General features: G+C 70.6%; 38 protein-coding genes. 18 read left to right on the top strand and 20 right to left on the bottom strand.

Going from position 1 to position 51274, the window contains the following annotated elements; genetic code table 11:
* The first annotated feature begins 359 nt into the window (after nucleotides 1–359).
* Together JKV81_RS14610 and glxA are read left to right on the top strand one after the other, a co-directional pair.
* The gene (locus JKV81_RS14610) at nucleotides 360–2261 is read left to right on the top strand and encodes a glycosyltransferase family 2 protein (RefSeq protein WP_202076305.1); all 1902 of its coding nucleotides are present in this window, start codon (nucleotides 360–362) and stop codon (nucleotides 2259–2261) included.
* Nucleotides 2258–4192, top strand: a complete 1935-nt coding sequence (glxA, locus tag JKV81_RS14615) for a radical copper oxidase GlxA (protein WP_202076306.1) — start codon at nucleotides 2258–2260, stop codon at nucleotides 4190–4192. Before JKV81_RS14610 ends, glxA begins: the two co-directional genes overlap by 4 nt.
* Before the next feature lie 30 nt (nucleotides 4193–4222).
* Here the strand turns inward: glxA and JKV81_RS14620 are convergent, their stop codons facing one another.
* The 6 genes from JKV81_RS14620 to JKV81_RS14645 all read right to left on the bottom strand — a co-directional run bounded on the left by JKV81_RS14620 (nucleotide 4223) and on the right by JKV81_RS14645 (nucleotide 10080).
* Nucleotides 4223–5239 (bottom strand): glycoside hydrolase family 6 protein, encoded by a 1017-nt coding sequence (locus JKV81_RS14620; RefSeq protein ID WP_202076307.1) that lies wholly within the window; start codon nucleotides 5237–5239, stop codon nucleotides 4223–4225.
* Between the two features lie 282 nt (nucleotides 5240–5521).
* Nucleotides 5522–6244, bottom strand: a complete 723-nt coding sequence (locus JKV81_RS14625) for a class F sortase (RefSeq protein ID WP_202076308.1) — start codon at nucleotides 6242–6244, stop codon at nucleotides 5522–5524.
* Between the two features lies 1 nt (nucleotide 6245).
* Complete coding sequence (locus JKV81_RS14630; RefSeq protein ID WP_129263314.1) at nucleotides 6246–6791, bottom strand: hypothetical protein; 546 nt, start codon at nucleotides 6789–6791, stop codon at nucleotides 6246–6248.
* Nucleotides 6792–6857: 66 nt separating this feature from the next.
* Nucleotides 6858–7652, bottom strand: coding sequence for an HAD-IIA family hydrolase (locus JKV81_RS14635; protein ID WP_099172790.1), 795 nt, complete (start codon nucleotides 7650–7652; stop codon nucleotides 6858–6860).
* A 140-nt stretch (nucleotides 7653–7792) separates the two neighbouring features.
* A complete protein-coding gene (locus tag JKV81_RS14640; protein ID WP_202076309.1) occupies nucleotides 7793–8659 on the bottom strand; it encodes a hypothetical protein in 867 nt (288 codons plus the stop codon).
* A gap of 308 nt (nucleotides 8660–8967) precedes the next feature.
* The gene (locus JKV81_RS14645; RefSeq protein ID WP_164992680.1) at nucleotides 8968–10080 is read right to left on the bottom strand and encodes an ROK family transcriptional regulator; all 1113 of its coding nucleotides are present in this window, start codon (nucleotides 10078–10080) and stop codon (nucleotides 8968–8970) included.
* Between the two features lie 74 nt (nucleotides 10081–10154).
* On the opposite strand from JKV81_RS14645, the gene JKV81_RS14650 reads away from it, so the two are divergent.
* Together JKV81_RS14650 and JKV81_RS14655 are read left to right on the top strand one after the other, a co-directional pair.
* A complete protein-coding gene (locus JKV81_RS14650) occupies nucleotides 10155–11276 on the top strand; it encodes a Gfo/Idh/MocA family oxidoreductase (RefSeq protein ID WP_129263321.1) in 1122 nt (373 codons plus the stop codon).
* Nucleotides 11273–11752 (top strand): heme-degrading domain-containing protein, encoded by a 480-nt coding sequence (locus JKV81_RS14655; RefSeq protein WP_099172794.1) that lies wholly within the window; start codon nucleotides 11273–11275, stop codon nucleotides 11750–11752. Before JKV81_RS14650 ends, JKV81_RS14655 begins: the two co-directional genes overlap by 4 nt.
* A 53-nt stretch (nucleotides 11753–11805) precedes the next feature.
* On the opposite strand, the gene JKV81_RS14660 is transcribed toward JKV81_RS14655, so the two are convergent.
* Nucleotides 11806–12666, bottom strand: coding sequence for a fumarylacetoacetate hydrolase family protein (locus tag JKV81_RS14660; protein WP_147984987.1), 861 nt, complete (start codon nucleotides 12664–12666; stop codon nucleotides 11806–11808).
* A gap of 300 nt (nucleotides 12667–12966) precedes the next feature.
* On the opposite strand from JKV81_RS14660, the gene JKV81_RS14665 reads away from it, so the two are divergent.
* Complete coding sequence (locus tag JKV81_RS14665) at nucleotides 12967–14598, top strand: hypothetical protein (protein WP_202076311.1); 1632 nt, start codon at nucleotides 12967–12969, stop codon at nucleotides 14596–14598.
* A 23-nt stretch (nucleotides 14599–14621) separates the two neighbouring features.
* Here the strand turns inward: JKV81_RS14665 and JKV81_RS14670 are convergent, their stop codons facing one another.
* The 3 genes from JKV81_RS14670 to JKV81_RS14680 all read right to left on the bottom strand — a co-directional run bounded on the left by JKV81_RS14670 (nucleotide 14622) and on the right by JKV81_RS14680 (nucleotide 16407).
* Nucleotides 14622–15395, bottom strand: coding sequence for a YidC/Oxa1 family membrane protein insertase (locus JKV81_RS14670; protein WP_202076312.1), 774 nt, complete (start codon nucleotides 15393–15395; stop codon nucleotides 14622–14624).
* Between the two features lie 101 nt (nucleotides 15396–15496).
* Nucleotides 15497–15829: a DUF6412 domain-containing protein gene (locus JKV81_RS14675; RefSeq protein ID WP_099172798.1), complete on the bottom strand. Its 333-nt coding sequence runs from the start codon at nucleotides 15827–15829 to the stop codon at nucleotides 15497–15499.
* Nucleotides 15830–15873: 44 nt separating this feature from the next.
* Nucleotides 15874–16407, bottom strand: coding sequence for a winged helix-turn-helix transcriptional regulator (locus JKV81_RS14680; RefSeq protein ID WP_202076313.1), 534 nt, complete (start codon nucleotides 16405–16407; stop codon nucleotides 15874–15876).
* A gap of 142 nt (nucleotides 16408–16549) precedes the next feature.
* Here JKV81_RS14680 and JKV81_RS14685 point away from each other — a divergent pair, with 142 nt between their 5' ends.
* Both JKV81_RS14685 and JKV81_RS14690 read left to right on the top strand, forming a co-directional pair.
* Nucleotides 16550–17944 (top strand): MFS transporter, encoded by a 1395-nt coding sequence (locus JKV81_RS14685; RefSeq protein WP_129263336.1) that lies wholly within the window; start codon nucleotides 16550–16552, stop codon nucleotides 17942–17944.
* Between the two features lie 121 nt (nucleotides 17945–18065).
* The gene (locus JKV81_RS14690) at nucleotides 18066–19073 is read left to right on the top strand and encodes an SEC-C metal-binding domain-containing protein (protein ID WP_202076314.1); all 1008 of its coding nucleotides are present in this window, start codon (nucleotides 18066–18068) and stop codon (nucleotides 19071–19073) included.
* 46 nt (nucleotides 19074–19119) lie between these two features.
* Here JKV81_RS14690 and JKV81_RS14695 read toward each other — a convergent pair whose 3' ends face one another.
* Genes JKV81_RS14695 through JKV81_RS14705 form a run of 3 tightly spaced genes read right to left on the bottom strand, consistent with a single transcriptional unit; the run spans nucleotide 19120 to nucleotide 23935 of the window.
* Entirely contained in the window at nucleotides 19120–20565 is a 1446-nt protein-coding gene (locus JKV81_RS14695) for an extracellular solute-binding protein (RefSeq protein ID WP_202076315.1), read from the bottom strand.
* The gene (locus JKV81_RS14700) at nucleotides 20562–23339 is read right to left on the bottom strand and encodes a caspase family protein (RefSeq protein ID WP_202076316.1); all 2778 of its coding nucleotides are present in this window, start codon (nucleotides 23337–23339) and stop codon (nucleotides 20562–20564) included. The genes JKV81_RS14695 and JKV81_RS14700 overlap by 4 nt, the downstream gene beginning before the upstream one ends.
* Before the next feature lie 5 nt (nucleotides 23340–23344).
* Nucleotides 23345–23935 carry a hypothetical protein gene (locus JKV81_RS14705; protein WP_236056670.1) on the bottom strand — a complete coding sequence of 197 codons (591 nt, stop codon included), beginning with the start codon at nucleotides 23933–23935 and terminating at the stop codon, nucleotides 23345–23347.
* Between the two features lie 247 nt (nucleotides 23936–24182).
* Here JKV81_RS14705 and JKV81_RS14710 point away from each other — a divergent pair, with 247 nt between their 5' ends.
* Nucleotides 24183–24389, top strand: coding sequence for a DUF4287 domain-containing protein (locus JKV81_RS14710; RefSeq protein ID WP_202076318.1), 207 nt, complete (start codon nucleotides 24183–24185; stop codon nucleotides 24387–24389).
* A gap of 38 nt (nucleotides 24390–24427) precedes the next feature.
* On the opposite strand, the gene JKV81_RS14715 is transcribed toward JKV81_RS14710, so the two are convergent.
* Entirely contained in the window at nucleotides 24428–26788 is a 2361-nt protein-coding gene (locus JKV81_RS14715) for a SpoIIE family protein phosphatase (RefSeq protein WP_129263354.1), read from the bottom strand.
* 120 nt (nucleotides 26789–26908) lie between these two features.
* Nucleotides 26909–28552, bottom strand: a complete 1644-nt coding sequence (locus tag JKV81_RS14720; protein WP_202076333.1) for an MFS transporter — start codon at nucleotides 28550–28552, stop codon at nucleotides 26909–26911.
* 126 nt (nucleotides 28553–28678) lie between these two features.
* Here JKV81_RS14720 and JKV81_RS14725 point away from each other — a divergent pair, with 126 nt between their 5' ends.
* The 4 genes from JKV81_RS14725 (at nucleotide 28679) to JKV81_RS14740 (ending at nucleotide 32621) form a co-directional block, all read left to right on the top strand.
* Entirely contained in the window at nucleotides 28679–29596 is a 918-nt protein-coding gene (locus JKV81_RS14725; RefSeq protein ID WP_202076319.1) for a TetR/AcrR family transcriptional regulator C-terminal domain-containing protein, read from the top strand.
* Nucleotides 29597–29836: 240 nt separating this feature from the next.
* Nucleotides 29837–30280 (top strand): very short patch repair endonuclease, encoded by a 444-nt coding sequence (locus tag JKV81_RS14730; protein WP_202076320.1) that lies wholly within the window; start codon nucleotides 29837–29839, stop codon nucleotides 30278–30280.
* Nucleotides 30277–31230 carry a DNA cytosine methyltransferase gene (locus JKV81_RS14735; RefSeq protein WP_202076321.1) on the top strand — a complete coding sequence of 318 codons (954 nt, stop codon included), beginning with the start codon at nucleotides 30277–30279 and terminating at the stop codon, nucleotides 31228–31230. The genes JKV81_RS14730 and JKV81_RS14735 overlap by 4 nt, the downstream gene beginning before the upstream one ends.
* 71 nt (nucleotides 31231–31301) lie before the next feature.
* A complete protein-coding gene (locus JKV81_RS14740) occupies nucleotides 31302–32621 on the top strand; it encodes a DNA cytosine methyltransferase (RefSeq protein WP_202076322.1) in 1320 nt (439 codons plus the stop codon).
* On the opposite strand, the gene JKV81_RS14745 is transcribed toward JKV81_RS14740, so the two are convergent.
* The 3 genes from JKV81_RS14745 to JKV81_RS14755 are packed head-to-tail and all read right to left on the bottom strand — an operon-like array spanning nucleotide 32543 to nucleotide 36554.
* Entirely contained in the window at nucleotides 32543–33445 is a 903-nt protein-coding gene (locus JKV81_RS14745) for a DUF6339 family protein (RefSeq protein ID WP_202076323.1), read from the bottom strand. The genes JKV81_RS14740 and JKV81_RS14745 overlap by 79 nt on opposite strands.
* A complete protein-coding gene (locus JKV81_RS14750; protein ID WP_202076324.1) occupies nucleotides 33442–34434 on the bottom strand; it encodes a hypothetical protein in 993 nt (330 codons plus the stop codon). The genes JKV81_RS14745 and JKV81_RS14750 overlap by 4 nt, the downstream gene beginning before the upstream one ends.
* Entirely contained in the window at nucleotides 34431–36554 is a 2124-nt protein-coding gene (locus tag JKV81_RS14755; RefSeq protein ID WP_236056675.1) for a helix-turn-helix domain-containing protein, read from the bottom strand. The genes JKV81_RS14750 and JKV81_RS14755 overlap by 4 nt, the downstream gene beginning before the upstream one ends.
* Nucleotides 36555–37161: 607 nt before the next feature.
* Between JKV81_RS14755 and JKV81_RS14760 the strand changes: the two genes are divergently transcribed.
* From JKV81_RS14760 to JKV81_RS14785, 6 genes are all read left to right on the top strand, one after another.
* Entirely contained in the window at nucleotides 37162–37548 is a 387-nt protein-coding gene (locus JKV81_RS14760) for a hypothetical protein (RefSeq protein ID WP_202076325.1), read from the top strand.
* Between the two features lie 135 nt (nucleotides 37549–37683).
* Nucleotides 37684–42441: a DEAD/DEAH box helicase gene (locus JKV81_RS14765; RefSeq protein WP_372444155.1), complete on the top strand. Its 4758-nt coding sequence runs from the start codon at nucleotides 37684–37686 to the stop codon at nucleotides 42439–42441.
* Nucleotides 42438–44351 carry a UvrD-helicase domain-containing protein gene (locus JKV81_RS14770; RefSeq protein ID WP_202076327.1) on the top strand — a complete coding sequence of 638 codons (1914 nt, stop codon included), beginning with the start codon at nucleotides 42438–42440 and terminating at the stop codon, nucleotides 44349–44351. The genes JKV81_RS14765 and JKV81_RS14770 overlap by 4 nt, the downstream gene beginning before the upstream one ends.
* Nucleotides 44348–47578, top strand: a complete 3231-nt coding sequence (locus JKV81_RS14775; protein WP_202076328.1) for a helicase-related protein — start codon at nucleotides 44348–44350, stop codon at nucleotides 47576–47578. Before JKV81_RS14770 ends, JKV81_RS14775 begins: the two co-directional genes overlap by 4 nt.
* Nucleotides 47575–49419, top strand: coding sequence for an MrfA Zn-binding domain-containing protein (gene drmB, locus JKV81_RS14780; RefSeq protein WP_202076329.1), 1845 nt, complete (start codon nucleotides 47575–47577; stop codon nucleotides 49417–49419). The genes JKV81_RS14775 and drmB overlap by 4 nt, the downstream gene beginning before the upstream one ends.
* Nucleotides 49420–49589: 170 nt before the next feature.
* Nucleotides 49590–50294 carry a nucleotidyltransferase domain-containing protein gene (locus tag JKV81_RS14785; RefSeq protein WP_202076330.1) on the top strand — a complete coding sequence of 235 codons (705 nt, stop codon included), beginning with the start codon at nucleotides 49590–49592 and terminating at the stop codon, nucleotides 50292–50294.
* A gap of 76 nt (nucleotides 50295–50370) precedes the next feature.
* On the opposite strand, the gene JKV81_RS14790 is transcribed toward JKV81_RS14785, so the two are convergent.
* Nucleotides 50371–50562, bottom strand: coding sequence for a DUF397 domain-containing protein (locus JKV81_RS14790; protein WP_202076331.1), 192 nt, complete (start codon nucleotides 50560–50562; stop codon nucleotides 50371–50373).
* A partial coding sequence (locus JKV81_RS14795) for a DUF5753 domain-containing protein (protein WP_202076332.1) occupies nucleotides 50559–51274 on the bottom strand: 716 nt, incomplete at its 5' end. The genes JKV81_RS14795 and JKV81_RS14790, both read right to left, overlap by 4 nt.

Here is a 51274-nt window from a genome sequence, read left to right on the forward strand (position 1 = left end):
TTAATCAGCGGGTCCGGGGTTCGAGTCCCTGACGGCGCACGCAACAGCGAGGCCCCTTCACCGAGAGTGAAGGGGCCTCGCTCGCGTTCTCCCCGAGGGAGAGCGCCCCCGGAGCGCCTTTCGCCACCCCTGCGCGCCTCCTTCACGGTATTCCCTCAAATCGCACGTATGGCGGGTAAACAGCCTGTTTCGCCCTTGCGTTCACGCCGCGTATCGGACAACCTGACCTGGTGTCGTCCGGGGGTCCATGGGCCTCCCGGCCGGGGGAACGAGGATCGGCTTCCGCGCGGGGTGGGGACCCCGCCGGGCTTACGCACGGACAGAGTTCACGCAGCGTCGCTGCGTGCGGGGGGATGACCATGACGTCGACGCCGTCAGGCGACCGGCAGCACCACGACCCTGCCCACACGGTCCAGCTGCGGCTGCCTCCGCAGCCGCGGAGATCGAGACGGCAGACGAAGAAGGCCCTGCCGCGCTACGACTACGAGCACTACAGCCGGCTCGCCGGGCCTCTGACCCAGCCCGACCCCGACCGGCCGTACAGGGTGCGCTACCGCTCGCTCCTCTCCCAGGAGACCCACCGGATACGCGCGGCCCTGCTGCTGGGCGCCGCACCGCTGGTCTCGCTGGGCCTCTTCGTCTGGCTCATGCAGCCCGGACACTGGACCGAACGCGACCCGAACCTCAAGAACGACACGCTGCTCGTCCTCGACATCGTGATGCTGGTGTCGATCGGCCTCATCGAGCTCTTCCGCACGATGAACGTCCTCTCCAACGCGCACGCCACGCTGGTGGCCCGCGACCCCGTACCCGTCATACCGGAGAGCGGCACACGGGTCGCCTTCCTCACCTCCTTCGTCCCGGGCAAGGAGCCCCTGGAGATGGTGACGAAGACGCTGGAGGCCGCCGTCCGCATCCGCCACCGCGGGCAGATGCACGTCTGGCTGCTCGACGAGGGCGACGACCCCGCCGTGAAGGAGGTCTGCGCCCGGCTGGGCGTGCACCACTTCTCCCGTAAGGGCGTCGCCCACTGGAACCAGGCCAAGGGCCCGCACCGGGCGAAGACGAAGCACGGCAACTACAACGCCTGGCTCGACGCCCACGGCGACGCGTACGACTTCTTCGCCTCGGTCGACACCGACCATGTGCCGCTCCCCAACTACCTGGAGCGGATGCTCGGTTACTTCCGCGACCCGGACATCGGCTTCGTCATCGGCCCGCAGGTCTACGGCAACTACGACACCTTCGTCACGAAGGCCGCCGAGTCCCAGCAGTTCCTCTTCCACGCGCTGATCCAGCGCGCGGGCAACCGCTACGGCGCCCCGATGTTCGTCGGGACGAGCAATGCCGTACGGATCTCGGCCCTGAAGCAGATCGGCGGCCTCTACGACTCGATCACCGAGGACATGGCCACCGGCTTCGAGATCCACCGTCACCGCAACCCGCTCACGGGGAAGAAGTGGCGCTCGGTCTACACCCCGGACGTCCTGGCCGTCGGCGAGGGGCCGACCGCGTGGACCGACTTCTTCACCCAGCAGCTGCGCTGGTCCCGGGGCACGTACGAGACGATCCTCAAGCAGTACTGGAAGGGCTGGTTCTCCCTCCCGGCGGGCAAGCTCTTCAACTACACGATGATGATCATCTTCTATCCGATGTCGGCCATGAACTGGATCCTCGCCGCCCTGAGCTGCGCCCTGTTCCTCGGCATGGGCGCCTCCGGCGTCCAGATCGACCCGGTGATCTGGATGATGCTGTACGGCAACGCCTCGGCGCTCCAGATCGGCCTCTACGTCTGGAACCGCCGCCACAACGTCTCGCCGCACGAGCCCGAGGGCTCCGGCGGGCTCGCCGGCATGGTGATGTCCGCGCTCTCCGCGCCGATCTACGCCCGCTCCCTGATGGACGCGGTGCTGCGCCGCAAGAGCTCGTTCGTGGTGACGCCCAAGGGCGACTCCTCCAGCCCGGATACCCTCTTCGGCACCTTCCGGATCCACCTCTTCTTCATCCTGGTCTTCGGCGGTTCGATCGCCGCGTCCTTCGTCCTCGGGCACAGCCATCCGGCGATGCTGACGTGGGCCTGCCTGGCGCTGCTGATCACCGCCGCGCCGATCGTCGGCTGGCGGTACACGGTCCGCGCCGAGCGGAGGAAGCGGCGCGGCGGGCCGCCCGCACCGGCGCCCGAGCCCGCGCCGCAGCCCGAGCCCACCTGGGCGGGGAACGAAGACACCATGCAGATCGCCCTTGGGGGACGTAACCGATGAAGTACCGTCCGAGCCGCCGTACCCGCCGCCTGGCGATCGGTACGGCGGTGGTTCTGGCGCTCGCGGGGACGAACGGGCCGTGGCTCTACCGCTTCGGCACCGAGCGCTACCACGACTACGCCGTCAACCGGCCGGATTACAAGGCGGAGAACGGCCACTGGGACTTCCTCGACGTCCCCTCCGAGTTCCGGATCAACACGATCCACGCCGCCCTGCTCCACACCGGCAAGGTGCTGCTCGTCGCGGGCTCCGGGAACAACCAGAAGAACTTCGACGCGAAGAGCTTCCGTTCGGTGCTGTGGGACCCGGAGGAGAACACCTACAAGAACATCCCCACGCCGAAGGACATGTTCTGCGCGGGCCACACCCAACTGCCGGACGGGAAGCTCCTCATAGCCGGCGGCACCAAACGGTACGAGAAGCTGGAGGGCGACGTCACCAAGGCCGGCGGCCTGATGATCGTCCACAACGAGGACCCCGACAAGCCGATCACCCTGCCGGCGGGCACCCGCTTCACCGGGAAGGGCAACGGCAAGTCGTTCGTCTCCAAGGACCCGGTGCTCGTGGAGAAGGCCACGAAGGTCTTCGACAAGGAGACCGGCGCGTTCCTGAGGAACGAACCCGGGCTCGGCCGGATCTATGTCGAGGCGCAGAAGTCCGGGGCGAAGTACGAGACGGGCACCGAGGACAACTACCGGATCTCGGGGCTCTCCGGCTCCGACTCCCGCAACGTCTACGGCATCGCGCAGAAGCTCGCCCTCGACAAGAAGGACTTCCAGGGCATCAAGGAAGCCTACGAGTTCGACCCGGTGGCCGAGAAGTACATCAGCGTCGACCCGATGAACGAGGCCCGCTGGTATCCGACGCTCACCACCCTGGAGGACGGCAAGGTCCTCTCGCTGTCCGGGCTGGACGAGATCGGGCAGATCGTGCCGGGCAAGGACGAGATCTACGACCCGGAGACCAAGAAGTGGGAGTACACCGGCATCGTCCGGAAGTTCCCCACCTATCCCGCCGTCTTCCTGATGAACAACGGCAAGCTCTTCTACTCCGGCTCCAACGCGGGCTACGGGCCCGCCGACGTGGGCCGCGACCCGGGTGTCTGGGACCTGGAGTCCAACACCTTCGAGAAGATCCCCGGCCTCGGCGACCCGGACAAGATGGAGACCTCCGCGACCGTACGGCTGCCTCCCGCCCAGGACGAGAAGTACATGGTGATCGGCGGCGGCGGGGTCGGTGAGTCCGAGAAGTCCAGCGAGAAGTCACGGCTGGTCGACCTGACGAAGGACGACCCGCGCTTCACGGACGGCGCCAGCCTCTCCGAAGGCACCCGCTACCCGAGCGCGTCCCTCCTCCCGGACGACTCCCTGCTGGTCACCGGCGGCTCCAACGACTACCGGGGGCGGGGCGGTTCGGACGTCCTCCAGGCCCGGCTGTACGACGCGAAGTCCGACACGTACAAGCGGGTCGCCGACCCGGCGGTGGGCCGCAACTACCACTCGGGGTCCGTGCTCCTCCCCGACGGCCGGGTCATGATCTTCGGCTCCGACTCCCTGTACGCGGACCGGGCGAACACCCGGCCCGGAACGTTCGAGCAGCGCATCGAGATCTACACGCCGCCGTATCTGTACCGCGACGGACGTCCGGAGCTGACCGCGGGCCCCAAGCGCATCTCCCGGGGCGGCACGGGGCTGTTCACGACCCGGCACGCCTCGTCGATCACCTCGGCGAAGCTGATGCGTCCGAGCGCGGTCACCCATGTCACGGACACCGACCAGCGGTCGATCGCCCTGGACCTGAAGAAGTCCGACGACAGCATCACCGTGACGGTCCCGAAGAACCGGGCCCTGGTGCCGTCCGGCTGGTACATGCTCTTCGTCACCGACGCCGACGGCACACCGTCGGAGGGCATGTGGGTGGAGATCCCCTGACGGGGCCCTCCACCCCCGGGGCCGGCCCGCCTACTTCGTGGCGCGGGCCAGCCCCAGCGCGTACTCCGGCCACCAGTCGCCGGCCTTGGGCCCGCCCTTGCAGTCGCCGTCCGACTCGCCGGGGCGCTTGATCCAGAGGTAGGCGTCCACCAGTTCGTCGCCCGTCTCCGTCGTCGGGGGCTCGCCGAGGGCGCGGCCCGGCGGATTGCACCAGTTCTCCGCGGGGTCGCCCCCGTCGTACGGGCCGTTGCCGTTACGGCTGGTGTCGATCACGAAGGGCTTGCCGCCCACCTTCGCCGACAGCTGCTTGCCGAACTCCGTGCTGGCGGCGGTCGTCTGGAAATTGGACACGTTCACCGCGAAGCCGTCCGCCGCCGCGATCCCGGCCCGTTGCAGAGGCTCGAACAGGGCGTCGGGCGACTGCCATCCCGCGTTGCCGGCGTCCACGTACACCGTGGTGGCCGGCTGCTGCTTCAGGCGCTCGACCGCGCCCTTCAGCAGGTCGTACCGCTCCTCGTGGAACTTCTGCGGGGTGCACCCGTCGGCCAGGTGCAGCAGGGCGTCGGGCTCCAGGATCACCGTGGCCCGGCGGTCGCCGATGCCCTTCGCGACGCCGTCCAGCCAGGTGCGGTACGCGTCGCCGTCGGCCGCCCCGCCCTTCGAGAACTGGCCGCAGTCCCGGTGCGGGATGTTGTAGAGGACGAGCAGCGCGTCCCGGTCGGCCTTCTCGGCCGCCTCGGTGAAGCCCTCGGCCGCCCCCTGCGGATCGTCCGGGCCGACCCACTCCCCCACGGGCTGCTCCGCGATCTTCCGGATCAGCGCGGCGTTCCCCTTCTCGCCGTCCTTCTCGTACGACGCGACCTGCCGTGCGGCGTTCCCGTCGGGGTTGACCCAGTACGGATCGTCGCCCTCGGGCTGCTGATCGATCGCGGCCGGCGCGTCCTTGCCCCCGTCGTCGCCGCCGGACGAGGAACACCCGGCCAGCAGCAGCACCGCGGCCGCACCGGCCGCCGCACCCGCCTTCAGTCCGGTGTAACTGCCGTACATCCACTCCCCCTTGTACTGATGTACTGCCGGTCGAATCCATCCTGGCACAGCGTCCGGGACCCCGGTCGCCCCCGCCCGGATCCGGACATCCTGCCGAAAACTCTCCGACGGCCGCGCGCTCGCGGCCTACAGTGACATGTCGGTCCGACCCTGTGAACGACCCGACCTCCCGCGACGTGCCCGGGTCACTCCCGCGGCCTGGACACCGCGGTGGAGGACCGGCCCGGCCGGCGACTCCGAGAGGGAGCGGCGCCGGCCGGGCCAGGTTGTGCCGCGGCTGCGTCAGGAGCGGCTGCTCACCGCGCTCTGCGCCCCCGCCTTCCCGGTCTCCTTCTCCGCAGTCCTCTCCGCCGCCTTCTCACCCGTCAGGTACGCGGAGACGACGACGTTGGCCGTGTACGTATGGGACGTGTGGTCGTACGTGCCGCCGCAGGTGATCAGCCGGAGCTCTGCCCGGCCGTCCTCGCGGGGTCCGTACGCCTTCTGCGCGTCGAAGCGTGCCCGGGTGAAGACCTGGACGTCGTCGATGGTGAACTCGGCCACCTTCCCGTCGTCCCTGCTCACCCGGATCTTCTCGCCCGGCCTCGCGGTGCTGAGCCCGTAGAAGACGGCGGGCTCGGTCTCGGTGTCCACATGGCCGACGAAGAGCGCGGCGCCCTCCGTGCCGGGCTCGGTGCCCTCGCCGTACCAGCCGACGGCTCCCGGCGTCGCGAACGGCGGGGGTTCGATCGCCCCCTCGTCGTCCAGTCCGCGCCGTACGACGGTGGCGTCGATCCCGATGGAGGGGATCTCGACGCGCTGCGGTGCGGCGCCGTCCAGCGGATCGTGGGCCGGGGGCAGCGGTGCGCCCAGCGGGCGGCCGACCGCCGCCACGTCGCCGGTCGTGGGGGCCGAGTTGCCCGCGGTGGCCGCGCGGCCCCACAGCCACAGTCCCAGCAGGAGTACGGCCCATGCGACGCCGGTCAGCAGGCGTCCGGTTCCCGCCGGGCGGTCAGGGGCGGACATGTCAGTGCTGCGCCGGGCGGCGGCGTCGCGCGCTGCGGAACGCGACGGCGACGGCCGCGACGGCGCCCAGTCCGAGGCCGATCACCGCGTGCCGGGTGCCGGGGCCCTCGTCGGCGGCCTCCTCGGCGAGCGCCGCGGTGCCTCCGCCGCCGGCCCGTACGGGGGCGACGGGCGAGGGACGGCTGTGATGGACGACGGTGACCGTGCCGGTGGCCTTGCCGTGGCCGTCCTTGCAGGTCACCCAGACCTCGTAGTCGTCGGGGGCGGCGTCGGAGCGGATCCGGGCCTCGGCGACGAGACCCTTGCCGTCGGCCGGCTCGAAGCGCGCCTCGGACGCGAAGGCCTCGGAGTTGCCCCGGGCCGACCTGCCCTTGCCGCAGGCCTCGGTCCGGAGTTCCACCTCCCCGCCGGGGGAGACACGGGACGGGCTGACCGACACCGTGCCGGATCGGTCGTCGCTCGCGGTGGCGGCCAGTGCCGCGGACGCGGGAAGGGATATCGCACCGGCCGCGATCGCGGCACAGAACGTGAGGGGCAGTGAACGCATCGTAAACCTCCTGAGGGAAGGTTCACGCGTGGGGCGGCACCCCGCATCCGCTGTAGCCCGGTCGGGTTACGGCAGGGGGAGGTCGACCAGGTCGACGAGGTCCGCGATCGAGTCGACGACCGTGGAGGGCCGGAAGGGGTACCGGTCCATGTCGGTCTCCGTGGTCAGCCCGGTGAGGACCAGGAACGTCTGCATCCCCGCCTCCAGGCCGGCGAGCACGTCGGTGTCCATCCGGTCGCCGATCATGGCGGAGGTCTCGGAGTGGGCGCCGATGGCGTTGAGCCCGGTCCGCATCATCAGCGGGTTGGGCTTGCCCGCGAAGTAGGGCGCCTTGCCGGTGGCCTTGGTGATCAGCGCGGCGACCGAGCCGGTCGCGGGCAGCGGGCCCTCGGCGGACGGGCCGGTCTCGTCGGGGTTGGTGCAGATGAAGCGGGCGCCGCCGTTGATCAGGCGGATCGCCTTGGTGAGGGCCTCGAAGCTGTACGTCCGGGTCTCCCCCAGGACGACGTAGTCGGGCTCGTGGTCGGTGAGGACGTAGCCGATGTCGTGCAGCGCCGTGGTGAGCCCGGCCTCGCCGATGACGTACGCCGTGCCGCGCGGCCGCTGGTCGTCGAGGAACTGGGCGGTGGCCAGGGCGGAGGTCCAGATGTTCTCCACGGGCACGTCCAGGCCCATGCGCTTGAGGCGCGCGTGCAGGTCACGGGCGGTGTAGATGGAGTTGTTGGTGAGGACCAGGAACGGCAGTCCGGAATCCCGCAGCCGCTTGATGAAGGCGTCGGCACCGGGGATCGGCGTGCCCTCGTGGATGAGGACACCGTCCATGTCGGTCAGCCAGGACTCGATCGGCTTGCGCTCTGCCATGTGACGGGCTCCTGCCGTACGTACTGTGCACCGGGGTGCTGGACGCCGGCGGCACCGCGCTGTGCAGCGCCGACGTCCCGATATTAGGCCGCCCCGTGCGCCGTACGGAACCGGTTGATCACCGCGGACCCGTGCCCCGGTCAGCGGCGGCCGGTGCGCAGGCGCCTGGCGTACGTCATGGCGACGGCCCCGGCGAGGACGAGCGCCCCGGAGACGAGGCCGGCCCGGAGCGCGCGGGCCTGGCCGGTGCGGGCGAGTTCGGGCACGGTGTTGCCCTCGGCGTCCATGGTGCTTCCGGTGTCCTCGGGCGCGTCGAGGCCGCCCTCGACGATGACGAAGGGGTAGGCGGCCGACTCGCCCACCCAGTCCCCGTCGGAGGCCTTGCCCGCCTGCTCGGCCTGGTCCTGGGCGCTGCGGCGCTGGACGATGGCGGCGTGGGCGGTGACCTTGCCGGGCCGGGTGTCGGAGGTGAACGCCATCCGGACCTCGACCGTGACCGTCTTCTTCGCGGGCACGGTGAAGCCGGGGAAGTCGTCGCCCTGCTCCCCGCTGCCGAAGACCCCGATCTGCTCGTCGCGGTCGGTGGACTCCCAGCTCACGCGGTGCTCCTCGTCGGGGTGGGCCCGCTCGGTGAACTCCAGCTGGATCTGCTCGGCCGTCAGCGTCCGGTCCTCGTCGGTGAGCACCAGGACGGGGTGGATGGAGCGGCACGGCTCGGAGGTGGTGTTGGTGAGGTCGAGGTACCAGGTCCCGTAGCCGCCGCCGGAGGCGTAGGTGTCGGGGCCGCCGTGGATCCGGGTCTCGATGGGGAAGTCCTCGGCGTCCGGGTCACCGCAGACGGGGAGCGCCTCGCCGGCGACGGCCACGGTGCCCGCCGGGGCGGTGACGGGGATGGCGATGGCCGCGGGGACGCCGAGGAGGCCGGCCGGGACGACCAGTCCTGCGGCCAGTCCGAGGCGGGTCAGGGCACGGCCGTCGCGCAGCCGTGCGGGGGGTCGGGTCGGCATGGGGGGTCACCCTTCGCTGCTCGCGAACGACCGGGGCGGAGGGCCTCCGGCCGTTGCGGCGGTGCCCTCGTGTGCCGGTCGGTCTCAGTCCGTGACGCTGCCACGCGTGCGCGAGGGGCCGCCACCTGCCGGCGGCGTACACCGCCCGTTCGGGGGCCGGAATCCGCCCGATCGGCTGCGCCCCGTGGCGCGCGGGCGGGATTCCGGTGGGCCGGTCGGTGGCGGCCGGGTGACCCCCGGCCCGCGTTCGCACCGTGCGGTCAGGTGACGTGCGGCCCGCGTTCGCGCCGCGCGACCCGGTAGCGCCCTCAGCCCCGTTCGCCGCCGTCCTCGCCGGCCCGGCCGAAGAGCGGGGCGAGGACCAGCTGGGCCGCTCCTTCGGCGACCGGGCGGTCGCCGCCCCCGGCCACGGTGACCGGTACGGACGCGGTGACGCCCTCCCGCCGCGCGCGCTCCTCGATGACCGCGCGGACCCCGCGCACATAGGCGTCCTCGTGGGCGGCGACCGTACGCCCGCCGAGGACGACCCGGTCGATGTCGAGCAGCCCGACGAGGTTGGCGGCGCCCGCGCCCAGGACCCTGGCCGCCTCGGCGACGTCACCGCGGCCGGCGGCGGCCAGGCAGAGCGCCTCGATGCAGCCGCGCCCTCCGCAGTGGCACGGGGGGCCGTCCAGCTGGAGGGTCTGGTGGCCGAACTCCCCGGCGCCGGTACGGGCGCCCCGGTGCAGCGCGCCTCCCAGGACGAGACCGGCGCCGAGGCCGGTGCCCAGGTGGAGGTAGGCGAAGTCGGCCTCGGTGCGTTCGCGCAGGGCGAGGCCGAGGGCGGCGGCGTTGGTGTCCTTGTCGACGACGACGGGCAGCCCGGTGTGCTCGGCGAGGGCGTCGCGCAGCGGGTAGCCGTCCCACCGGGGGAAGCCGGTGACCCGGTGCAGCACCCCGCTGCGGTGGTCCAGCGGGCCGGGCAGGGCGGCGCCCACGCCGAAGACCGGCCGGTCCTCCGTCCGGCGGCCCTCTGCCCGTACCGTCTGCACCGCGTGGGCGGCCGTGGCGAGCACGTCGGCTGCGGGTGCTCCGAGGTCCAGCGGGAAGGTGCGGGTGGCGACCGTGGTGCCGGCGAGGTCGGCCAGGACGGCGGTGAGTTCGTCGCGGTCCAGGTGGAGCCCGACGGCGTATCCGGCGTCCGGGACCAGCCGCAGGACGGTGCGGGGCTTGCCGCCCGTGGAGGCGAGCCGGCCGGCTTCGGCGGCGAGGCCCTCCGCGCGCAGCCTGGCGGTGATCTTGCTGACGGCCTGCGGGGTGAGCCCGGTGCGCTCGGCGAGCTCCAGCCGGCTGATGCCCTGCTCACCGGCGACGCGCAGCAGGTCGAGGACGAGCGACGCGTTGTGGTGGCGCAGGGCCGGCAGGTTGGCCCCGCCGCTCATGCTGTTGCTCCTGTTCACCACCCCATTGTCTCCATCGCTTGCACTTTGGCAACAGCGTTGCTTAAGTGGTTTGCATGACTGCCAACGCTCCACTCCGCGTCGGGCTCGTCGGCTACGGCCTGGCGGGTTCCGTCTTCCACGCCCCGCTGGTCTCAGCGACCGAGGGCCTTGTCCTCGACACGGTCGTCACGTCGAACGAGGAGCGGCAGGCCCAGGCCCGCGCCGAGTTCCCCGGCGTGCGGTGCGTGGCCTCGCCCGACGAGCTGTGGACACGGGCGGACGAGCTGGACCTGATCGTGATCGCCTCCCCGAACAAGACCCATGTCCCGCTGGCGAGGGCGGCCCTGGAGGCGGGGCTTCCGGTGGTCGTGGACAAGCCGCTCGCCGGCACGGCCGCCGAGGCCCGTGAGCTGGCCACGCTGGCGACCGAGCGGGGACTGCTCCTCTCGGTCTTCCAGAACCGCCGCTGGGACAACGACTTCCTCACGCTGGCCGGCCTGATCGAGGACGGTGAGCTCGGTGAGGTGCAGCGCTTCGAGTCCCGCTTCGAGCGGTGGCGTCCGCAGCTGAAGGGCGGCTGGCGCGAGTCGGGCGACCCCGAGGAGATCGGCGGGCTGCTGTACGACCTGGGCAGCCATGTCGTCGACCAGGCTCTCACCCTGTTCGGGCCCGCGGTGCAGGTGTACGCGGAGTCCGACGTACGCCGTCCGGGCGCGGCGGCCGACGACGACACCTTCATCGCGATCACGCACGCCGGCGGGGTGCGCTCGCACCTGTACGTGAGCGCCACGACGGCGCAGCTCGGCCCGCGCTTCCGGGTGCTCGGCTCGAAGGCGGGCTATGTGAAGTACGGCCTCGACCCGCAGGAGGCCGCCCTGCGCGAGGGCCTGCGTCCGGCGGCCGGCACGCCGTGGGGCGAGGAGCCGGAGGAGCTGTGGGGCCGGGTCGGTTCCGGCGAGTCCCCGCTGACCGGCGGCGGCGACCCGGTCCGTACGCGGCCGGGCGACTATCCCGCGTACTACGCCGCCGTGGCCGACGCCCTGCGCGGCCGGGGCGAGAACCCGGTGACGGCGTGGCAGGCCGCCGCAGCGCTGGACGTCCTGGAGGCGGCACGGCGCTCGGCCCGCGAGGGCGTGTCCGTGACCCTCCTCCCCCACCACGACCTCGACCACGACGACAAGGAGAAGCGCGCATGAGCCCCAGTGCTCCGACCATCTCCGAGCTGATCGCGCAGGAGCGACGGCTGACGCTGCCGCACTTCGGCTACGACGACGCGTACGCGCTGGGCGGGCTGCTGGTCACCCTGGCCCGTGAGCGGCACGCCCCGGTCGCGATCGACATCCGGCGCGGCGGCCAGCAGCTGTTCCACGCCGCGCTGCCGGGTTCGAGCGCGGACAACGACGCCTGGATCGACCGTAAGCGCCGGGTGGTGGAGCGGTACGGCGAGAGCTCCTACCTGGTCGGTACGCGGTTCCGGGCGAAGGGCACCACGTTCGAGGAGTCCTCGCGGCTGGACCTGGACACGTACGCGGCGCACGGCGGCTCGTTCCCGATCGCCGTGGAGGGTGCGGGCGTGATCGGCTCGGTCACCGTGTCGGGCCTGCCCCAGGCCGAGGACCACGCGCTGGTGGTGGAGGCCCTGGAGCGGTTCACGACCCGCCCCCAGGCCTGACGGCGGCAGGGGGGGCCCGCCGGGTGCTCCCGGTGGCCCGCCCCCCTGCGCTCCTATGCGTCCTTGAGCTCCTGGCGCTGGCGCCCGAGGCCTTCGACCTCCAGCTCCACGACGTCCCCGGCGCGGAGGTACGGCTTCGGTTCGGGGCGGCCCATGGCGACGCCCGCCGGGGTGCCGGTGTTGATGACATCGCCCGGGTAGAGCGTCATGAAGTGGCTCAGATAGCGCACGACCTCGCCGACCGGGAAGATCTGCTCGGCCGTGGTGCCGTCCTGCTTCAGCTCCCCGTTGACCCAGAGCCTCAGCGGCAGCGCCTGCGGGTCGGGCACCTCGTCCGCGGTGACGAGCCAGGGGCCCAGCGGGTTGAACGTCTCGCAGTTCTTGCCCTTGTCCCAGGTGCCGCCGCGCTCGATCTGGAACTCGCGCTCGGAGACGTCGTGCGAGGTCGCGTATCCGGCGACGTGTCCGAGCGCCTCCTCGGCGGAGTCCAGATAGCGCGCGGTGCGGCCGATGACGACGGCGAGCTCGACCTCCCAGTCGGTCTTCCGGCTGCGGCGCGGCACCAGCACCGTGTCCTCGGGGCCGACGACGGTGTCGGGGGCCTTGAAGAACAGGATCGGCTCCTCCGGGATCGCCGCCCCGGTCTCGGCCGCGTGGTCGTGGTAGTTCAGCCCGATGCACACGATCTTGCCGATCCGCCCGAGCGGCGGCCCGATCCGCAGCCCGTCCGCGGCCAGCGGAGGCAGGACGTCGGGCGTCTGCGCCGCCTCCCGGACGCGCGCCAGTGCCGAGGCGTCGGCGAGCAGCTCGCCGTCGATGTCGGCGACGAGGCCCGAAAGGTCACGCAAAGTGCCGTTCCGGTCCAGCAGCGCGGGGCGCTCGGAGCCTGCCGTACCCACTCGAAGAAGCTTCAACGGTCCATCTCCCCTTGGTCGAGATCGAGCCCGTCGGTGGGTTGCGGCCAGCGAAAGGCTCGGTCGATCCTCCAAGACATCCGATCACTCCGCAAGACCCTGTTCACACCCTGGACCGTGACCGGCCCGCACCGATTGGGCCCTGGTATAGGCCTGCGGACCCTGGAAGTGGGCCCCCGTCACGCCGTTATGGTGCGATCCCGGCGAACGTACGGCCCGGGACCGGGACGAGCCACGACGAGGTGACGCGTGAAGCACAGCGACCGGACAGCCCGCGGCGTACGTAGCAGTGCAGGGCAGGTGTCGATCGAGCACCTGGGCGTGGTGGGGGTCGTCGCCCTCGTGGTGACCGCGCTGCTCGCCGTCGGCATCGGCGGCGACATCGCCACCTCCACCTCCCAGCAGATCTGCCGGGTGGTGAAGATGGGAGAGGGGAGTGACGGCTCCGAATGCGTCGATGACAACGATGTCAGCACCTCCGGCGGCGCCTCCCCCGACGGCGAACAGGGCGAGCCCACGGACACGGACCCCGCCACCGACTCCGACTCCGGTGGGGACGACATCGCCACCGCCTCCGACGGCGCATCGGCCGGCACCTCCGACAGCCATGACGGGAACGCGCTCCCCAGCCTGTGCTTCGAACCCCGGGAGCGGGTATCGACCTCGGACGCCCAGGGGAAGCTCCTGACGGAGGACGGTCTCGACCAGCTCGGGCGCGGTGAGCTCGCCGGGGTCGGCGCCGTCGCGGCGATCAACTGGTCGTTCGACTACCTGGTCGACTTCATCGTGACGAAGATCGACAACGAGAAGAACAAGGAGAAGCGGGTCAAGGCGGCGCTCGACGACCTGGCCTACTGCCTTCCCGACTACAACATCGTCATCGCCCAGCCGCACGAGGGAAATCTGCAGCAGATGGACGGCGCCGCGATGATCGAGACCGTGGAGATCAGCGGCACGACCTATCGGGTCTACGCGTTCAGGACCGGGAAGTTCACCTGGGCGGACGATGCCGACCTCGGCTGGAAGAACCGGGGCTTCCACGGCTATTACGACATCAGCGACGACCGCCGTACGGTCACGTTCAACGAGCCTCCCCGGCCCAAGCGCAAGGAGGGCTGGAAGCCCGGCGACGAGGGCTGCCAGATCGAGGGGGCGGAGCTCCCCGACCGCAGCCGCTACTACAACACGTACTCGCCCCTGGACTCGGACGCCTCCACCCAGGCGGTGCGGATGCTGGTGAACGACATGCGGCGCTGCTTCCCGGACTACAACGTGGTCGCGATGCACTCGGAGCAGAAGTCGCACTGGGTCGACGAGCCGGAGACCCTCGTCCACGAGGGCAGGTACCGGCTGAATTCCCCCGAATTCCACGAGGACGAGGAAGGCGACGACATCGCCTCGGGGCGGGCCGTCTTCGATGTGTACGTCTTCGACAAGGGCACGTTCAGCAACGACGGCGACGGCGGTTACATCAACTGGGCCCTGTACGGCGATGTCACCCGTGACGGGATGAAGGCGGCCTTCGAGCAGCCGGAGCCCGCCGATCTGGACGCCGATTCCATCTCCAACGGCACGGAATCGGTCAATTTCAACGACGGGGCACCGAAATACACGGACGGCGGCCCGTATCCCGGCACCGACTATTCCGGAAAGGTGCCGAAGGACAAGGCCGAGCTGATGCATTCGCTGCTCGACGAATACAGCCGCAGTTTCCCCGACAGGAACATCTTCACGGCCAAGTCCTTCAACGAGCTCTCCTTCTCCGGGGTGTCCGGCCTGGAGCACCTGGCGGTGGTGGACGGCGTCGACGTGTTCGCCGTCGACGACGGGACCATCGCCAACAACGGTGACGGCGGCTGGAAGAACTGGGGCTTCACCGGCGACTTCACGTACGACGCGGACAAGAAGAAGGTCACCTTCAACGGCCGGTGAAGGCCCCGGGCTCCCCGGCGGCCCTACGGGGCGGCGGCCAGGGCGGGCTCGGCGGCGGGGGCCGTCTCCCGGTAGAGGTAGGCACGCTCGACGGCGGTCCAGGTGGTGCTGGTGATGATGTAGAGCGCGGCGGCGAGCGGCACGTAGGCGACGGAGACGAGGGTCAGGAAGGACATCAGCGGCATGACCTTCGTCATCGCGCCCATGCCGGGCACGGGCTGTCCGTCCGGGCCGGTGGCCGGGGTCATCGGGTTCGCGGCCAACTGGCGCTTGGTGCGTCCGTAGTTGAAGGTGGCGACGGCCGCGACGATCGCGAAGAGCGCGAGGTAGACCAGCCCCTGCTGGCCGAGGACCCCGCCGTCGGCGAGCGCGTTGTGCCAGCGTTCGCCGAGCGGGGCTCCGAAGAGCTCGTGGCCGAGGAGCGAGTTGGGGTCGCCGCCGATCTCCTGGCTGGAGAAGAGGTGGTAGAGCAGGAAGAAGGCCGGCATCTGGAGCAGGCTGGGCAGGCAGCCGGAGAGGGGCGAGACCTTCTCCTTCGCATGGAGCTCCATGAGCGCCTTCTGCATCCGGTCGGGGTTCTTGGCGTGCTTCTTGCGCAGTTCGGCGATCTGCGGCTGGAGCTTGGTGCGGGCCTTCTGCCCGCGCGCCGCCGCCCGTGAGAGGGGGTGGACGGCGAGCCGTACGAGCGCGGTGAACAGGACGATCGCGGCGGCGGTGGAAGCGCCCTGGAAGAGGGGCTGGAGCAGATCGGCGAACGCGCCGACCAGGCTCGCGAAAGCGGACATGAACGCGGACATGGATGAGCCCTCCGGGGGTCTCGTCGTGCTGGGGAGTGGGACCGGTCGGTCCGGGTGCTCAGCAGGACGATCCGCGCGGAAGGTCGTGGAAGGTGCGCCCTCTACGCGGCCGTCAGGAGGGCGGCCCCGGGCGCTCGGGGCCTGGTGCGTCCCCGGGCGTCGGGGTCGCGCTGCGGGAGGAACGCGGTGCGCTTCTCGCGGTCGCGGATGGCGGTGCGCACTCTCGTACGAGGTACGGGGCCGGCGCAGCGCGCGCTGATGACGGAGCAGACGAGGAGCGCCGAGCCGGCGGCCGCGGTGGCGGCCAGCGCGACGGCGGCGGAGAGGCTGCCGCCCTCGGCGAGGAGGACCTCGGTGAGGAAGAGGACGAGGAGGGCGGCGGGGCGGAGGAGGCGGACGACCGCACGGCGCACACGGTTCATGTCGTCGTTCATCGGTCCCTCCCCTTCGCTTCGCGCTCCGTCATGTCCTCCAGCCGTTATACACGATCGGAGTCCAGCGGCCGAAGGAGCCGCCGGGGGGTGAGCAGCGCACGGCTGACGGGGTCCTCGGGGTCGGGGTCGAGTCCGGGGCCGGGCCGCATCTCCACGTCCTCGGGCGGTACGCCGATGTTTCCGCAGGCCGGGCACTGTCCGAACGCCCCGAGCTCGGTGCCGCACTCCGCGTGGACGAAGGTGCGCATGGGGAGCGTGCCCTCGATGTGGTCGCGGCCCCAGAGGCCGAGGGAGCGCAGGGTGGGCCAGAGGGCCTTGCCGCTGTCGGTGAGGACGTACTCGTCGCGCGGGGGCGATTCCTGGTAGCGCCGCTTGGCGAGGACCCCGGCCTCGGTGAGCGCCTGGAGGCGGGTGGCGAGGACGGCGCGCGGGATGCCGAGGTGGCCGAGGAAGTCGTTGTAGCGGCGCACTCCGTAGAAGGCGTCGCGTACGACGAGGAGGGTCCAGCGCTCCCCGATCACTTCGAGCGCGCGGGCGATGGAGCACTGCTGTGCCGCGTAGTCCTTGCCGAGAGCCATACGAACACTTTACGCCTCAGGTTCGATGAATGAACTTAGGCGTGCTAGCGTGGCGCACCTCAGTAGGTTCATTCACCGAACCCACTCATCCATCGCATCCGCCCTGCCCCCGTTCCGGGCGGGCCGGTCCCGGAGGGACGTCATGACCCAGCAGCCCGTACGGACCCGCCTCGCCCCGGAGCGGAGGACCGGCCGCGTCCGGCCGCCGCACCGGCCCGGCGCGACCCTCGCCGTCACGAGCGCGGCCACCGCCGTCGCGCTGATGAACTACACCGCGCCGATGACGGCGCTCCCCGCCCTCTCCGCCGCCTTCGCCACCCCGCCCGCCGCCCAGGCCTGGCTGCTCAACGGGGCGCCGCTCGGGCTCGCGGTGCTGCTGCTGGTCGCGGGGAGCCTCGCCGACGACTTCGGCCGTCGCCGGCTCTTCCTGATCGGCACGCTCGGCCTCGGGGTCACCACCGCGCTCGGGGCGCTCGCCACGGGCACCGTCGGCTTCACCCTCGCCCGGGCCGGCCAGGGCGCCGCGAGTGCGGCGATCCTGGCCTCCAGCCTCGGGCTGCTGGTCGGCGCGTACCCGGTCGGGCATACGCGGATCAGGGCGATGGGGGTGTGGGGGGCGTTCGTGAGCGCCGGGATCGCGCTCGGCCCGCTGCTCGCCGGCTCGCTCGGCTCCCTGGACTGGCGGCTGACGTATCTCGCCCTGGGGCTCGGCGCCCTCGTCACCGGGGCCTTCGCCTTCCGTGCGCTCACGGAGTCCCGCGCCCCGCGCGCCGGCCGCCCCGATCTGCTCGGCGCCGCCGTGCTCGGCCTGGCGATGACCGCGCTGCTGACGGCCCTGACGCTCGGGCGGGACGGCTGGCTGCGCGCCCCGGTCGGCCTGCTGCTGCTCGCGGCGGTGGCCCTGACCGCCGTGTTCGCCGCCGTGGAGCGCGGGGCGGCGGCCCCGCTGATCGACCTGGCGCTGTTCCGCAGCCGCGCCTTCCTGGCGGCGACGGCGGGCGGCCTGTTCACCGGGCTCTCGGTGATCGGCCTGTTCAGCTATCTGCCGACCCTGCTCCAGCACGCGCTGTCGCTGTCGGCGCTCGACGCGGCCTGGCTGTTCCTGCTCTGGTCCGGTACGTCGTTCCTGGTGGCCCTCCAGTCGCGGCGGCTGGCCGGCCGGGTCACGGCCCGGCACCAGCTGGCGGCCGGCTTCGCGCTCCACGCGGTGGCGGTGCTGCCGTTCCTGGGAGCCCTGACGGGCGGCTCGGAGCCCTCGGTGTGGGCGCGTCTGATCCCGGCCCTGATCGTGTCCGGCGCGGGCAGCGGTCTGATCAACGCGGCGCTGCCCCGGCTCGCCGTCGAGTCCGTACCGCCGGAGCGGGCGGCCATGGGGTCCGGTGCCAACAACACCGCCCGTTACCTCGGCTCCTCGGCCGGTGTGGCCGTGACGATCGCGGTGGCGACGACTCCGGCGGGCGCCGACGGGGCGGTGCTGCTGTCGGCCGGGACGGCGCTCGTGGCCACGGTGGCCGTCCTGCTCCTGCGGCGGCGCTGAGCCTTCCCGGACGGCCGTGGCCGGGCGCGCGCCGAGTGTTCTCCCGCGCGCCCTGAGGCCTTCATCACCGCTGCGGTCCGCGCCCTCTCACCTCTCGCCCGACCCGCAGTACCGTGTGGCCATGCGCCCCGACACGCCTGCCGACCACATCACCGAAGCCGAGCGCCTGCTGCGCACCGCGGCGCAGTATCCCGAGGACCACGAACCGCTGTTCCTCCAGGCCGCGGCCCACCTGGAGCTCGCCGGTGAACGCGCCCGCGCGAGCACCCTCTACGACGAGCTGCTCGGCTCCCCCGATACCACCATCGACCACCCGCACCTGGTCAAAGCGCTCAAAGCGGCCAATCTGTGGGAGTACGGCCATGAGGCGGAGGCCCGCGCGATCATCGACGGCATCCGCTCCGCCGGCCCGCTCGACGCCGCACCGTGGGAGATCGCCGCGGAGACGCTCGAAGCGCACGACGAGCTGGAGGCGGCCCACGACTTCTTCTCGACCGCGCTGACGCTGCTCCTCGCTCCTGGCGAGGAAGTCCCGTACGCCACCCAGTCGCTGCTGACCGGGCGGCACCGGGTGCGCAGGCTGATGGGCGTCGCCCACGACGCGTGGGACGAGCTGGCCGACACCCTGCACACGGCGGCCGTCCCCCTCGACGAGCTGCACGACCCGAAGCGCCTGTGGTCGCTCGGCTCCTCCGACCCGGGCGAGCTCCAGGCCGAGATCAACCGGCTCCGCGCCGAACTGGGCACCTACCGCAGCGCGTTGTCCCGCCCGTTCCCCGTAGCGGTGCTGCACTGGCCCGAGGACGAGCTGCGCGAACTCCTCACCGCCTACCCGGATCTGGCCCAGGAGTACCTCTCGCACCAGGACCATCTGGCGCGTCTGGAGGCGGCGTTGCGCGATCTGCACGCCACGGGCACGCCGAATCTCGGCATCGTGACGGGCACGGTCCCCTCCTACGAGGCGTTCGCCGCGTCTGAGGCCGCGTCCCCGTCCGACCCCGATCTGCTCCCCCAGTACGCCACGACGCTGGCGGCCCGTGGCCGCGCCGTGCCGTGGCCCCCGGCGCGCAGCGCGGCGTGCTGGTGCGGTTCGGGCCGCCCGTACCGCGAGTGCCACGGGGCGGGCTGACGGAGGCGTACGGCCGTCACCTGCCCCCACGGGGCGACCTCCGCCGTCACCTGCCCGCGAACACGTCCCGCAGGGCCTTGTCGAGCGCGCCGGCGGCCTCGGCCGTGTCGGGCCGTTCGGCGGCCAGCAGCGCGTGGACGTGGGACTGGAGTACCTGGGTGAACGCGCCGTAGTACGGGGTGCGCGGCCGCTGCACCGCTTCGGTCAGGGCGGCGCCGAGGGTCCGGATGTACGCGGCGCGCGCCTCGGCCCCCTGTCCCTTCGGCGCGCCCTCCCCCGGGGCCGCCGCCTTCGGCGCGTCACCGGCGGGCCGGAGCGCGGCGGCGACGCGGGGCCAGCAGCGCTCGGTGGAGCTGCCGTAGGCGGAGGCCCTGGTCGCCGCGAAGCCCGCGTCGAGCAGGCAGCGTTCGCTCTCCCGTGAGGTCAGGAAGGTGATGAGCGCGCGGGCGTTCTCGGCGCGGGGCGAGTCGGCGGTGACGGCGAGGTTCTGCCCGCCGAGCACGGCCTTGCCCGGCAGCCGGTTCACCGAGTAGGCGCCCGGCTCCATGAGGCTCCCCAACGCCCCGTACGCGTAAGGCCAGTGGCGCAGGAAGACGGCGCGGCCCTCGGCGAAGTCCGTGAGGGACGCCGTCTCGTCGGAGGTCAGGGCGGCGGGCTGGGCACGGCCCCGGTCGACGCGGTCCAGGAGCGCGTCGAGCCCCTTCTTCAGCTCCTCGGCGTCGGAGCTGTACGTCCCCTCGCTGTCGGTGAGTTCGACCCCGGCGTCGGCGAACGCCTCGACGGTGTTGACCGTGAGCCCCTCGTACTGCTTCAACTGGGTCGTCCAGCCCGCGCGTTCGTCGTGGCGGACCGGGTTCAGCCCGAGGGTCTTCACGGAGGAGTAGAGCTGGTCCCAGGTCCAGTGGGCGTTGGGCTGCTTGTCGACGTCGATGTCGGCCTTCGTCAGGAGGTCGGGCCGGTAGTAGAGGAGGCCCACGTCGGTGTTGAACGGCCGGGCGTAGGAACGGCCCTTCCAGACGGTGGTGGCGTGGACCTGCCGGATGAAGTCGCGGTCGTCGTCGGCCGCGGGGCCCGACTCGTCGACGGGCAGCGGGCGGATGAGCCCTGCCTCGGCGAACTCCGGGATCCAGGTGATGTCGAGGTTCACCACGTCGTAGCGGGCGCTGCCGGACTGGAGGGCGCCGAGGAGCTGGCTGCGCTGCTGGTCGGCGCCGCCGGGCAGCTCGACGAGCTTGGCCTGCTGGCCCTTCGACCCGGCGTGCCGGCGGTTCCACTCCTCGATGAGCTGCTGCCGCACGCTGCCGGAGCCGGTGACGTCGAGCCCGCTGGCGACGACGATGGGCCCCTCCTCCGCCGCCGCCTGATCGTCCTGGGGCCCGTGCGTGCCCCCGGACCCTCCCGTGCAGGCGGCGGAGACGAGCGCGAGCAGACAGCCGAGGGCGAGGGCGGCGCTGGCCCGGCGGCGGCCGGGACGCCGGCCCGTGCGGGTCATTCCGCGTCTCCCGTACCGGTCCTGGCGACCTCTGCCGCCAGCTCGGCGGCGATGTCGTCGGCCGGGTCCAGGCACCGTCCGCCGCTCGCGCCGGCGAGCCGTTCGCCGAACCGGCCGGGGGTGCACGCGCCGTCCTGGAGCGACACCGTCACGATCCGGACGAGGGGGGTCTTCCCCGCCTCCGCGACCAGCCGCTTCTGCTCCTTCTCGGCGACGGCTTCGAAGTCCTCGCCGTCGGTGACCAGGACGAGGAGCCGGGGCTGTTCGGCCCCGGTGGCCTCTCCGCGCAGCGTGCCGAGCGCCGCGTCCAGTCCCGCCGCGATACGGGCGTCGAAGGCGGCGGTCCCCGCACCGGCCACGGCTTTCTGCGCGACGGCCCGGGTGTTGGGCCCGAAGGGGACGAGGTCCGTGGCCGGTTTCCCCTCGGCGACCGCGGCCATCCGCACCCCGTACGAGTCCCCGGCGCCCAGGGAGGTCATCGAGCGGGCCACCAGTTCCTTGGCGCCGCCGGTGCCGTCCCAGACCCGCTTGTCCGCCATCGACGTCGAGTTGTCGAGGAGATACAGCACCCGGCCGGGCCCGAGCGCACCCCGGTAGCGGCTCAGGGTGTCGCTCAGCGAGGCGGAGGCGTCGGCGTCCGGTCCGGTCACGGGGATCTGTTCGCGTACGGCCGTCGTGTTGTCCTCGCTCCGCAGCACCGAGTCTTCGGCGGGGGCGGCGGGGCCACCCTTCTCGCCGACGCCCCGGAAGCCGTCGTCGGTGAAGCACTTCTGCGCGTCGGGGTCCGTGGCGAGCCACTCGTAGAAGTCCTCGACGGCCGCCGTGCGGGCATCGGCGTCCCGGTCGGCCCCGGCCCAGGTGACCCGGACGAAGGGCAGGTCCAGCATCGGCACGTCGGAGGGGTAGTGGGCCACCCGGTGCGCCAGCGCCTCCGACGCGCAGCCGGGCCGGCCCGGCTCGCCCGCCGACAGGTTGAACTGCGCCAGGGTCTGCTCCGGTACGAGCACGGCCGCCCGGTCCTCCAGGTCGTTGTGCGCCCCGTCGGCCAGGACGCACATCAGTTCCCGCGCGGTGGAGGGCATGGGGCGCAGGGCCTGTGCCATGCCCTGTTCGACCGTGGAGGCGCGCCCTGATCCGGAGGAGGCGTACAGCGCGTCGGTCGCCAGCAGGGCGCCCTCGGTGTCCTCGGGGTCGGGGCGCAGGATCTCGACCGGCTGGCCGGCTTCGAGCGCGGTGACGATGGTGCCGAGCGGGTCGTCGGTCTGCAGGGACTGCGCCAGCGCCATGGTGTCCGGCACGCCGAGGACCATCGGGGTGTAGGCGACGGAGCCCAGCCGGTCGAGGTCCACGACGCTCCTTCCCGCGTCCGCGCCGGGCTTCCCCGAACCGGTCACGGACGAGGCGTTCCCACCGCCCGCCCCGCCGGCCGTCGCGCGCTGCCAGGCGCTTCCGGCGGCCGGGATCCAGATGTCCGGCTGTGCGCCGACGTCCCGTTGGGGCCGCGGGCAGTCGCCGGACGCGGGGCAGGTGGCGGGCGGTTCCTGCCAGAGGGAGGAGGACCGGAGGGCCGCCACGGCGTCGGTGGCCTTGGCGTCGTACACATTGATGCCGACGGTCCGGCAGCCGTGGCCGTCCCGCTTGGGGTAGGCGTCGGCGGCCTTCTGCACGGTGGACTTCAGGTCGGGGTCGGTGAGCACGCGCAGCTCCAGGGGCGACGCGCAGTCACCGCCGGAGGGCGCCCCCACGAGGTACCACGCGCCGGCCGCGGCGAGCGCGACGACACCCGCCAGGGCGACGGCGGTCGTACGTGTCAGACGGTGGGCCAAGGCGGCGAAGAGCCGGCGCGGGAGGGCCTGCGCGGACGAGCGCGGCCCCCGCGTCGTGACCGCCGTCGGCGGACCGTCCTCCAGGGCCAGCCCGGTCGGGGGCGGGGGCTCCGCGTCCACCGGGTGTGCGAGGACCACGTCGTCGCCGTGCCGCAGCTCGTCCGGGATCCACGGGTGCCCGTCGACCGCCTTGAGCGGCGCCATCGCCCGGCGGATCCCGGCGACGGTCCGGGTGAAGGTGACCGGCTCCTCCTCGCCGGTGGTCAGCAGCCGGTGGAGGGCCGCCGTGAACTCCGTACCGGTACGGGGATCGCCCGGCGGGATCTCCACGCCCGGCTCGGCGGCGGTGAGCAGGGCGAAGTTCTGCCCCGCGGCAGGACTGAAGGCGCGGAGCGCGTTGCCGGCGAAGCAGCAGTCGAGGATGACCACGACCCAGTCGGCGCGGGAGTTGCGCAGCTCGGGCATCACGTCGTCGCGCCAGGACAGGGTGTCCACGAAGGGGTGGTGCCGGTCCCTGGTCACCCGGGAGTCGGTGAACATCAGGTTGAGGTCGCTGCCGTCGGGGCGCACGATGCCGTGCCCGGCGAAGTAGACGACCAGCAGGCCGGTCACGTCCCTGCGGGCGGCGGCGAGCGCGGCGCGCACCCGGAGCGGGTCGACGGCGGGGGCGGGGGCGGGGCCCTTGGGAGTACCGCCCTTGGGACCGCTGCCCATGTCGGGGCCCTTGGGACCACTGCTCGTGTCGGCGCCGTCCGCCGGGATCACGACGAGGTCGTCCGGGCCGAGCACGCCGGTGCGTTCGGCGGTCAGGGCCTCGCGCATGAGGCGGAGGTTCGTGGCGACGGCGGGGAGGTCGTTCCGGGCGCCCGTGTAGTGCTCCACGCCGATGAGCACGGCCCTGTGCCGCCTACGGCCGTTCTCCTCGCCGCGCGCGTCGTACGGCGGCACGGCCGCTAGACCTCTCCGGGCTCGTCGCCGCCGCGCGTTCGGTTTCCGCCACCGGCCCCGGGGCCCGCGTCGGGGCCACCGCGGGTCTCTCCGTCCGTGTCGCTGCGCGCGCCGTCACCGGAGTCGGTGTCGCCGCGGACGCCATCGCCGGTGCCGTCGCCGGGGTCGGTGCCCCGGCGCGCGTCGTCGTCGGTGTCGCGGCTGAGGTCGGAGCCCGGCCCCCGGGACGGCCCGTCGAGGGTGACGCGCGGCGTCTCCTCGGGATCGGCGAACCGGCGCCGGTTGCGCAGCCAGGTCTCCACGGACCGCCACGCGTTCTCGGTCACGGAGCGCGCCACCTCGACGGAGACGACCAGGATGATGTCCTGGATCAGCTCCCCGCCCATGGCCTCGGCCTGCGTGAGCGAGTCCTTGCGGGCCAGGGTGACTTCGTCCCGCTTCAGCGCGCCCTCCAGGACCGGCGCGTTCTTCAGCCAGGCGTGCAGGGCTTCGACGTCGTCACGCCGGGTGTGCGTCCCGCTGAGGCTGATCCGTAACTCGATCCTCCCCGGCCCCGGCCCCTGCTCCCGTACGCCCGTGTCCGCCCCGTCCGCCATGCCTGCCCCCATCGGCCCCGCCGCCCTCGCCCCGCCAGGGCGTGGTCACTGAACACAGGAGTATTTCACGGCAGTTGACACCCGGCACCCCTTTGTTACGCGCCTTCTGAAGGCAGTTGGGCCCTCACCGATGACTTTTGCGTCCCCCGGCGGTCATAGCTACCGAGAGGCTCACGATCACCCGTGGGACTCACCACGACGGACCACGACGGACCACGACGGACCACCGAGGACAGGACGCGACGACATGACCGACGCAGTGAAGGGCCCCGCGAGCTACTTCCCCTCGATCGAGAAGAAGTACGGCCGCCCGGTCGCGGAGTGGAAGGAGCTCGTCCGCTCCTCGCCCCTCACCCAGCACATGGAGCTCGTCTCCTGGCTCAAGACCGAGCACGGCATGGGCCACGGGCACGCCAACGCCCTGGTCGCGCACACGCTCGCCGAGGGCAAGTAGACGGGCGCCCGGGTCCTTCTCCGACCCGGGGCCGGTGGTCAGCCCTCGTCCCGGGGGATCACCTGCTCCGACCAGACGGTCTTGCCGTCCGGCGCGTACCGGGTGCCCCACAGCGAGGCGAGCTGGGACATGATGAAGAGTCCCCGCCCGCCCTCGTCGACCGCACCGGCGTACTTCATGTACGGGGCGGTGGTGCTGCCGTCCCGGATCTCGCAGGTCAGTCCCCGGTCGAGGATGAGGCGCAGCTCCACCGGCGGGCTGCCGTAGCGCACGGCGTTCGTCACCAGCTCGCTGACGATCAGTTCGGTCGCGTCACCGGTGTCGTCGTCCACGTGCCAGCGGGCCAGCGTCCGTGACGTGAGGCGGCGTGCGGTGGACGGCGCCGTCCTGTCGTACGGCAGCTCCCAGGCGGCGTACCGGTCCTCGGGCATCGCGTGCGTCCGGGCCAGGAGCAGGGTCGACCCCCGCAGCTCGGGTGAGTCGGGCAGGGCGTAGGCCACCGCGTCGCACAGTTCCCGCAGCGGCCGGTCCGGGTGCGCGAGCGCCTGGTGCAGCGGGCCCGCCGGGAACTCGGCGTGGCTCCGCAGCGCCCCGCTGTGGAGCGCGAGCAGGCAGCCCTCCTCGACCGGGAAGGAGACGGCCGCGACCGGACCGCGTTCCGCGGAGCCGAGGGGCGGCCCCTGGATCACGCCGACCGTGCTGACGGTGCCGTCCGGTGCGACGAGCAGGGGTGCGGGATGTCCGGCGGAGGCCGCGGTGCACGTGCCGGTGAACGGGTCGTACACGACGTACGTGCAGGTCGCCATCAGTGGCTCCCGGTGCAGCGGGTCGCTCTCCGGCAGCTGGGAGCGCTCCTCCGCGAGTCGCGCCGCGGTGTCGTAGAGCCGGGCGAGCAGCTCGTCCGCCTCCAGGTCGAGCGCGGCCAGGGCCTGGACGACGGTGCGCAGCTGCCCCATGGTCGTGGCGGCCTGGATGCCTTCGGCGCCGACCTCCCCCACGACGAGGGCGGTACGGGCGCCGGGCAGTGCGATCGTGTCGAACCAGTTGCCCCCTCCGCCGCCGGGAATCAGCAGGTGGTCGGTCTCGACGGCGGGCTGGGGCGCCGGCGTCTGGGGCAGCAGCCGGCGCTGGAGGGCGCTGGCGACGGTGTACTCGTGCACGTAACGGCTGGCGTTGTCGATGCCGAGGGCGGTGCGGGAGGCCATCGCCAAGGCGACGGGGATGTCCGCCTCGGTGAAGGGCTCGGAGTCGCCGCAGCGGTAGAGGCTCACCAGCCCGAGGACGGCGCCGCGCAGCGTCAGCGGTGCCAGCAGGAGCGTATGGGCGCCCCTCTCCCGGATGGCGTGCGCACGCGCGGGGTCGGCCTCGGCCCAGGGCGCGTCCTCGACCGGGACGACGCGGGGCCGCAGGTCGGACAGGGCCCGCTGGAACGGCGTCCCGGGCGGCACGGCCCGCACGTCGCCGACGGGGTGTGCGGGGTCGTCGCCGCCGCCGTACGCGGCACGGCGCAGCGGTACGTCGCGGCCGAGCGGCCCGGGCTGCGGGGACTCACCGCGCAGGACGGCGTCGACGATCTCGACGACGCCCACGTCCGCGTACTCCGGGACCACCGCCTCGACGACGTCCCGGCAGGTGGCCTCGATGTCCATCGTCCGACCGACTCTGTCGCGGACGGCGGCGAGCGCCGTGTCCCGGACCTGGTGCCTGACCCGTTCGGTGACGTCGACCACGGAGACGACGACTCCGAGGACGGCACCGTGGTCGCCCGGCCGCGTCCTGTGCCCCTCCTGGAGGCGGAACGCCGAGAGGGAGAGGGTGCGCCGCCCGCCTGCCACGTCGCCCGGGAGGGCCCGGTAGAGACACTCGACGCAGGGCACACCGGTGCGCAGGACCTCCTGGATGCCGGATTCCACGCGCTCCGGTTCGTCGAAGGCGCACACCTCGCGGAAGGGCCGGCCGCGCAGCCGTGCGGTCTCGTCCGTGTCGGGGTCCATGGAGGGGTCGCTGATCCGCAGGAGGCGGAGGTCCGGATCGAGTACGTGGATGCGTACGCGTTCCTGCGTGAAGAGCACGTCCAGCAGCGCCTCGTCGATGGGGTCCCCGGCGCCTTCACCGTCGGCCTCCCGGACGGCCCAGCCGGCCCCGCCGAGCGGCTCCAGCCGCAGCCCCGTACGCGCGTCGGGGCCCTCGCCGGAGTCCCCGTCGTCGGGGCCCCCGCCTGCCGGGCCCCCGTCGTCCGTGCCACCACCGTCCGTGCGCGCGGTGTCGCCCGCCAGTACGTCCGTGAGGGGCAGGCCGAGTGCGTCGGCGGTGGCCAGTCCGAAGCGCCGCTCGGCCGCCCGGCTCCAGCCGGTGACCGCACCGGCGCCGTCCACGACCATCAGGGGCGCATCAGCCATGAGCTTCGCTCCTTCGCCCCCTCACGGGGCCCGGACGGGGCCACGCACACGTGGACACGTACGCAACCAGCATCGGCCTCCGCCCCCTGGGCCGCTACCGGAGCGGGGCGGACCGATGGATCAGCGGGCCGGGGCCGCCGGCAGGCTGTCCGCCGAGGACGACGGGGCGGGCGGCGCCGGTGGAACGGACGGCGGTGCGGGCGACGGCGGTGCGGGCGACGGCGGTGGGGCGGACGGCGGTGGAGCGGACGGCGTCCTCCCGCCCAGCCCCCGCAGGAGACCGACCGACAACGCGCCCGCCCCGGCCATGACCACGGCCGCGCCGACCGCCGCGATGCCCAGCCCATGGACGAAGGCGTCCCGCGCGGCCGACAGCACGGCGTCCGCCGCCGCGTCCGGGAGCCCCGCCGCGACCGCCGCGGCGCCGCCCAGGGTCTCGCGTACGGCGTCGGCGTGGGGCATCCCGGCGGGCAGGGCGTCGGCCATGTCCCGGCTGTAGACCGCGGCGCCGATGGAACCGAGGATCGCCATGCCCAGGGCGCCGCCCAGCTCCTGGCCGGACTCCAGCACGGCCGCCGCCGATCCGGCACGCTCGGGTGGGGCCGCGCCCAGGGCGAGTTCGTTGGCCAGGGTCATGGCGGCGACGAGCCCGCCCGCGTACACAGCCCCGCCGGTGAGGGCGAACCACAGGGGTGAGTCCGTGCGCAGCTGGGACAGCCACAGGAATCCGCAGGCGGCGACGGCGAACCCGCCGCCCATCACGTACGCACGGTCGGTCCGCTGGGCGAGCGCGGCACCGGTCGGCGCCATCAGGGCCACGCCCGCGGCCGGGACCAGGCTCCACAGGGCGGCGGTGAGGGGGCTCTGGCCGAGCACGGACTGGAGGTACTGCGTGAAGAAGACGGCCATGCCCACGGTGGCGAACATCGCGAGCAGATTGGCGAGCACCGGCCCGCCGAAGGCACGCCGCCCCACGAGCCCCAGGTCGATCATCGGGTGGTCGAGGCGCCTCTGCCGGCGTACGAAGACGACACCGAGCAGCAGCCCGGCGGCGACGCAGAGCGCGGGCAGGGGCTCGTACCCGTGCCGGGCCCACTCCTTGATGCCGTAGATGACCGCCAGGAGGGCGCCGAGCGAGAGAGCGGCGCTGAGCAGGTCGAACCGGCCGCGCGCGGTGGTCGCGGTCTCGGGCACCAGGAAGGGCACCAGCACGAGCAGCAGCACCATGGCGGGCAGGTTGATGAGGAACACCGAGCCCCACCAGAAGTGTTCGAGCAGCAGCCCGCTGACGACGGGCCCCAGCGAGATCCCGGTGGTCATGACGCCCGTCCAGAGAGTCACAGCCTTCGCGCGCTGCTTCGCGTCGTGGAAGAGGTTGCGGATCAGGGCGAGGGTCGAGGGCATCAGGGCGGCCCCGCCGAGCCCCAGCAGCGCGCGTACGCCGATGAGCACCTCGGCGGAGTGCGCGTACGCGGCGGCCACCGAGGCTGCACCGAAGACGGCGGCGCCCGCGAGCACCAGGGTGCGCCGGCCGATCCGGTCGCCGAGGGCACCCATGACGATGAGCAGCCCGGCGAGCACGAAGCCGTACATGTCGAGGATCCACAGCTGCTGGGTGGCGCTGGGCTCCAGGTCCTGGCTGATGTACGGGATGGCGAAGTAGAGGACGGACACGTCCATCGAGACGAGCAGCAGCGGCAGCATCAGGACGCCGAGGGCGGTCCATTCCTTACGGCCGGCGCGGGGACCGGGCGAGTTCTCCATGCGTTTCTCCATGCGACATACGGAACCGGCCCGCCACGTACACCGCAAACACTCCCCTAGTGCACCGACACGATCACCCAGCTGAAGCGGGATCGGCGGCCCCAGGTGCACTAGTACGCTGGCCCCATGACCACGGAACCGCCCTACCTCCGTATCGCAGGGGAGATCCGCCGGCGCATCGCCTCGGGCGAGCTCGCCCCGGGCGACCCGGTGCCCTCCACCCGCCGGATCACGCAGGAGTGGGGCGTCGCGATGGCCACGGCCACGAAGGCGCTCGGCGCCCTGAACCAGGAGGGGCTGGTGCGCCCGGTGCCCGGCATCGGCACCGTGGTCGCGGAGAGCGGCCGGGAACGCGCCACACCGCAGGCCAGGCAGCCACAGCTCAGCCGCGAACGCGTCATCCGTACGGCGATCGCACTGGCGGACGCGGAGGGCCTGGCCGCACTCTCGATGCGGCGCCTCGCGACGGAGTTCGGGACCTCCACCATGGCGCTGTACCGCCATGTCCCGAGCAAGGGCGAACTGGTCCGGCTGATGTCGGAAACGGTGTTCGGCAGCGGCCCACCCGACCCCCGCCCCACGGGCTGGCGCCCGCTGCTGGAGCAGGAGGCGCGCTGGCTGTGGAAGCAGTACGCACAACACCCCTGGCTGGCCCGCGCGATGGCCGGCCTCACCCGCCCGACGGCCTCCCCGAACGCGATGCGCTACACGGAGCGCGTCCTGACCGCCCTGACCGGCCTCGGCCTCACCCCGGAACAGATGCTGCACATCCACCTCACGGTGCTGGGCTACGCCCAGGGCATCGCGATGGCGGTGGAACTGGAGCTCCAGGCCCGGCAGGACAGCGGGATGACGGCGGACGAATGGATGACGGCGGTCGAACCTCGCATGGACGCGATCCAGACGACGACGGCCTACCCGGTCCTGTCGACACTCTTCGACGAGGGCAGCTTCGAACTGGACCTGCACACCCTCTTCGAGTTCGGGTTGGGGCGGGTGCTGGACGGGGTGGAGGTGCTGGTGGCGGGGGCCGACCGGAGATGAGACCTGAAGTGCCGAACCCCCTGTATTTCTCAGTCGCATCCGCCCGAGCGTCCGGACTGCCGGTCGCGCAGCACCCGCAATGCCAAGGGGCACCTGGCACCGGCCCGTTCCGCGATCTCCGCGACCCTCCGCCGATCGCCCACGAGGGAAATCTGCAGCGGTTTCGGACAGTCCACCCGACCAGGAGAAGCCTCGCGATCGTCGGACGCGGAGCGAGCGGACCGTAGGAGACTGGTGGTGATGAGCCAGATCAGACCTTCGTCCCCGGGTGTTTCCGCCCGGATGAGCCGCCAGGCACGCCGTGACACCAAGCCGGAGGTCGCGGTACGGAAGCTGTTGCACGCGGCGGGCTATCGCTTCCGGGTGAACGCGCGCGTACCGGACATGCCCCGGCGCACCATCGACATCGCCTTCACCCGGGCCAAGGTCGCCGTGATGATCGACGGCTGCTTCTGGCACGGCTGCCCCGTGCACGCCACGCAACCGAAGTCGAACGCTGAGTGGTGGCGGGAGAAGCTGGATCGGAACATGGCCAGAGATCGGGAGACGACCGAGCATCTGGCTGCGGCAGGGTGGACGGTGCTGCGATTCTGGGAGCACGAGGCACCGGACGGTGCCGCGGAGCTGGTCGCGGCGGCCGTCGAGCAGGGACGACGGACGCGGAACAAGGGCGGGGGCCTATGAGCAAGCTGCGGTTCGTCGATGTGTGCGCGGGTGCGGGGGGATTGGCACTGGGACTTCAAGCGGCGGGTTTCGCACCCACGCTGCTGCTCGACAAGAAGCAGGTGGCCTGCGAGACGCTTCGATTGAACCGGCCGGCCTGGAACGTCCTGGAGATGGATCTTCTGGATTTCGATCCGGCAGAGCACCAGCACACGTACGACGTGGATCTTCTCTCCGCCGGGCTGCCCCGGGTGAAGTCCAGCGCGACGGTGGCGAGGGCGGAGACCGAGGAGGAGCTGCGGTTGCTGGAGGCAGCCGTACTGCTCGCGCACTCCATCCAGCCCCGTGCGCTGCTCATCGAGAACGTCCCCGGGCTGGTGGACTCCCCGAACTTCGAGGACGTCCGGGAGTTCATCCGCAAGGAACTCGAACATCTCGGCTACCGGTTCCGCTGGTTCGTCCTCAACGCCGCCGACTTCGGTGTACCGCAGGATCGCAAACAGGGGGTGCTCGTCGCGCTGAAGGAGGAGTACTTCGCAGCGTTCAGCCCTCCGGTTCCGACGGTCACGCATCACGTACCGGTGGGACAGGCATTGCGTCGGTCCATGGCAGCCCGCGGATGGCCCGGGGCGGACGCCTGGGCAGCTCAGGCCGTGAGCGTCGCTCCGACGCTTGTGGGCGGCTCGGACAACCGAGGAGGCGCGGACCTGGGGCCGACGGGGTCGAAGAAGGCGTGGGAACGGATGAGGGTCAACGGCGGAGCGTTGGCCGACGATGTTCCGGGACCGCACGACGACGTGTCCGGGATGATCAAACTCACCGGTGAGCAGACGGCTCTTCTGCAGGCGTTCCCTCAGGAGTGGCAGTTCGCCGGGAAGAAGACCGCTCGCTACCGGCAGATCGGGCACGCCTCTCCCCCTCCGGTCGGGACGGCACTCGGACGGGCCGTCGCCACCGCTTTGAACAGCTGATCCCCGAGCGGGCGGCGGCCCCTGCCACGATCGGCCGGAGTGATCTTGATCGCCGGCTACACTTGCACACCATGACCCATCCCTCTCCCCCTTCACTTCCCCCTGCGAAGTTCGCGATCGTCGATCTCTTCGCAGGGCCCGGCGGCCTCGACATCGCCGCCACGATCATGAAGGACGAGGGCGTCGAGAGCATCGGCGTGGAGTGGGATGACGCCACACGTGCCACACGCGCGGCGGCCGGGCTCCTGACCACCGAAGTGAAGGATGTCGCCGCGCTCGGTCCGTGCGACCCCTCGGTCGTCGAGGCGACCGTGCTCACCGGCGGGCCTCCCTGCCAGTCGTTCTCCGTGGCGGGGAGCCGCAAGGGTCACAAGGCTCTGGACGACGTGCTGCGCCTGGCCACACGGCTGGCGGACCATGAGGACGAGGCGTCGTTCGATGTCGCCTGGAAAGAGGTCAAGGCCGAGACCGACGCGATGTCGGACGACCGGACCGGGTTCGTTCTGCAGCCGCTCCGCTGGATCATGGAGGCGAAGCTCAAGCGTCGCAGGCCGTACGAAGTGATCGTGCTGGAGCAGGTGCCCACCGTGCTGCCGGTGTGGAAGCACTTCGTGGACATCCTCCGGCGGACGGGCTACGCCGCCGAGGCCCATGTCCTGCACACCGAGGATTTCGGCGTCCCGCAGACACGGCGCAGGGCGGTCCTGATCGCTCAGTTCGACCCGGGGAACGTCCATCGGAAGGTCCGTTTCCCGAAGGCGACGCACCAGCGGTACCGGAAGGGCGCCGAACGGCTCCCTTCGGCACACGACCGCGGGGACGGATCACTGTTCGACACCTCGTACACCGGCGACGACGTCGAGCCCTGGGTGTCCATGGGGGACGCACTTCGTGCCACGCGCACGACGGAATTCGTGATGGTGTCCAACTACGGATCAGGGGGCGACCCGAAGAACCGCGGACGTCGCGAATCAGGGGAGCCGGCCCCGACGGTCACGGGCAAGGTACGCCGCAACCGTCTCTACCCCCTGCGGAAGAACAGTTCGGGCGAGATAGTGATCAGGCCCGAGGAGGAGCTCGATCGCCTCTCCCCCGAGGAAGCCGGTCTGCTCCAGTCCTTCCCCGCCGAGTACCCCTGGCGCTCCACCGACGTGGCGCAGCAGATCGGCAACGCCATTCCGCCCCGTCTGTCGCTGCACATCCTGAGCATGGCGCTGCTCCGTGAACCTCCGCAGGAGAAGTGGTACACGCTGTTGAAGGAGTGGCGACCGAAGGCAGCGCCGCCCGCGACCGTCCGGCGGCCGGCCCGGCCTCAGACCTCGCCGCCGGTCCCCTCGTCGGCGTCCGGCCGCCCCCGCACGGGGGCTCCCGCGAAGATTTCCGCGAAGTGATCGACGAGCACGTCCACCGACTGCTCCGGAGCCTTCTCCTCGTACGGCCCGACGGGCAGGTCCCTGCGCGGTACGGCCGGGGCTGACTCCGCCGCCTCGATCCACTCCCGCAGCGGCTTGCCGTCCCGTGCGGCATCCGGGGCGACGACGTCGTACATGAGTGTCGCGGCAGAGGCGTTGATGGCCGCCACCAGTGCGTTCACCTCGCGCCCGGTGCGGACGGTTCCTCGCTCCATCAGGCGCACCGTCGCCAGGGCGGTCGGTCTGTGGTCCATCACGTCGACCCGGAGCGCGGTGTTCAACATGTCCTGGTTCGCGCACATGGTCACCACCGGCCTGTAGTCGGGGCCGTCGCGGAACAGTTCGGCAGCCCACCACAGTCGCGCGAAGGCCTGGGTGTACGCAGGCCCTCGGAACCGCCGGGCGGCGACCTTCGGCGGGGCGTCCTCCGACTTGGCCGCGAGGTGGCGCCAGACGACGTAGTCCGGCGCCACCCCGAGGGCCAGGTAGTTCCAGAACCTGCGATCGGCCGCCTCCCGCCGGGTGAGCCTGAGCGCGGCGTGCAGGCGAGGTGCCAACCAACCGTCGGCTGCTGTCGGCCTGTCGTCCCGGAACTGATACATCGCGTCCTCGACCAAGGCACGCACCGGATCCAGCTCCGCACGGCTCTCGCCATCGTGCGGCAGCGGCTCCGTGGTCTTGTTGAGCGCTATGGCGGGCACGTCCTCCTTGCCGCTGAGCAGCCCGTCGGTGAGGTACTGCGCCGCGTTGAGGTCCGCGAGCAGAGCCAGGCGCTCCGGAAGGAAGTTCGGTTTGTCGGTCATGCGTCGGCCCCCCGATGGATGCTGTCCAGACCACGGATGGTGGTGCTCAGTGCCTTCGGCACGTCCGCCCTCCGTGTGGCGGCGTAGTGGATGCGTGGTTGGAGGTCGGTCCAGCCGGATGTTCCGGTCCGCCGCCTGTGCACCTCTCCCAGTGCGTCCTCGACGGGGCGGTCCGGCACGACGTCGGGCAGCATCTCCCGCAGCACTTCTCCGCGCCAGTCGCGAGGGAACAGCGGGGTCCCGTCGTCCTCGATCTCCAGATCCCCGATGGCTGTGTGGAAGACAGCCGTCCATACGTCCGTGCACAACTGGGCGATGAGCAGGTCCCGCACCATGTTGTCGACGGAGGTGCCGTTGCCACCGACCAGGTCGGAGACGCCCTCGAAATCGGTGTTGATGTGCACGACGGGTAGGTCACCGGACGTGTCCACGACCCAGGGCACCTCGTGGAAGCCGCGTAGCCACTGCGGACCCTCGCGGAAGCCCACCTCGACGACGTCCAGTTCCCGATCGCGCAGCGGAGCTTCGGACTTCAGGTCGACGATCCAGTCCTTGGTCGACGCCGCGATCTCACGGCCCGCCACACCGTCCACCGTGGCAACGACATGCACGGACATCGAAGCCCGGTCCCGGTGGTCCGCACGCCAGAGGTCGAGGTGTCCCACCCACTGCCGACCGCCTTCCGCTCCGGGGGCGAGCGCAGTGGTGATCCGCGTGTTGGTGGCTCCTTCGCTCAGCACCACGACGACCGCGAGGTCGGTCCAGGGACTGTCGGGGGCTGTGGCGCGGCCCGGCACGGTCGCCTCGACCGTCATGCGGAGCCACTCCCAGTCGTCGCGTTCCGACACACCGGGGGCGACAACCTGCTCCACGGCGGAGAACGCGCTCGTGTCGAGGGGATCCCTGATGTCGTCCGGTCCCCTCAGCTCGACGGCGGTGACCCGGAGCGACACCACACCGGGAAGCCGCCGGTACGGGTATGCCCTCATGCCTGAGCCCCCTTGTCTGCGCGGAGTTCGACGACCAGACCGCTGAACTGGGCTCGTACCGGATGGGTGGACACGTCGGTGGTCCCCCGGAAGGTCGCGGTGCGTGAGCCGGGTGCGAAGCGGATCGCGCCGTCGACGATTTCGCAGTTGTGCACGGCGACAAGCTCGGACCAGGCCAGCACCGGCCGGGGTCCGGAGCGCACGTCGAGCTTGGCCACCGGAGCCGGTCGCCAGGAGTCGCCACCGACGGGAATCTTCATCTCGGCCGTGACACACCACGCACCGCTGTCGTCGATCCGGGCGTCGAGCTCTTCGAGCGTCGGGGGGCCCGCGACGGGCGTCGGTCGGGAGGTCTTACGTCCCCCCACGGCAAGACGCTTGCGTAGTCGTTCCGAGCCGGCCTTACGACTCTTCTTCGGCAGCGCGACCAGGTCACGCACAGCCTTGTTCGCCTGGCTGGTGAGCGCGCCGATCCGGCGGTACGCGGAGGGCGAGTACAGCATGCGCAGTTCCTCCGTCTGCCCCCACCTGTCGTGCTCGGGCGGTTCGGCAGCGCGCAGGAAGGCCTCGGCCTCATCCGCGAAGGGTGCGTCGTCACCCGCTGCCCTCCCCACGAGCAGCACGGCCTGGAAGGGGTTCGTCCCGACCGGAAGGCCGGGAACCCAACCGGCCTTGACCGTCATACGGTTGCCCCGCATCGTCGTCACCCTGTTCGGCTTGCCGTGGTCGCGGTCATCGGCCTCCGTGACCAGCAGGACGGCCCGGTGCTCCCCACCGTTCCCGCGATCGGCACGCCCCGGCACCACCAGCGGGACAGTGGCCATGGCCACCTGCCCGGAGTCCGTCATCCTGTCGACGGTCGTACCGTCCAGGAAGGCCTGCAGGGCCCGTGTCCTCGAAGGCTGGGTTTCCCGAGGGTCGACCCGTGCCTCCGGAATGACCTCCACCCCGTTACGAAGCGTCCTCACGGAGGCTTCCAGCAGAGGTCTCTGCTTCCCGCCTCCGGTCATCGCCGCCCAGAAGTTGCGTCCGAGTGCCTCCTTGAGACGGTGGTGCATGCGGTGCACGCTGTCGTCGTCCTCGACATCGGCGTCGCCGTCGGTCCCTTCGACGAGGCTGGCCACGTCGTGCGCGCCGACGATGAGGAACGAGGTGCCGGGCTCGGCACTCTCCCTCGTGAGGTGGAGGCGCTCGGTACTCTCCTCGTCGGCCCACCACGAGCGGGCCACATCGCCGTTCTCCGCGTCCGGGTCCGGCCGCCCGAACCAGGCCGGGCCGGCCCACGGCCTGTCCTCCACCTTGCGCCAGGGCAGGTCGAGGCGGCCGATGAGCCGACGCTCGGTCCGTCCTTCGTGCGGCTCGGAGAGGGTGGAGTTCATGAGAACCAGACCGAGGCGGCTGGTCGCCCAGAGCGTCGCCTTCCCCAGCCCGTAGGACCCCCCGGCGCCACTCACCGATTTCTGGCTGTCAAGCTGGCGGCGCACGACCGCGGCGAATCGGCCGGTCTCGTAGTCGTCGCCTGTCAGGCCTGAGGCGTTGTAGTCGTCGATACGGAGGAGCACGAGCCGGTCCCGCTCGTACATGTCGCTCAGGCCGGCCGCGATCATGCGCCCGACCTTCTGGTCCTGTTGCGCGGCCGCCTCGTAGTGGGGAAGCAGGTCGTCCCAGCGGATCTCGTCGCGGAACCGGGCCAAGGCCTCGCCCGACAGTTCGTGCAGGGTGTAGCGGACCCGGACCGGCTGGGAGAGGTCCAGCCGTTCGTCGAGACTGTTCTGGGTCGCTTCCCGGGCCAGGACCTCGACGTCGGCCTCGAACGCGAAGGCAGCCGCGTTCCCGAACTCGCGTCCCCCGTCGGCGTGTCCAGGCCGGTGGTACCAGGAGACCGGTAGACCGGCCAAGGTGTCGGCGGTACGCGTATGGATGGTCCCCAGGTCCGTACCGAGCGCCTCGGCGATCTTGTTGATCGTCTCCTCGCGAGGAGTCGCGCGGCCCGTGATCCAGGCCGAGACAGCAGCCCGGGTGAGCCCGATGCGCTGGGCCAGATCGGCCTGACTCATGCCTGACTGCTTCAGCTGTCGGGCGAGCCAGGGACCGAAGTCCATGCCGGTGTCCAACCTCATCACTCCTCAGCTACGGCTTCGGCCATGACCTGCACGATACACCCCCCGTTTGACACTGACACCCCGTCCGACAACGGCCTTTGACAGCCCCCCTTCGCGGCCTTCTTTCTACTACCCCTTCCCTGAATCGAATGTCCCAGGGTGCCCCAAAGGGGCGGAATTAAGCGGATTCACCCCCTCCGGATCGTTCCCTCCAGGTTCACCCTGAACACTCGCCGGAACAGCGCCCCGAAAAGGCCTCCCTCGCCTACGGATAGGCCTTGTGGAGGCTCCTTTCGACCGTGTACCGTCAGAGCAGGGACGCCTCACCCGGCGCTATCGAGCCCTTTCTTCATGGGGCCTTGTTTTGCATGCCATGAATTATTTCAGAACGCCGGGGAGGGAATTCTTTTCGAAGAAAAATGCGAAACCTATTGCCTCGGTCAACCGAATGCGCTTCGCTTCTCGCACATCTCATCCGACTGATTCGCTACCGACTTCACCGTCCCCGAAGAATCCTTTCCTCCTGGCGATCGTGCCCGTCGAGCCGAGCACTTCCGCCCTTCTGCACGTGCGCCACTCTCCGTCACGCCAGGCATGCATCATCAGAGCCCAGGGGGGCACCGCCATGGAAACCACTTCGCCCGAGCCCGACGACGCGTACGACGCGTTCGGACTCGTCGAGCAGTTCGACTGCATCGAAGACCCGTACCTCCGGTCCGAGTTCCTCGATGCAGTCGGAACGACGCGTTCGTACATCAATGCTCTGCGGCTTCGGCGCGACCAGGCGGCCCGGAAGGCCTCCGCGCCCATCGAACCGGACCAGGAAGCGGCCGCGGGGACGAAGCCCGGTCGGGTGGACGGAGAGGGCCCGCAGCGCCGCACGTCTCGCCCGCCGGTCCGCACCCGCATCCTCGCCACCCGCCCCCCGAGGAACGCGGGCTCCGTCCGGAGCAAGCGCCGCCGGAACCGTAGGCGCCCCGAAATCGTCGTCATCATCTTCAAGCTCGACTGACCTGGCACATCGTCGGACTCGGAACTCCTATCGTTGAGCTGCAGGCCGGCCGCATCTCCCCCACTGCGGCCGGCCCCGGCTCCACCCGCGTTCAGCTCACGGCCACGGAACGGGAAGACTTTGAACAACCCCAATGTGACGGACAATTCGGGCGAGAGCTCCGTCATCCGGACGATCATCGATCAGTCGGCGCGCGTACTGGAGACGTACCGCGTCGATCCGGGGCTGATCCTGGAGCACGCCAATGGCGAAAGGCGGATCACTCAAGGCGGTTACGGGGACCGCCAGTTGTTCGAGCTCGTCCAAAATGCGGCGGACGAGATCGCGCACTCTCCGGGCGGGAAGGTCCAGGTCGTTCTCACGAGCTCGCACCTCTACTGCGCGAACGAGGGCAGGGAGGTCACGGCGGACGGGGCCGAGACCATTCTCCGAATGAGCGTGTCGAAGAAGCGCGGAGGACAGATCGGTCGTTTCGGGGTCGGTGTCAAATCGGTCCTCGCCGTCACCGATGCTCCTCAATTCTTCAGCACCTCCGGGGCATTCGGATTCGACCGGGCCTGGTCGTACGAGGAGATCCGGAAGGCCGGCGGCGACGCGGTCGGCGAAGCCTTCGAGGCCCCGGTCCTGCGGATGGCTCGCCCGTTGGACGTCGCGAAGGAGCGGGCGGCGGATACCGTCCTCGACGAACTGCTCAGCTGGGCCACGACCGTGGTGCGACTCCCGCTCCTGCCAGGAGCGGTCGAGCGGCTCGGACACGACATCCATACGGTCGCCGGTAGCCACGAAGCCCAGCGGGAGTTCCCGGCGCGCTTCCAATTGTTCTCCCACCACGTGGGCGCGGTGGTCCTGGAGGACCGTCGGGTCATGCCGCAGATCCGACGGGAGATCACGGTCGAGCACGAGGACGTCGTGCACACCATCCACGAAGCTCGCACGGGTAAGCCCGAATCCCACGCCACCTGGAAGGTCTTCAGCCACGCTCACCGTCCCACCGAGAGGGCACGGGCAAGCGCGGGCGAGATGCACGATCGGGGAACGATCGACGTCTCGTGGGCCGTCCCCGCGTACACCGGGGACACGGTCCTCACCGTCCCCAGGGGGCGAGGAGAATTCTGGTCGTTCTTCCCCACCAAGTACCCCATGACCTTGGCCGGCATCCTCAACGGAGCCTGGAAGACGAACGAGGACAGGCAGAACCTCCTCGACTCCAGTCCGTTCAACGAGGAGATCATCCAGGTCGCCGCGAGACTGGTCGTCGAATCGCTGCCGCAGCTGGCACCGGCCGAGGACCCAGGTGCCTACCTTCCTCTGCTGCCCGGTCGCACCAGGGAGTCCGAGACCCTCAACTGGGCCGACAGGTATCTCACCGAGCAGATCTGGAAGCTGGCCGCCCAACTTCCGTCGCTTCCCGACCAGGACGGTGTCCTCCGGGTGCCCCGTGAGTTGTGCGTCCATCCCGCCCCGGTGGGGAAGGCGCCTCTCAAGCTCGACTGGCTCCGGATGTGGAACAGCTACCCCGGTCGCCCGTCGAACTGGGTCCACCCCTCCGTGGAGGCCGCGGAGTTCCGCCCCGGCAAGGTGGGGCACATCCTGGAGCAGACGAGACAAGGGCGGGCGACCGTCCGTGAGTGGTTGGAGGCCCTGGTCACCGACGGTACGGCTGAGGCATCCGCCGTTGCCATCCGCATCTTCGCCGCGATGGTCCGCGAAGGTTCGCCCTTCGCGGCCGAGGCCCGATCGGCCCGCATCGTGTTGACCGAGGAGAGCGGGTTGGTCCCCGCCGTCGTGGGCAAGGTCTTCCGCCGGGCCGTCCAGGACGGGCTCCGGGACGGGACGACATACGTCGCCTCCGCGCTTTCCGAGGACGAGTCGCTCATCAGCGATCTCAATGCCATCGGCATCCGGGAGGCGGACTCCCGAGGGCGTTTCATCGGTGTCCTGGAACAGGGCTTCACCGGCTACGGCCCCCAGGACTGGGCACGGTTCTGGGAACTGTTCCACAGCGCGGGTGGCAGCCAGGTGAGCGGCGAGGTGATCAGCCGCGTCCCCGACCCGATGGCGACGCTCCACGTGCGCACGGTGGACGGGCGCTTCCACCGCATGCGGGACTGCCTCCTCCCCGGCGGCGTGGTGCCTGCCGACGGCAGTCGGGACGGCTCGGTCGCGGTGGACCTGGACTTCCACTCGGACGACCGGATGGTCTTCCACGAGTTCGGGCTGCGAGCGACACCCACCGCCGGTCACCGGCCCTCGGCGGACGAAGCATGGTTCGCCGAGTACTCGACGGCGATCTACGACAGCTACTGCCGCACGTTGAGCAGTAACGCGGCCCGCCCGTCCTTCAACAGGCTCAAGCTGGAGGGGGCCCCCATCGGCGGGCCGCTGCATCTCCTGGAGCGTTTGTCGGACGAGGGCCGAGCCGCCTTCGTGAAGGCGCTGCCCGACGCGAGCGTCGTCGACACCTGGACCATGCAGTTCGGCGCCCAGTTGGCCACGCGCAAGACCATCCACTCCCCGCTGCGTTGGATGCTCGGCCGAGTCGGCCGGGTCCCCACCTCCCAGGGCATCGTCCTGGTCTCCGATGCGGTGGGCCCCCAGCTGCAGGCGTACGCCGATGTTCTCCCCGTCGCCGACATCAGCGCGGAGAAGGCCCGCAAGCTGCACCTGCCGACCGTGGTGGACGACGTCCCCGCCAGGCAGTGGGTCAGCCTCCTCGAACAACTCGGCACCAGCGACGACGACACCTTCGTGGGCCGTACGTACGTGATGCTGACACGACTCGGAGTCGACTTCCCGGAAGGGGAACTCACCCGCTGCCGGATCGGCTCGGATTGGTCCACGCAGGAGGACGAGAAGATCGCTGTCGCGGCGTCCGAGGCGGAGTACCGCACGCTGCGAGCGGAGCAGATCCCCGCGCTGCTGGCGGGCAGCCCCGAGGACGCGGCTCTGCTCGTCAAGACCTGGGGCATGTTGCGCTACGCCGAAGTCATCAGCAGGGAGACGCGTCACGTAGGGATCGGCGAGCCGACACTCCTGCGCGACGAGTTCCCCACGCTTCGCCAACGAATCGGAAACGTGGTCAACAAGTACCAGCTGCAGCGCTGCTCGGAGCTTGAGGAAGTGACCCGAACCCCCCAGGGGGCGACGCCCCATCCTCGTAGCAGCGCGCTCCAGGGCGACACCGTCCTCGTCCTCGAACCGGTGGACAGGCTCGCGGCTCTCATGGCGGTCGACCACGAGTTGCGCTGGGGACTCAAGGAGACGGGGTGCCGGGCGGTTCTCGATGCTCAGGAGCGGCAGGAAGCCGACCAGCAGCTTCAGGCGGCCCTGCGTCGGGTCCGGGAGGCGGACAGCATCGAGGAGAAGCTGGAACTGCTCATCGGCGAAGCCGCGCTGCGGGCCGGACTGCCGCCCGGCCTCCTGGAGAGCGAGCGGGCGGAGTCGGGCGATGTCGAGCCGTCGGCCCGCCGGATCGCGCGGATGGCGTACAACGCCCATGGTGACGGCGTGCTGCAGATGCACACCCGCGACCTGCTGGCCGCCTACCCGAGCCATGCGCCGTCGAGCTTCACCGGCTCCTCGCCGGCGGTGAAGTTCGTCGCCGACTTCGGCTTCCCCGATTCCTTCGCCGGGACCAGGACGCCGTCGCTCCCGCCGAGGGTCGAGGTTCCCGGTCCCACCGAGTTCCCCCGCCTGCACGACTACCAGGAGCGCCTCGCGGCGAAGGTCTTCGCGATGCTCGACCGGTTCGCACCGCAGCGTGGGATGCTGTCGCTGCCCACCGGGGCGGGCAAGACCCGGGTGGCTGCGGAGGCAGTGATCCGCTGGGTCAAGTCCGTGGGTGCGCTGGACGGTCCGATCCTCTGGATCGCGCAGACGGAGGAGCTCTGCGAGCAGGCGGTCCAGAGCTGGAGCTTCGTGTGGTCGAAGGTCGGCGCGGAGAGCCCTCTCACGATCAGCAGGCTGTGGACCACCAACGAGGCCGGACCGGTGGGCGACCGCCCCCACCTGGTGGTCGCGACGGACGCGAAGCTCCGCAACTGCCTCGACACCGAGGGATACGCCTGGCTCCGGCAGGCAAGCCTGGTCATCGTCGACGAGGCACATGTCGCCATTTCGCCCCAGTACACCCAGATCCTCGAACAACTCGGTCTGACCGCAAGGGAGACTCGGCGCCACCTGTTGGGCCTCACCGCGACACCGTTCCGCAACACGAACGACGAGGAGACCCGGCGCCTCGTCCAACGCTTCGGGGGGCAGCGTCTCGACGACGGGGTCTTTCCGTCCGGCGACGCCTACGGGGAGCTTCAGGAACTCGGAATGTTGGCCAGGGTCGACCACCGGGAGCTCCTGGGCGGCACCATCGAGCTGAGCCACGACGAGAAGGAGCGCGCCGACCGGATGAGCCTGCTCTCGAAGGCGGCCGAGCAGCGCCTCGCCGACGACCACGACCGCAACAAGCGGATTCTGGAAGAGATCGGCGAGATGCCTGCCGACTGGCCCGTCCTGGTGTTCGCCACGTCCGTGGCGCACGCCAAGTTCCTCGCCGCGAAGCTCAAGGACCGAGGTATCACCGCCGCTTCGGTGGACTCGGCCACCTCCGCGGGCGAACGCAGGAAGAGCATCGACGACTTCCGCCGCGGTCGCGTTCGCGTTCTCACGAACTACGGTGTCCTGACGCAGGGGTTCGACGCACCGGCCACCCGGGCCGTCGTCGTCGCCCGGCCCACGTACAGCCCGAACGTCTACCAACAGATGATCGGTCGTGGTCTACGCGGTCCCGGCAACGGGGGCAAGGAGACCTGTCTGATCCTCAACGTCCGCGACAACATCACCAACTACGGCAAGGCACTCGCCTTCACGCAGTTCGAGCACCTGTGGAGGGCCAAGTGACCGACGCGTACCACGACAGCCCGCCCCTGACCGAGGAACAGCGGGCCGTGGTCGAGCAGCCCTGGGACGCCCGGCTGCTGGTGACCGCCGGCGCGGGCGCGGGTAAGACGCACACCTTGGTCCGCCGGCTCGATGCTCTGATGGGGCACGAGGACGAGGCTCTGGAGGCGGGCGAGATCCTGGTGCTCAGCTTCTCGCGCGCGGCGGTCCGCGAGCTGCGTGAGCGCATCGCTCTGCACGCCCGGGAGGCCCGTCGGGTCAGGGTGCAGACGTTCGACTCCTGGGCCTATTCCGTTCTGCGCGGTGAGCAGCCCGACCGGGACTGGGCCGCATTGCGCTTCGACGAACGGATCAGGGAGACGACCGAGGCCATCCTTCGCGGTGCGGTCGAGGAGAGCGAACAGGGATCCCCCGCCCACGTGGTGATCGACGAGGTCCAGGACCTGGTGGGTGATCGGCGGGACATGGTGGAGACGCTGCTGGACCGGTTCCAGGACAACTGCGGGTTCACGGTGGTGGGGGACGGTGCCCAGGCCATCTTCGGGTTCCAGGTCTCGGACGAGGACGCCCGGGCCGCGGAGACGAACTACTTCTTCGACTGGCTCCGGGCCTCCTACCCGGATGATCTGGTCGAGCTGCATCTCACCACCAACTTCCGGGCCCGCACCGAGGAGGCCCGCACCGCTCTCGCCCTCGGCACCGCGCTCAAGAGGTTGCCGTCGGAGCCTGCCGAATCCGATGCGGCGGGCGAGAAGTTCCACCGACAGCTGACCGACCTCCTGCATGCGTGCCCCGATTTCGGTCCTCTGGAAGCGCCCTTCACCGTCGAGTCGCTTCGGGCCTATCCGGGCACCTGCGCCATCCTCTGCAGGGACAACCGCCAGGCCTTGGTGCTGTCCGAGGCGCTCTTCTCCCTCGGGGTGCCCCACCGGGTGCAGCGCGCACTGCAGGACCGGCCTGTTCCGGCTTGGGTCAGCAACGTGCTGCGGGGAACCGGCGCCACCACGTTGGCCGAGGAGCGTTTCCAGGAACTGCTCGCCGCCGGTCCGACCGCACCCGTCGGCGACCGTGCCAGGATCTGGCGGTCCCTGCGGGGTGCCGCCCGCGCGCCCAGGGGGCTGATGGACGTAGCAGCGGTTCGGCGTCTGGTCGCCGAGGGACGCTTCCCGGACGATCTGGCGGCCGTGGAGCCCGCGGATCTGGTGGTCTCCACCGTGCACCGCGCCAAGGGGCTCGAATTCGATCGAGTGATCGTGGTGGAACCGATCACCCCCACTGAACTGCGCAAGCAACACAGTCACGTCGACCCGGCGGCGGAGGCTCGCTCGCTGTACGTCGCCATGACCCGTGCCCGGGACGACCTTTTCCGTATCGCGGCCCCGGACACCGCGCTCGTGCGCCGGGACAAAGTGACCGAACGTTGGTACCTGGGCGGGTGGAAGTCGTACATCCGCGACGGCATCGTGGCCGGCGGTCGGGACGTGTGTCGGGAGCACCCGCCCGGCACGGACGGCTTCGCCGACGATGCCACCGCCGTGCAGGACTACCTTGCGTCGTCGGTCCTTCCCGGTGACAACCTGACGCTCCGGCTCCAGCACGAGATGCCCCTTGCGGCCGACCAGAGCCCTCCGTACACGGTCTTCCATCAGGACCGGCCGGTCTCCGTCGTCTCGGAGCGGTTCCGCAGGGAGCTCCACACCTCCCTGAAGATCAACAAGACCTGGGACATCAACTGGCCGGTGGAGATCACCGGCTTCCGGGTCGACTGCCTGGAGAGCGTCGCGGGCAGCGCCGCAGCCGGCGCCCGCGCCGGGCTGGGCGACCACGGCATCTGGACGGTGCCCCGTATGTCAGGACTCGGGCGCTACAGGCGCGCCGCACGCACCACGCAGGAAGGCATCGCCGGATGACGGACGGGACCAGCATGCACGCCGCCCACTACGCACTGCGGGAAGGTCTCGTCGAGCAGCTGCGCAGGGACCTGCTCGGCCCCGGCTCCGCCGACGAGATCCTGACCCAGGATCCGCCGATCACCACGTACCCGATCGGGGTGTTGTTCCCCAGGGCCTCGGATTCCGAGTCCGAGCGGGTCCTCCAGGAGGACGCGGCCGAGAGCGAAGGCCTCGACGACACCCCGATCATGCGAAGGGGTCGGGACGTCGAAGAACCTGTGCAGGATCTCCCCGCGGCCCGGATCGGCGATCGGCGCCCCTCGTCCATTGGGCTGACGTTCGCGGTGGACCCGAAGATCGCTCCCCGGCTGATCGTCCGTACGGAGGCCGCGGCCTACGATCCGGTCGACGCCGAAGGGCGCCCGGTGGCCGCCGAACGTGCACAGGCCCGGACGGTTTCCGAGCAGAAGGAGCAGTGGCACCGGCGGGAGCTGTCCATCCGCCCCGTGGCCGTCGACGTGACCGTTCCCCGTCGCCGTCGGTTGGACGACCTCCACGAGGGCGCGACGCTGGACGTCATCGTGCGCCCGGTGGCTCCGTCGAGCGGAACGGTCACCGTGACCGTCACGTTGATCAACACACAGCGAGTGGGCAAGTACGCTCTTCAGGACGCCTTCTGCCTGTACCAACCCCGCCTGACCGTCACCACCGAATCCGACGTACCGGGGATCGTCGACCGCCCCTCGGAGCGCGGAGGACGTGATCCGGAAGTCGCGACGAGTCGGCTCCTGCACCGCCACGCCCCCACCTTCGCCGTGGGCCACGGGTGCTCGGCGGACTGGGACTGGACCCCGCCGCCCGTCGGCGCACCGAACGTCGACCGCGCGGCGATCACCACTGTGCGCAGCGAGTTCGTGCCCGCCCACGAGGTGCTGCTCACCGACTCCAATCCGGACATCGACGACTCGGCCCTCACCATGGAGGGTCTGGCGACCCGTCCCGAGAACGAGGTCCTGTCAGCTCTCAACGATCTGATGGCCGGCTACGCGGAGTGGATCGACGCCAAGGAGTCCGAGGCCCAGGCCTTCCGGGGCACGCAGCACGAGGTTCCCGCGCGGGCGCAGATCGAGCACTGCAGAACTGCCCTGGCCCGCATGCGTCGAGGCATCCGGGTCCTGGGAACGGACACCGAGGCGATGCGGGCGTTCCGACTCGCCAACCGCGCGATGGCCCAGCAGCGGAGCCGCAGCGAGTGGGTGAAGAACGGCCGGACGGGAGCCCCGGACACAGCCGTGGGACGGTGGCGTCCGTTCCAGATCTCCTTCATGCTCCTCTGCGTCGAAGGGATCGTGGACCCGCAACACGATGACCGTCGGATCGCCGACCTGCTCTGGTTCCCCACCGGAGGTGGCAAGACCGAGGCGTACCTCGGCCTGATCGCCTTCACGACCTTCCTACGGCGCATGCGGCTCAAGGAGCGGGGCGGGGGCGTGACGGTCCTGATGCGCTACACCCTGCGGCTGCTCACCCTGCAGCAGTTCGAGCGTGCCGCCTCTCTCATCTGTGCCATGGAACGCATCCGTCTCGGCGACGAGCGGACGCTGGGGACGGAGACCATCTCCATCGGCATGTGGGTGGGCCAGTCCGCCACGCCCAACAAGTTGTCGGTCGCCGAGGAGAGCCTCGTGGAGCTCCGGAAGGAGAAGGAACTCCAGGAGAAGAACCCGGTTCAACTGCACGCGTGTCCCTGGTGCGGCACCCGCATCGACGCGAACCAGTACGAGGTCGACGAAGACGCGAAGCGGATGTACGTCCGCTGCCCCGACACGTGGTGCGACTTCCGCGACGGCCTGCCGGTCCACCTGGTCGACGAAGCCGTCTACGACGCACGTCCGACGCTGGTGATCGCCACCGTCGACAAGTTCGCCGCCATGCCGTGGCGCGAGCAGACAGCCGCGCTGTTCAACCGTGATCGTGAGGACGGCACCCCGCCGCCCGAGCTGATCGTCCAGGACGAGCTCCACCTCATCTCCGGCCCGCTCGGAACTCTCACCGGGCTGTACGAGACGGCGGTGGACCTGCTCGCCGACGAGCCCAAGGTCATCGCGTCGACGGCGACGATCCGGAGGGCGTCCGAGCAGGGCAACAAGTTGTTCGCACGCGATGTAGCCCAGTTCCCGCCGGCAGGTATCGATGCCAGGGATTCGTGGTTCGCCGTGGAGACGCCCAAGGAGCGCAAGGCGAGTCGGCAGTACGTCGGACTGCTCACGCCGAGCACGAGCCAGTCCACGCTGCTCATCCGCACCTACGCCGACCTGCTCCATCGGGCCGCGCAGGGCGCCGGCAGCGATCAGGACCGTGACGCCTACTGGACGCTCGTGGGGTACTTCAACAGCCTCAGGCTGTTGGCCGCGGCGGAACTGCAGGTCCACGACGACGTCGACGCGTATCTCGGCTACCTGGCCGGCCGTGACGGCGGTGTGCGGCGAAAGATCCTGGAGCAGACCGAGCTGACGAGCCGCGCCAACTCCAGCGAGGTACCGAAGCGTCTGAAGCAGGTCGAGCAGCGGCTGGGGCACCCCGATGTCGTGGACGTCCTCCTCGCCACGAACATGATCTCGGTGGGTGTCGATGTGGACCGGCTCGGGCTGATGGCCGTCATGGGGCAGCCGCAGACCACGGCCGAGTACATCCAGGCGACCAGCCGGGTGGGGCGTCGCCATCCCGGCCTGGTGGCGGTGATGCTCAACTCCAGCAGGTCTCGCGACCGCTCGCACTACGAGAGCTTCCAGCACTTCCACTCCGCGCTGTACCGCGAGGTGGAGTCGACCAGCGTGACCCCGTTCTCCTCCCGTTCCCGCGAGCGGGGCCTGCACGCCGTCGTCGTCGCACTCGCCCGGATCCTGATCCCCGCAGCCCGTCCGAACGACGGCGCGGGCCGGATCGACGAGTTCCGCGACGAGCTGGACCGGGTCGTCCGGACGACACTGTTGGCCCGGGTCGAAAAGGTCGACAGGGACGAGTACGAAGCGACGGCCGCCGCCTACGACGAATTCGTCGACTGGTGGTCGAATCTGGCCGCCTCCCACGGTGACCTGCTCTACGAGCCGAAGCGAGGGCGGCGGACACCGTCACTCCTCTGCGGGTTCGACGATGTCGCTGCCGAGGAAGATGCCTGGCAAACGCTGTGGAGTCTGCGTGATGTCGACGCCGAGTCCGGCCTGTTCATGGAGGCAACCCGATGACCCCTCCCCCTGCTCGACGGCGCCGGACCGGAGCCCCGGAGCGTAGCTACCCCCGGCGTGGTTCCGTCCGCCGTGCCCAGATGATCACGACCTACGGGGTCGGGTCACTGGTCGCTGTGGACAACGAATCGTTCATGGTGGCCGGGACCGACTCCTGGAACATCAGCGACGCTCCGACCATCTTCGAGCACCGGCTGGCCCGGGTGCTGGGCGTGAAGTCGTTCCGTCTGCCTCCCGCGTCGGACGACACGAGCAAGGACGGTGTGCACGTCCGCCGCTTCCCTCTGTGGCACTCGTGCCCGAAGTGCGAAACCCTCCAGCACGTGCGGAAGTTCAACTCCCCGGCGGGGAAGAACGAATGCGGTGAATGCGAGGAGGATCTCGTTCCCTCGCGCTTCGTCATGGCCTGCGGAAAGGGCCACATCGACGACTTCCCCTACTGGAAGTGGGCGCACCGCAAGAATCGGCAGGAGGGCGAGGCCGGCCTCTGCGGCGGGGAGATGCGGCTGCGCACCAGCGGAAAGACGGCATCTCTGCGTTCGATCCTCATCTCCTGCACCTGCGGAGTTCCTGAGGTGTCGATGGAAGGTGCGTTCAGCAGCTCGGCTCTGTCGGACCTGAGGGTCTTCTGCAGCGGCAGGCGCCCCTGGTTGAAGGACGCGCCGATCGACCACTGTTCGGAGCGACCTCGCACCTTGCAACGCGGTTCCTCCGTCGCCTGGCAGCCCATCGTGCGGACGGCGTTGTCGATTCCGCCGTACAGCGACGAGCACTTCACCAAGCTCGAAGCCCGGCTGGACGACCTGAGGGAGATGTACGAGGCAGGTGACGAGCACGGGATTCGGGTCTACCTCAAGGTGCTCGGTCTGGAGAAGAACTACGATTTCTCTCCCGCCAAGGTGATCGCCCTCCTCGCCACGGAGAACCAGGAGGACAAGGGATCCGACGAAGAGGTCACCGTGGACAGCGCATTCGTCAGGCTCCGGAAGCAGGAGTACGAGCGCCTCATCGCAGGGCAACCCGAGAGCGAGACCAGCCGCCAGGACCAGTTCGTCTGCGAGCATCCCCTGTCCTCACCGACCGTGCTGACCCCCTACGGAGTGGCCGGTCCGATGCTGGTGAAGCGACTGCGGGAGGTCCGTGCCCTGAAGGCCTTCTCCCGGGTCGAGACCCCTGAGACCCGCACGGACGTCCACGAAGCCGCGCTCTCCCTGAAGGAGCTGGACTGGCTGCCCGCGATGGAGGTACAGGGCGAAGGCGTCTTCCTCCGGCTCGACGAGGAACGGCTGGACTCCTGGGCCCGGAGCGTCGCAGTGGCGGCACGCGCGGACCGCATCAGGAGCAACCACACTCGCATGATGCGCGATCGCGCCAAGGACCCGGACTGTGTGCCCGATTCACCCGCATCCCCACGGATGGTTCTGCTCCACACCCTGGCGCATGCGCTGATCAACGAGTGGAGCCTCGACGGGGGCTACCCGGCTGCCTCTCTGCGGGAGCGGCTGTACGCGAGCGACACCATGGCGGGCATTCTCATCTGCACCGCGACGAGCGACTCCGCCGGCAGCCTGGGTGGCCTGGTGGCGCAGGGTGAGCCCAGCCGTCTCAAGAAATCACTGGACTCCGCCCTCGACAGGGCGCGTTGGTGCTCCGCAGATCCCCTCTGCATCGAGTCCGAGGGAAGCGGTGTCGGAGGGATCAACATGGCGGCCTGCCACGCCTGCGTCTTGCTCCCGGAGACCAGCTGCGAACACAACAACGGACTCCTGGACCGGGCGCTCCTGATAGGCACGCCGGAAGATCCCTCCATGGGGTTCTTCAGTGAAGCACTGGGGCACTGACTGCACGACGGGGGTGGTCGGTCGATGGGTGGCCGGCCACCCGAGGAGCGACGCAGGCGCAGGCGCGGGACACGGTGCCCCCGCCTCGCAGTGGCCCTGGGTCCGAAGCCGCTGGACGACCGGTCGGAGAATTCCGTACCCAGGTCTCCTGGGCAGGCCACACTGTCGCGATGGAACATGTGAGGATCGCCGAAGCGCTCGTGCGGAGCCGTTTTCCTGAGGCCCAGGCCGCCTTCCTGGCCGGAAGCGTGATGACACACCGCCGCACCCCTACCTCCGACCTGGACATTGTCGTACTGCTGACCGGCCCACCCGCCCCCTTCCGGGAGAGCCTGGTGCATGAAGGATGGCCGGTGGAGCTCTTCGTCCAGACGGAGGCCAGCTGGCACCTCTTCGCTGAGCGCGAGACGGCTGCTCGCAAGTCCCCGTTGCTGACCATGTGCGCGGAAGGCTTGTTGCTGGCCGACGTGGAGGGGCTTGGAGCTGCCCTGCAAGCAGAGTCCCGGGAGCGGCTGGCAGCGGGGCCGCCTCCCGCATCAGCGACAGAAATGGAAGACCGGCGGTACGCCCTCACCGACACCTTGGACGACCTTCGGGGCTGCATCGACCCGTTGGAGCGGACCTACCTGGTGGCAGACCTGTTGCAGCGTGCTTCGGAGTTGGCCTTGCTCACGAGCGGCCACTGGCTTGGTGGGGGCAAGTGGCTCTCACGACGACTCGCTGAGGCCGACCCCGAACTGCACGGACGGCTCACGGCAGGCGCTGCCGCAGAGATGTCCGGCAGTCCTGGTGAAGAGGGTGTCTTCGCGGACGTGGTGAAGGAAGTCCTGGAGGCAGCCGGCGGCCCCCTGTGGGCCGGGTACATCCGCAGCTAGGGCCGGTGCGGGCGAAACCGTCGTACGGAGAACGCGAACAGCAGGCGTGGCCGGGCAGTCGCTGCCCTTTGTCCACTCACACCCGGGAGTTGGCAGCCAGCCCGGCAAACGCAGACCAAGCGCGTGGAGAAACGGTCAGCACGTGCCCCTGCGCGTCCTTCGAGTCCCGGACCAGTACAGTCTCGGGGCGAACAGCGATCTCTACGCAGTTGCCACCGCCGCCACCGCTGTAGCTGCTCTTGAACCAGGCAAGTTCAGTAGTGCTCATAGCGCTCCTCGCATCTGCTCCAGCAGACTCGTGGTGGCTTGATGGCTCAGAGCCTGCGAGCGCATCTTGCCATAGCGCTGAAGCATCGCGCTTACGGGTTTCGGGTCGGTGATCAGCATGCTGCTGTCGTGCGCCTCGATGTATCCCACCCACTGGTTCTCGGCCGTCTCAGCCAAGGAGAGAGGGCCTTCGAAGCCTGAGTGGTCCTCCTGAGTCAGCGGCATTGCCTGGATCTCCACGTTCCGCAGTCGTCCCACCGTGAGCAGGTGGTCGAAGAGGGCTCGTGTGACCTCGTTGCCTCCCATGCGGCGTTCCAGCAGAGCCTGTTCGACGATGAAGCTGAACGTGGTGTTCGGCCGCTCCAAGAGCAGAAGCTGCCGCTCCAATCGAGCGGTGACCTGATGCTCGAACTGTTCCTCAGCGAGGGGCGGTAGGCGGTGCTCGAAGAGCGCCCGGATGTACGGCTCGGGTTGCAGCAGCCCTGAAATCACGCTGGGCTCGTACGAGTACAGCGAAATCGCGTCCTCCTCGATGGCCGCCCACTGCAGGAACCAGGACGCCAGCCCCACCTTCCGCGTCAGGCTCCTGGCTGCCGCCGCCAGCACCCGCGCCGCCGCAGGCCCCAGCACCTCCTCCGAGCGGTCGAGCAAGTCCCTGGGAGGGAATCGCTTGCCCTGCTCGATCTTGGCGATGTACGCCGCCGAGTACTGCA

This window comes from Streptomyces silvae, assembly GCF_016745505.1.
GTDB lineage: Bacteria > Actinomycetota > Actinomycetes > Streptomycetales > Streptomycetaceae > Streptomyces > Streptomyces silvae.

Bases quoted from the DNA above. Each gene is read 5' to 3' on its own strand.
- JKV81_RS14610 (WP_202076305.1), top strand. From the start codon at position 360: ATGACGTCGACGCCGTCAGGCGACCGGCAGCACCACGACCCTGCCCAC.
- glxA (WP_202076306.1), top strand. From the start codon at position 2,258: ATGAAGTACCGTCCGAGCCGCCGTACCCGCCGCCTGGCGATCGGTACG.
- JKV81_RS14620 (WP_202076307.1), bottom strand. From the start codon at position 5,239: ATGTACGGCAGTTACACCGGACTGAAGGCGGGTGCGGCGGCCGGTGCG.
- JKV81_RS14625 (WP_202076308.1), bottom strand. From the start codon at position 6,244: ATGTCCGCCCCTGACCGCCCGGCGGGAACCGGACGCCTGCTGACCGGC.
- JKV81_RS14630 (WP_129263314.1), bottom strand. From the start codon at position 6,791: ATGCGTTCACTGCCCCTCACGTTCTGTGCCGCGATCGCGGCCGGTGCG.
- JKV81_RS14635 (WP_099172790.1), bottom strand. From the start codon at position 7,652: ATGGCAGAGCGCAAGCCGATCGAGTCCTGGCTGACCGACATGGACGGT.
- JKV81_RS14640 (WP_202076309.1), bottom strand. From the start codon at position 8,659: ATGCCGACCCGACCCCCCGCACGGCTGCGCGACGGCCGTGCCCTGACC.
- JKV81_RS14645 (WP_164992680.1), bottom strand. From the start codon at position 10,080: ATGAGCGGCGGGGCCAACCTGCCGGCCCTGCGCCACCACAACGCGTCG.
- JKV81_RS14650 (WP_129263321.1), top strand. From the start codon at position 10,155: ATGACTGCCAACGCTCCACTCCGCGTCGGGCTCGTCGGCTACGGCCTG.
- JKV81_RS14655 (WP_099172794.1), top strand. From the start codon at position 11,273: ATGAGCCCCAGTGCTCCGACCATCTCCGAGCTGATCGCGCAGGAGCGA.
- JKV81_RS14670 (WP_202076312.1), bottom strand. From the start codon at position 15,395: ATGTCCGCGTTCATGTCCGCTTTCGCGAGCCTGGTCGGCGCGTTCGCC.
- JKV81_RS14675 (WP_099172798.1), bottom strand. From the start codon at position 15,829: ATGAACGACGACATGAACCGTGTGCGCCGTGCGGTCGTCCGCCTCCTC.
- JKV81_RS14680 (WP_202076313.1), bottom strand. From the start codon at position 16,407: ATGGCTCTCGGCAAGGACTACGCGGCACAGCAGTGCTCCATCGCCCGC.
- JKV81_RS14685 (WP_129263336.1), top strand. From the start codon at position 16,550: ATGACCCAGCAGCCCGTACGGACCCGCCTCGCCCCGGAGCGGAGGACC.
- JKV81_RS14690 (WP_202076314.1), top strand. From the start codon at position 18,066: ATGCGCCCCGACACGCCTGCCGACCACATCACCGAAGCCGAGCGCCTG.
- JKV81_RS14695 (WP_202076315.1), bottom strand. From the start codon at position 20,565: ATGACCCGCACGGGCCGGCGTCCCGGCCGCCGCCGGGCCAGCGCCGCC.
- JKV81_RS14705 (WP_236056670.1), bottom strand. From the start codon at position 23,935: ATGGCGGACGGGGCGGACACGGGCGTACGGGAGCAGGGGCCGGGGCCG.
- JKV81_RS14710 (WP_202076318.1), top strand. From the start codon at position 24,183: ATGACCGACGCAGTGAAGGGCCCCGCGAGCTACTTCCCCTCGATCGAG.
- JKV81_RS14715 (WP_129263354.1), bottom strand. From the start codon at position 26,788: ATGGCTGATGCGCCCCTGATGGTCGTGGACGGCGCCGGTGCGGTCACC.
- JKV81_RS14720 (WP_202076333.1), bottom strand. From the start codon at position 28,552: ATGGAGAACTCGCCCGGTCCCCGCGCCGGCCGTAAGGAATGGACCGCC.
- JKV81_RS14725 (WP_202076319.1), top strand. From the start codon at position 28,679: ATGACCACGGAACCGCCCTACCTCCGTATCGCAGGGGAGATCCGCCGG.
- JKV81_RS14730 (WP_202076320.1), top strand. From the start codon at position 29,837: ATGAGCCAGATCAGACCTTCGTCCCCGGGTGTTTCCGCCCGGATGAGC.
- JKV81_RS14735 (WP_202076321.1), top strand. From the start codon at position 30,277: ATGAGCAAGCTGCGGTTCGTCGATGTGTGCGCGGGTGCGGGGGGATTG.
- JKV81_RS14740 (WP_202076322.1), top strand. From the start codon at position 31,302: ATGACCCATCCCTCTCCCCCTTCACTTCCCCCTGCGAAGTTCGCGATC.
- JKV81_RS14745 (WP_202076323.1), bottom strand. From the start codon at position 33,445: ATGACCGACAAACCGAACTTCCTTCCGGAGCGCCTGGCTCTGCTCGCG.
- JKV81_RS14750 (WP_202076324.1), bottom strand. From the start codon at position 34,434: ATGAGGGCATACCCGTACCGGCGGCTTCCCGGTGTGGTGTCGCTCCGG.
- JKV81_RS14755 (WP_236056675.1), bottom strand. From the start codon at position 36,554: ATGAGGTTGGACACCGGCATGGACTTCGGTCCCTGGCTCGCCCGACAG.
- JKV81_RS14760 (WP_202076325.1), top strand. From the start codon at position 37,162: ATGGAAACCACTTCGCCCGAGCCCGACGACGCGTACGACGCGTTCGGA.
- JKV81_RS14775 (WP_202076328.1), top strand. From the start codon at position 44,348: ATGACGGACGGGACCAGCATGCACGCCGCCCACTACGCACTGCGGGAA.
- drmB (WP_202076329.1), top strand. From the start codon at position 47,575: ATGACCCCTCCCCCTGCTCGACGGCGCCGGACCGGAGCCCCGGAGCGT.
- JKV81_RS14785 (WP_202076330.1), top strand. From the start codon at position 49,590: ATGGAACATGTGAGGATCGCCGAAGCGCTCGTGCGGAGCCGTTTTCCT.
- JKV81_RS14790 (WP_202076331.1), bottom strand. From the start codon at position 50,562: ATGAGCACTACTGAACTTGCCTGGTTCAAGAGCAGCTACAGCGGTGGC.